The sequence below is a fragment of the Luteibacter sp. P1_D3 genome, from assembly GCF_056406135.1.
Genome location: NZ_JBFUAT010000034.1, coordinates 1 through 47,494, shown reverse-complemented (window position 1 = coordinate 47,494; position 47,494 = coordinate 1). Strand labels below are relative to the sequence as shown.

General features: G+C 64.2%; 46 protein-coding genes. 28 read left to right on the top strand and 18 right to left on the bottom strand.

From position 1 onward, the window contains the following. The first annotated feature begins 152 nt into the window (after positions 1 to 152). Positions 153 to 1,115 carry an alpha/beta fold hydrolase gene (locus AC1DYM_RS18735; RefSeq protein WP_477340897.1) on the top strand — a complete coding sequence of 321 codons (963 nt, stop codon included), beginning with the start codon at positions 153 to 155 and terminating at the stop codon, positions 1,113 to 1,115. Positions 1,116 to 1,143: 28 nt separating this feature from the next. Further along, entirely contained in the window at positions 1,144 to 1,893 is a 750-nt protein-coding gene (locus AC1DYM_RS18730) for an SDR family oxidoreductase (protein ID WP_477340895.1), read from the top strand. 9 nt (positions 1,894 to 1,902) lie between these two features. On the opposite strand, the gene AC1DYM_RS18725 is transcribed toward AC1DYM_RS18730, so the two are convergent. The 3 genes from AC1DYM_RS18725 to arsH all read right to left on the bottom strand — a co-directional run bounded on the left by AC1DYM_RS18725 (position 1,903) and on the right by arsH (position 4,382). Further along, positions 1,903 to 2,817 (bottom strand): LysR family transcriptional regulator, encoded by a 915-nt coding sequence (locus AC1DYM_RS18725; protein ID WP_477340893.1) that lies wholly within the window; start codon positions 2,815 to 2,817, stop codon positions 1,903 to 1,905. A gap of 438 nt (positions 2,818 to 3,255) precedes the next feature. Next, positions 3,256 to 3,654, bottom strand: coding sequence for an arsenate reductase (glutaredoxin) (gene arsC / locus AC1DYM_RS18720; RefSeq protein WP_477340899.1), 399 nt, complete (start codon positions 3,652 to 3,654; stop codon positions 3,256 to 3,258). Between the two features lie 2 nt (positions 3,655 to 3,656). Then, positions 3,657 to 4,382 (bottom strand): arsenical resistance protein ArsH, encoded by a 726-nt coding sequence (gene arsH, locus AC1DYM_RS18715; RefSeq protein ID WP_477340891.1) that lies wholly within the window; start codon positions 4,380 to 4,382, stop codon positions 3,657 to 3,659. Positions 4,383 to 4,455: 73 nt separating this feature from the next. On the opposite strand from arsH, the gene AC1DYM_RS18710 reads away from it, so the two are divergent. From AC1DYM_RS18710 to AC1DYM_RS18700, 3 genes are all read left to right on the top strand, one after another. After that, positions 4,456 to 4,833 carry an ArsR/SmtB family transcription factor gene (locus AC1DYM_RS18710; RefSeq protein ID WP_477340889.1) on the top strand — a complete coding sequence of 126 codons (378 nt, stop codon included), beginning with the start codon at positions 4,456 to 4,458 and terminating at the stop codon, positions 4,831 to 4,833. Between the two features lie 80 nt (positions 4,834 to 4,913). After that, positions 4,914 to 6,869: a M61 family metallopeptidase gene (locus AC1DYM_RS18705; protein ID WP_477340887.1), complete on the top strand. Its 1,956-nt coding sequence runs from the start codon at positions 4,914 to 4,916 to the stop codon at positions 6,867 to 6,869. Positions 6,870 to 6,946: 77 nt separating this feature from the next. Continuing rightward, positions 6,947 to 7,375: a hypothetical protein gene (locus AC1DYM_RS18700; RefSeq protein WP_477340885.1), complete on the top strand. Its 429-nt coding sequence runs from the start codon at positions 6,947 to 6,949 to the stop codon at positions 7,373 to 7,375. Here AC1DYM_RS18700 and AC1DYM_RS18695 read toward each other — a convergent pair. Beyond that, positions 7,372 to 7,755 (bottom strand): MerR family transcriptional regulator, encoded by a 384-nt coding sequence (locus tag AC1DYM_RS18695; RefSeq protein WP_477340883.1) that lies wholly within the window; start codon positions 7,753 to 7,755, stop codon positions 7,372 to 7,374. The two genes, AC1DYM_RS18700 and AC1DYM_RS18695, sit on opposite strands and share 4 nt — an antisense overlap. Before the next feature lie 40 nt (positions 7,756 to 7,795). Here AC1DYM_RS18695 and AC1DYM_RS18690 point away from each other — a divergent pair, with 40 nt between their 5' ends. Then, complete coding sequence (locus tag AC1DYM_RS18690) at positions 7,796 to 8,419, top strand: cation efflux transmembrane domain-containing protein (protein ID WP_477340881.1); 624 nt, start codon at positions 7,796 to 7,798, stop codon at positions 8,417 to 8,419. A gap of 97 nt (positions 8,420 to 8,516) precedes the next feature. Beyond that, on the top strand, positions 8,517 to 9,782 hold the full coding sequence (locus tag AC1DYM_RS18685; protein WP_477340879.1) for a retropepsin-like aspartic protease family protein: 1,266 nt from the start codon (positions 8,517 to 8,519) through the stop codon (positions 9,780 to 9,782). A gap of 1 nt (position 9,783) precedes the next feature. Here the strand turns inward: AC1DYM_RS18685 and AC1DYM_RS18680 are convergent, their stop codons facing one another. From AC1DYM_RS18680 to AC1DYM_RS18670, 3 genes are read right to left on the bottom strand one after another with little or no spacing between them, the layout of a single operon-like run. After that, the gene (locus AC1DYM_RS18680; protein ID WP_477340877.1) at positions 9,784 to 10,401 is read right to left on the bottom strand and encodes a hypothetical protein; all 618 of its coding nucleotides are present in this window, start codon (positions 10,399 to 10,401) and stop codon (positions 9,784 to 9,786) included. Positions 10,402 to 10,453: 52 nt separating this feature from the next. Next, positions 10,454 to 12,049, bottom strand: a complete 1,596-nt coding sequence (locus tag AC1DYM_RS18675; RefSeq protein WP_477340875.1) for an XVIPCD domain-containing protein — start codon at positions 12,047 to 12,049, stop codon at positions 10,454 to 10,456. Positions 12,050 to 12,073: 24 nt separating this feature from the next. Continuing rightward, on the bottom strand, positions 12,074 to 12,520 hold the full coding sequence (locus AC1DYM_RS18670; RefSeq protein WP_477340873.1) for a lysozyme inhibitor LprI family protein: 447 nt from the start codon (positions 12,518 to 12,520) through the stop codon (positions 12,074 to 12,076). Between the two features lie 259 nt (positions 12,521 to 12,779). Between AC1DYM_RS18670 and AC1DYM_RS18665 the strand changes: the two genes are divergently transcribed. Further along, the gene (locus tag AC1DYM_RS18665; RefSeq protein WP_477340871.1) at positions 12,780 to 14,300 is read left to right on the top strand and encodes an FAD-dependent oxidoreductase; all 1,521 of its coding nucleotides are present in this window, start codon (positions 12,780 to 12,782) and stop codon (positions 14,298 to 14,300) included. Between the two features lie 10 nt (positions 14,301 to 14,310). On the opposite strand, the gene AC1DYM_RS18660 is transcribed toward AC1DYM_RS18665, so the two are convergent. The 6 genes from AC1DYM_RS18660 to AC1DYM_RS18635 all read right to left on the bottom strand — a co-directional run bounded on the left by AC1DYM_RS18660 (position 14,311) and on the right by AC1DYM_RS18635 (position 21,670). Further along, positions 14,311 to 15,369 (bottom strand): DUF2235 domain-containing protein, encoded by a 1,059-nt coding sequence (locus AC1DYM_RS18660; RefSeq protein WP_477340869.1) that lies wholly within the window; start codon positions 15,367 to 15,369, stop codon positions 14,311 to 14,313. Positions 15,370 to 15,379: 10 nt separating this feature from the next. Further along, a complete protein-coding gene (locus AC1DYM_RS18655; RefSeq protein WP_477340867.1) occupies positions 15,380 to 16,705 on the bottom strand; it encodes an MBL fold metallo-hydrolase in 1,326 nt (441 codons plus the stop codon). Position 16,706: 1 nt separating this feature from the next. Then, positions 16,707 to 18,446, bottom strand: a complete 1,740-nt coding sequence (locus AC1DYM_RS18650; RefSeq protein WP_477340865.1) for a hypothetical protein — start codon at positions 18,444 to 18,446, stop codon at positions 16,707 to 16,709. A 381-nt stretch (positions 18,447 to 18,827) separates the two neighbouring features. Then, positions 18,828 to 19,673 (bottom strand): restriction endonuclease, encoded by an 846-nt coding sequence (locus tag AC1DYM_RS18645; protein WP_477340863.1) that lies wholly within the window; start codon positions 19,671 to 19,673, stop codon positions 18,828 to 18,830. A gap of 11 nt (positions 19,674 to 19,684) precedes the next feature. Then, positions 19,685 to 20,491, bottom strand: coding sequence for a restriction endonuclease (locus tag AC1DYM_RS18640; protein WP_477340861.1), 807 nt, complete (start codon positions 20,489 to 20,491; stop codon positions 19,685 to 19,687). A 273-nt stretch (positions 20,492 to 20,764) separates the two neighbouring features. Continuing rightward, complete coding sequence (locus AC1DYM_RS18635; protein ID WP_477340859.1) at positions 20,765 to 21,670, bottom strand: AraC family transcriptional regulator; 906 nt, start codon at positions 21,668 to 21,670, stop codon at positions 20,765 to 20,767. Positions 21,671 to 21,805: 135 nt separating this feature from the next. On the opposite strand from AC1DYM_RS18635, the gene AC1DYM_RS18630 reads away from it, so the two are divergent. The 5 genes from AC1DYM_RS18630 to AC1DYM_RS18610 all read left to right on the top strand — a co-directional run bounded on the left by AC1DYM_RS18630 (position 21,806) and on the right by AC1DYM_RS18610 (position 25,830). After that, positions 21,806 to 22,549, top strand: coding sequence for an SDR family NAD(P)-dependent oxidoreductase (locus tag AC1DYM_RS18630; RefSeq protein ID WP_477340857.1), 744 nt, complete (start codon positions 21,806 to 21,808; stop codon positions 22,547 to 22,549). Between the two features lie 14 nt (positions 22,550 to 22,563). Next, a complete protein-coding gene (locus AC1DYM_RS18625; protein ID WP_477340855.1) occupies positions 22,564 to 22,965 on the top strand; it encodes a VOC family protein in 402 nt (133 codons plus the stop codon). Continuing rightward, positions 22,962 to 23,945: a saccharopine dehydrogenase family protein gene (locus tag AC1DYM_RS18620; RefSeq protein WP_477340853.1), complete on the top strand. Its 984-nt coding sequence runs from the start codon at positions 22,962 to 22,964 to the stop codon at positions 23,943 to 23,945. The genes AC1DYM_RS18625 and AC1DYM_RS18620 overlap by 4 nt, the downstream gene beginning before the upstream one ends. A gap of 108 nt (positions 23,946 to 24,053) precedes the next feature. After that, entirely contained in the window at positions 24,054 to 24,956 is a 903-nt protein-coding gene (locus AC1DYM_RS18615) for a LysR family transcriptional regulator (protein WP_477340851.1), read from the top strand. A 118-nt stretch (positions 24,957 to 25,074) separates the two neighbouring features. Then, positions 25,075 to 25,830: an SDR family oxidoreductase gene (locus AC1DYM_RS18610; protein ID WP_477340849.1), complete on the top strand. Its 756-nt coding sequence runs from the start codon at positions 25,075 to 25,077 to the stop codon at positions 25,828 to 25,830. 18 nt (positions 25,831 to 25,848) lie between these two features. Here the strand turns inward: AC1DYM_RS18610 and AC1DYM_RS18605 are convergent, their stop codons facing one another. Beyond that, complete coding sequence (locus AC1DYM_RS18605; RefSeq protein WP_477340847.1) at positions 25,849 to 26,757, bottom strand: AraC family transcriptional regulator; 909 nt, start codon at positions 26,755 to 26,757, stop codon at positions 25,849 to 25,851. 131 nt (positions 26,758 to 26,888) lie between these two features. Between AC1DYM_RS18605 and AC1DYM_RS18600 the strand changes: the two genes are divergently transcribed. The 4 genes from AC1DYM_RS18600 to AC1DYM_RS18585 all read left to right on the top strand — a co-directional run bounded on the left by AC1DYM_RS18600 (position 26,889) and on the right by AC1DYM_RS18585 (position 31,082). Beyond that, positions 26,889 to 27,638 carry an SDR family NAD(P)-dependent oxidoreductase gene (locus AC1DYM_RS18600; protein ID WP_477340845.1) on the top strand — a complete coding sequence of 250 codons (750 nt, stop codon included), beginning with the start codon at positions 26,889 to 26,891 and terminating at the stop codon, positions 27,636 to 27,638. Then, the gene (locus tag AC1DYM_RS18595; RefSeq protein WP_477340843.1) at positions 27,622 to 28,839 is read left to right on the top strand and encodes an MFS transporter; all 1,218 of its coding nucleotides are present in this window, start codon (positions 27,622 to 27,624) and stop codon (positions 28,837 to 28,839) included. Before AC1DYM_RS18600 ends, AC1DYM_RS18595 begins: the two co-directional genes overlap by 17 nt. 391 nt (positions 28,840 to 29,230) lie before the next feature. Then, positions 29,231 to 30,568: a lysozyme inhibitor LprI family protein gene (locus AC1DYM_RS18590; protein ID WP_477340841.1), complete on the top strand. Its 1,338-nt coding sequence runs from the start codon at positions 29,231 to 29,233 to the stop codon at positions 30,566 to 30,568. Positions 30,569 to 30,581: 13 nt separating this feature from the next. Next, positions 30,582 to 31,082 carry a PH domain-containing protein gene (locus tag AC1DYM_RS18585; RefSeq protein WP_477340839.1) on the top strand — a complete coding sequence of 167 codons (501 nt, stop codon included), beginning with the start codon at positions 30,582 to 30,584 and terminating at the stop codon, positions 31,080 to 31,082. A 105-nt stretch (positions 31,083 to 31,187) separates the two neighbouring features. Here the strand turns inward: AC1DYM_RS18585 and cycA are convergent, their stop codons facing one another. From cycA to AC1DYM_RS18570, 3 genes are all read right to left on the bottom strand, one after another. Then, a complete protein-coding gene (gene cycA, locus AC1DYM_RS18580; RefSeq protein WP_477340837.1) occupies positions 31,188 to 32,564 on the bottom strand; it encodes a D-serine/D-alanine/glycine transporter in 1,377 nt (458 codons plus the stop codon). A gap of 96 nt (positions 32,565 to 32,660) precedes the next feature. Beyond that, entirely contained in the window at positions 32,661 to 34,172 is a 1,512-nt protein-coding gene (locus AC1DYM_RS18575; protein ID WP_477340835.1) for a hypothetical protein, read from the bottom strand. Positions 34,173 to 34,317: 145 nt separating this feature from the next. Then, positions 34,318 to 35,382, bottom strand: coding sequence for an aldo/keto reductase (locus tag AC1DYM_RS18570; RefSeq protein ID WP_477340833.1), 1,065 nt, complete (start codon positions 35,380 to 35,382; stop codon positions 34,318 to 34,320). A 109-nt stretch (positions 35,383 to 35,491) separates the two neighbouring features. Between AC1DYM_RS18570 and AC1DYM_RS18565 the strand changes: the two genes are divergently transcribed. From AC1DYM_RS18565 to AC1DYM_RS18555, 3 genes are all read left to right on the top strand, one after another. Further along, the gene (locus tag AC1DYM_RS18565; RefSeq protein WP_477340831.1) at positions 35,492 to 36,415 is read left to right on the top strand and encodes a LysR family transcriptional regulator; all 924 of its coding nucleotides are present in this window, start codon (positions 35,492 to 35,494) and stop codon (positions 36,413 to 36,415) included. After that, complete coding sequence (locus tag AC1DYM_RS18560) at positions 36,412 to 36,795, top strand: nuclear transport factor 2 family protein (protein WP_477340829.1); 384 nt, start codon at positions 36,412 to 36,414, stop codon at positions 36,793 to 36,795. Before AC1DYM_RS18565 ends, AC1DYM_RS18560 begins: the two co-directional genes overlap by 4 nt. Positions 36,796 to 36,977: 182 nt before the next feature. Continuing rightward, positions 36,978 to 37,622: a tetratricopeptide repeat protein gene (locus tag AC1DYM_RS18555; RefSeq protein WP_477340827.1), complete on the top strand. Its 645-nt coding sequence runs from the start codon at positions 36,978 to 36,980 to the stop codon at positions 37,620 to 37,622. Between the two features lie 95 nt (positions 37,623 to 37,717). Here AC1DYM_RS18555 and AC1DYM_RS18550 read toward each other — a convergent pair whose 3' ends face one another. After that, complete coding sequence (locus AC1DYM_RS18550; protein WP_477340825.1) at positions 37,718 to 38,071, bottom strand: response regulator; 354 nt, start codon at positions 38,069 to 38,071, stop codon at positions 37,718 to 37,720. 148 nt (positions 38,072 to 38,219) lie between these two features. Between AC1DYM_RS18550 and AC1DYM_RS18545 the strand changes: the two genes are divergently transcribed. From AC1DYM_RS18545 to AC1DYM_RS18510, 8 genes are all read left to right on the top strand, one after another. Next, a complete protein-coding gene (locus AC1DYM_RS18545; protein ID WP_477340823.1) occupies positions 38,220 to 39,077 on the top strand; it encodes an STAS domain-containing protein in 858 nt (285 codons plus the stop codon). A 1-nt stretch (position 39,078) separates the two neighbouring features. Then, the gene (locus AC1DYM_RS18540; RefSeq protein WP_477340821.1) at positions 39,079 to 39,441 is read left to right on the top strand and encodes an STAS domain-containing protein; all 363 of its coding nucleotides are present in this window, start codon (positions 39,079 to 39,081) and stop codon (positions 39,439 to 39,441) included. After that, on the top strand, positions 39,438 to 39,842 hold the full coding sequence (locus AC1DYM_RS18535; protein WP_477340819.1) for an anti-sigma regulatory factor: 405 nt from the start codon (positions 39,438 to 39,440) through the stop codon (positions 39,840 to 39,842). The genes AC1DYM_RS18540 and AC1DYM_RS18535 overlap by 4 nt, the downstream gene beginning before the upstream one ends. Further along, entirely contained in the window at positions 39,833 to 40,846 is a 1,014-nt protein-coding gene (locus AC1DYM_RS18530; RefSeq protein WP_477340817.1) for an ATP-binding protein, read from the top strand. The genes AC1DYM_RS18535 and AC1DYM_RS18530 overlap by 10 nt, the downstream gene beginning before the upstream one ends. Continuing rightward, positions 40,843 to 41,694 carry a sensor histidine kinase gene (locus tag AC1DYM_RS18525; protein WP_477340815.1) on the top strand — a complete coding sequence of 284 codons (852 nt, stop codon included), beginning with the start codon at positions 40,843 to 40,845 and terminating at the stop codon, positions 41,692 to 41,694. The genes AC1DYM_RS18530 and AC1DYM_RS18525 overlap by 4 nt, the downstream gene beginning before the upstream one ends. After that, positions 41,681 to 43,615, top strand: coding sequence for a response regulator (locus AC1DYM_RS18520; RefSeq protein ID WP_477340813.1), 1,935 nt, complete (start codon positions 41,681 to 41,683; stop codon positions 43,613 to 43,615). The genes AC1DYM_RS18525 and AC1DYM_RS18520 overlap by 14 nt, the downstream gene beginning before the upstream one ends. Before the next feature lie 85 nt (positions 43,616 to 43,700). After that, positions 43,701 to 44,942, top strand: a complete 1,242-nt coding sequence (locus AC1DYM_RS18515) for a tetratricopeptide repeat protein (protein ID WP_477340811.1) — start codon at positions 43,701 to 43,703, stop codon at positions 44,940 to 44,942. A 124-nt stretch (positions 44,943 to 45,066) separates the two neighbouring features. Continuing rightward, positions 45,067 to 47,494 (top strand): M1 family metallopeptidase (locus tag AC1DYM_RS18510; protein WP_477340809.1); only part of this gene is annotated, 2,428 nt, incomplete at its 3' end.

Below are 47,494 nucleotides of genomic sequence, written 5' to 3'. Positions count from 1 at the left end.
GGAGTAGAGGACGCACGACCCTAGGGGTTGGGCGTCCTTTTTTCGTTGCCGAAACATGTTCGGTTTGATCGAACGTGTTCGTCGAAACCCCGGGACGTCTTACCGCCATAGCAGGCGCAGCATGATCTCCAGTCCCTCACTGGAGTTCTCCCATGAAGCGCTTCGTCTACGCCGCCGCCCTGTTCCTCGGTGCCTCGGCGCTGTTCTCCCCGGTGTCATCCCACGCTCAGGCCGCACCCCTCCCGTCGGCTGCCGATCAGGCGCTGGTCCACGAGGGCAAGCAGGAGGTCAACGGCGTTCGCTACCACTACCTGATCGCTCGTGGCGGTCCCCAGGTGATCGTGCTGCTTCACGGCTGGGGCTCGACCTCGTACATGTGGCGGTACGTCATGCCGGCGCTGGCCCATCGCGGTTACACCGTCCTCGCCCCGGACCTTCGCGGCCTGGGTGACACCAGTCGCCCCGCCACCGGTTACGAGAAGGCCAACATCGCCCAGGACATCCACGCCCTGGTCGCAGCGCTGAAGCTCGGCCCGGACGTAAGCGTGGTCGGCCACGACATGGGCGGCATGGTGGCGTATGCGTATGCAAGCCAGTACCCGACGGAAACGCGTACGTTCACCATCATGGACGTGCCGCTGCCCGGTATCGATCCCTGGGACAAGCTCGTTGGCACCGATCGCGTCTGGCACTTCCACTTCTTCGGTCAGCGCGATGTGGCCGAGCTGCTGGTCCAGGATCACGTCGCTGAGTTCCTGCCGTGGTTCCACAACAACGAGGCGGTCAATGCTGGCGCGTTCACCAAGGAAGTCGACGACTACTACGTTCGCAAGTACAGCATGCCGGGCGCCCTGCGCGCCGGCTTCGAGTACTACCGCGCCTTTGGCCAGGATGCGAAGGACAATGCCGTCTTCTCGCGTACCCCGTTGACCATGCCGGTGCTTGCCTTGGGTGGCACCGGTAGCTTCGGTCCCTTGATTGGTGACCAGATGAGCCATGTGGCGACCAACGTCCGCACTGTCCAGATCGAGAACGCCGGCCATTGGATTGCCGAAGAACAGCCGGACCAGGTCATCGCCGCTTTAGTCAGTTTCCTTCCTTCCGCTCGTAAGTAATTATCACCATCCCTCTCGGAGTAACGTCATGAACCGTTTTACTGGTAAGAACGTGGTCGTCACCGGTGGCACCAGCGGCATCGGCCTCGCCGTCGCCAAGGCTTTTATCGACGAGGGCGCTACCGTGCTCGTCACGGGGCGTGACCCCGCCGGCATCGAGCGGACCGCGGCTCTGCTTGGCGACAAGGCCATCGTCATCCGCAACGACGCCGGAGTCCTCTCCGATGCCCGCGCCCTCGCCGCCAAGGTCAGTGAGCTGGGTCTGCGTCTGGACGCCGTGTTTATCAACGCCGGTGTGGCCAAGTTCGCCCCTCTGGCGCAGGTCGACGAGGCGCTGTGGGACCTCAGCTTCGACACCAACGTCAAGGGTGCGTACTTCCAGCTGCAGGCGCTGGCGCCACTGCTCAACAAGGGCGCGTCGATCGTCTTGAATGGCTCGATCAATGCGCACATCGGCATGCCGGGTTCGTCGGTGTATGCCGCGACCAAAGCTGCGCTGATTTCGTTCGCCCGCACCTTGTCGGCCGAACTGATTCCGCAGGGCGCCCGCGTCAATGTGGTCAGCCCGGGCCCGATCGAGACCCCGCTCTACGGCAAGCTCGGCATGGACGAAGCCACCCTGAAGGAAACGGCGGCTAGCATCCTGGCGCAGGTGCCGGTCGGTCGCTTCGGTCGCTCGGAAGAAGTCGCCGCGGCCGTGCTGCACCTCGCCTCGCCGGAGTCGGCCTTCATCGTCGGCACCGAGATCATCATCGACGGCGGTATGAGCCAGCTGTAAGGCGTCACGCTAGACGGTAATCGGCAGCCCCTGGATCAGGCGTTTCGCCAGCCGGGGCTGCCGGAACTGTTCGACCCACCAGGCAAGGGCGCGGCCTTCCGAGTCACCGCGCCAGGCGACGTACAAAGTGTTGGGCTCACGCGGATCGGCCACGCGTTTTTCAACAAGCTGGCCGGCAGCGATCAGCGCTTGCGCTCGGTGCTTGGGCACCCAGCCCACGCCCAGTCCGTCGCGCTGGGCGAGGATCTTCGCCCGCATGCTGGGGACCGCAAGCCTGCCTTGCCCACCGACGGTGCCGTAGCCACGCGACGCTGTCCGGGACGAATCGGCGACGACGATCGCGCGATGCTTCGCCACGGTGTCGGCGTCCAGCGGTTCAACCACCTTGGCCAAGGGGTGTCGCGGCGAGACAGCGAACACCCATTCCATGACACCGAGCTCATGCCAGCGAAGCTTGGGAATGGCCGGCGGCTCGTTGGTCGCCCCGACGACCAGGTCGGCACGACCTTCCCGTAAGGCTTCCCAGGTGCCACCGAGCACTTCGTGGGTCAGGCGCAACTGCACGCCCGAGTCGAGTGCGTCGAAGGCACGCAGCGACGGGAAGAGCAGCTCGAACTCGAGGATCTCGTCGGTCACGATCGAGAGCCGATCCTCCCAACCACTGGCGACCTGTTTGACGCGCTGGGTGAGACGCGCATGGTCGGCCATGAGGCGGGCCGCCTCGTTGGTGAGGAGTTGCCCGGCCGGGGTGAGCTGGAGCCGATAACGCCGGCGATCGAAGAGCAGGGCGTCGAAGCGCTCTTCCAGATGGCGTGCCGCGTTCGAGAGCGTCGAGGGGGCTTTGCCCAGGCGTGCTGCTGCGCGGGAGAGGCTGCCGGTCTCGCGGATCGCCTCGAGGAGGGCCAGTTCATCTTCCGACAGCATGGCGGTCCTTGGGGCTGATGGATGGGATATGGTAAATCACACCGCGACGGTACGTATGCGCCGTTGGTTCGTGCCCGGTCATCAGTAAATTCGGCGCGCATGATGTGGCATACCCACCGACGGGGGTGAGATGGCAATACGTGGCTTCTTCGCTTCACTGACGTTTCTGGCGCTCGCCAGTGCGCCTCCCGGACTGCTCGCCAGCGCGACGAAAGTCGAGACCAAGGTCATATCGACAGACGTGTGTAGTGTCTTGAGACGTCCCGAACTATTTGTTGGTCGAGTCATTCGTCTTCGGGGGTTCGTCTATCTCGGTGTGGATCACATGAACGTGGCGGACAGGGCCTGCGCCGGACGCGGTATCGAGCTCGCTATTCCGTCCCAGGTGCAACGCGGGCAATGAATGTGGGGTTCGCGGCTCATCGAGCTGTGTCTCCGTCAGGCGCCCACAACCTCGCCATCTTCCTTGGTAAACGGCCCCGGCAACGGCGGGATGATCTCGAGCACCACCTCGGACGGACGGCAAAGCCGCGTGCCTTTCTCGGTCACGACAAACGGCCGCTCGATCAGGATCGGGTTGGCCAGCATGGCGTCGAGAATCGCCTCGTCGCTCACGGACGGATCGCGCAGGCCGAGTTCCTCGAACAGCTTTTCTTTCTGCCGCGCGCCTTCGCGCGGCGTACGCCCGGCGTCGACCAGCAGGCGGAGCAGGGTGGCCCGGTCCGGCGGTGTCTTCAGGTATTCGATGACGGTCGGCTCGATGCCCGCGTGCCGGAGGATAGCCAGCGTGTTGCGCGACGTTCCGCAGCGGGGGTTGTGATAGATCGTTGCTTTCATGGTCATGAGGTAGGTTCCACCACGGCCGCCGCGGCGGCCAGTGCTCGTGCTTCGGTAGCGCCTTTGCGCTCGCTGTAGCGATCGACCAGATAGTCGCTTCGCCCGCGAACCAGAAGGGTGAATTTCATCAACTCTTCCATGACGTCGACGACGCGATCGTAATACGGTGAGGGCTTCATCCGGCCAGCGGCGTCGAACTCGTTCCAGGCCTTCGCCACGGAGGACTGGTTCGGAATGGTGACCATGCGCATCCAGCGGCCCAGCACGCGCAAGGCGTTGACCACGTTGAACGACTGCGAGCCGCCAGACACCTGCATGACCGCCAAGGTCCTTCCCTGGGTCGGGCGAACACTGCCGTCCTCAAGAGGCAGCCAGTCGATCTGGTTCTTGAAGACGCCAGTGACCGAGCCATGGCGCTCGGGGCTGATCCACACCTGCCCTTCGGACCATAAGGAAAGCGCGCGCAGCTCCTGCACCTTGGGGTGGTCGGCGGGCACGCTGTCGAGCATGGGCAGTTCCGCGGGATCAAACACGCGGGTCTCGGCGCCAAGATGCTGAAGGATGCGCTCCGCCTCGTAGGCGAGCTTGCGACTGAAGGACTGCGGACGAAGCGAGCCGTACAGGATCAGGATGCGCGGCGGATGGCCGGCATCTCCGGCGATGGCGAGGCGCTCCCACTCGGGYGGCGGCAGATCGCCTGTGAGGTGGGGAATATCGACTGGCGTCACGATGCGCTCCGAGGCTTGCTTGAGGTTGACGATTCCATCATTCTAGAGATATCGAAACATATAATGTCGACGCATGCAAACACCGGACGCCATCAAGATCCTTTCCGCGCTTGCCCAGGAATCGCGGCTGGCGATTTTCCGCTTGCTGATCGAGCAAGGACCGGAAGGCGTGCCGGTGGGCGTCATCGGTGAGCGTCTCGGCCTGCCGAGCGCCACGCTCTCGTTTCATCTGAAAGAGCTTCTGCATGCGGGCCTGGTCACCAGCACGCAGAGTGGTCGCTTCATTTACTACGCGCCGGTGATCGACGCGGTGGACGGCCTTGTCGGTTACCTGACCGAGAACTGTTGTGCCGCGAGCGGCGGCCGTTGCGCCCCGGCGACGAAAGCCGTGCGTGCGGTCGGCAAGCGCGCGGCAGTGTCCAGGCCGCGGGGCGTCAAAGCCCCTGGATGATCGCGCGACGTCTGCGGCTATGATTCATCGCGGACCCGGTGTCCGCCTCCGTCCCCACCCACTCATTCGCCGAGCCTTTCATGCATCCAGTGTCCTTCGCCGGTCTGCCGGCCGCTTCACGTCGCAAGTTCTCGCGTCTCTCCCTGGCCCTCGCCCTGGCGCTTGCCGCCGGCACGGCTTCGGCGGACGTTCCTTCCGACCAGGTCCCGCCGCCGCAGGACACCCCGTACGTCGGCACGGTGGCACTCCATGTCGATGCCAACGACACGGCGCAGGGCATTTTCCGCGTTCGCGAATCGATTCCGGTAAAGGCCGGTGCCTTGACCCTGCTGTACCCGCAGTGGATTCCGGGCGACCACTCGCCGACCGGTCCGATCGCGATGCTCGCCGGCCTCAAGATCGGTGCGAACGGCAAGCCGGTCCAGTGGAAGCGTGACGAGTACAACGTCTACGCCTTCCATCTCGACGTGCCGGCCGGCGTCTCGGCGATCGACGTGGAGTTCCAGTACCTGTCCGAGCGTGCGGATGATGCAGACTTCGAGATCACCGATCGCATGCTGTACATGGAGTGGAGCAAGGTGGCGCTCTACCCGGCGGGTTACTACACGCGCGGCATTACCTTCGCGCCGAGCGTGACCCTACCGAAGGGCTGGCAGCTCGGGACCGCACTGGAGACGGGGTCGAAGTCCGGCGACACCACCACGTTCAAGTCGGTGAGCTTCGAGAACCTGGTCGATTCGCCGATCTATGCGGGCCAGTACTTCAAGCGCGTGCCGCTCAACCCGGGTGACAAGGCGCCGGTGTTCCTCGACGTGGTTGCCGATGAGCCGAAGTTCCTGGAGATCACGCCCGAGCAGCTGACGGCGCATCGCAACCTGGTGACCCAGGCGACGAAGCTGTTTGGCTCGCATCACTACGACCACTACGACTTCCTGTTCTCGCTGTCCGACCAGCTGGCTGGCAACGGCACCGAGCACCACCAGTCCAGCGAGGACGGCCTGGGCGCCGACTACTTCACCGCCTGGAAAGAGAACGCCTCCGAGCGCGACCTGCTCGCCCATGAGTACACGCATTCGTGGAACGGCAAGTTCCGTCGCCCGGCCGATCTGTGGACGCCGAACTTCAACGTCACGATGGGCGATTCGCTGTTGTGGGTGTACGAAGGCCAGACGCAGTACTGGGGCTTCGTCCTGACCGCGCGTGCCGGCATGTGGACGCCGCAGGAGTTCCGCGACGGCCTGGCCATGGTCGCGGCGAACTACGAGCGCAACCGCGAAGGTTTCCAGTGGCGCACGCTCGAGGACACCACCAACGACCCGACTGTCGCCCGCCGTTCCCCGCTGCCGTATCGCAGCTGGCAGATGAGCGAGGACTACTACAGCGGCGGCCAGATGATGTGGCTAGACGTGGACGCCAAGCTGCGTAGCCTGACCAAGGACAAGCACTCGCTCGACGATTTCGCGCAGGCCTTCTTCGGTGTGGAGAACGGTAGCTACGTACCGAAGACCTATACGTTCGACGACGTGGTCGCCGCCTTGAACGGCGTYGCCCCGTTCGATTGGGCCAGCTTCATCAAGGCGCGCGCCACCTCGCTCAACCCGCCGTTGCAGGACGGCCTCGCGGCTTCTGGTTGGAAATTGGTCTACGACGACAAGGAAAGCGAGTTCGAGACGCAGTCCGACAGCCGTCCGGAATCGTCGCGCCATATGCTCAACTTCACCTGGTCGATCGGCCTGACGCTGACGAGCACCGGCAAGGTCAACGACGTGCGTTGGGATGGTCCTGCATTCAAGGCAGGCGTCAGCACCGGTGCGACCGTGATTGCGGTGAACGGCACGGTGTACTCGAAGGATGCGATGACGAGTGCGATCACCGACGCCAAGGGCAGCAAGACGCCGATCGACCTGACGGTGAAGTACCAGGGTCGCATCCGTACGATTCCGGTGGATTACCACGGTGGCTTGCAGTATCCGCATCTGGTGCGGATTGCGGGGACGCCGGATTACTTGAGTGAGATTATTGCGCCGCGGAAGTAAACGCATTCTAAGAAGGTTGGTCAGAGGCGCCGCCGGGTTCGGCGGCGCCGTCACCGAAGGACTCGGGAGAATCCGTTGTGAACGAAAGAATCTCGGTGGAAGAGAGCTTCGAAAACAGTCTCTTCTATTTCCTCGAAGCGCTTCGCATTCTTGAGCTCAGTGCAGAAGAGCAGTGCGAAGCGATGGGGAACTACAACGTCGCGTGGGAAATGCAGCACGACATATCGGGCTCGATATCACCTTTGGTTACCTGCTCCGTCTCCTACTTCACCGAGGCTCAGACGTCGGCGCTCCTTGCACTCGAGGGTGCGATGAAGGAACTGCCTGAGGAGGCTCTCGTTCCGGAGGGCATGAGTACAAAGAGCCACGAGGGGTCTATCGCTACCATGCAGCATCATGCGTGGGAACCGCTGAGAGCCCGGGCGAGCGAACTCTTACAGATGCTCGAGCCGGCGATTCAAAGAAATGCAGCCTACTTTAAGCAGTCCACGGAGGGCAGCGGCTAGTGAGCCAGCGTCCGCACGACGCTGCACGTAGCGACGGTCTCCTTCGCACACGAAGTAAGCATCCCGCGCAGATCGGTCGCCATCGCCGCTAGCGCTTTCTGCTTCGCTTCGATCTGCTCCAGGTGCGCCTGGACGATAACGTCGACCGCCGCGCAGGACGTGTCCTCTTGGGTGCTTAGCCCGAGAAGACTCCGCGTCTCCTCCAGGCTGAAACCCAGATGCCGGCAACGCATGATGAAGTCCAGGCGGGCCACATCGTCCGGTCCGTACTGGCGATAAGTGCCGAGCCGGGATGGCTCAGGCAAAAGCGCGATCCGCTCGTAGTAACGGATCGTCTCCAGGTTGCACCCGGTGGCGGTGGCCAGTTCGCTGATGCGCATCGGTTGACTCCGTAGTTACTACGGACCTCATTCTAATCGCATGACCTGCTGCCAACACGATAGCTGCGACGCCCGCCCCCTGGCCGATACCGGGGCGCATCGCCGCGTCCTTTGGCTGGTTCTGGCAATTAATCTGGTGATCTTTGGCGGAGAGTTCGGCGTCGGCTGGGTCGCCGGCTCCAGCGCGGTGCAGGGCGACTCGCTGGATAGCCTCGGTGACGCACTTGTCTATGGAATCAGCCTGCTGGTGGTGGGACATGCCCTGCGTGCCCGGGCGATGTCCGCACTGACGAAGGGGGCCTTACAGGCCGCCTTTGCGGTGGTGGTGATGGCCGAGGTGGTCTATCGGTTGTCTCACGGCGTACCGCCCGCTACGACCCTGATGAGTCTGGCGGCCGCCGGCGCACTCGTCCTCAACGGGGCGTGCTTGGCCTTGTTGACTCGCTATCGCGCCGACGACATCAACATGCGCTCGGTTTGGCAGTGTTCCCGCAACGACGTCATCGGCAACGCGGGCGTATTGGTGACCAGCGGGTTGATCGCCTGGATCGGATGGTGGTGGCTGGACCTGATCTTTGGTGCTGCGCTTGCTGCGTTGTTCCTGAAGACGGGATGGTCGGTGATTCGGGCGGCGGTGCCGTCGGTGCGGACGTCCGCTGCGTAGATGGCGGCTTTCGTGTCACATCCCAGTCACCGCCACGCCTTGCCAACTCCATGAGACTTACCTCAGTATCTCCGGATACCTCGAATGGAGTCTCGTCGTGCTAAAACGGAAGTTGCTCGCCCTGGTAGTCCCCCTGTGCGCGACCCTTGCCACAGCCGCCTCTGCCGACGAGGTACACGCTGCCACCGGGCGCAACGCGCTCATCGCCTCGATCAACCACGCCATCGGCCTTGCCGATATCGACGGCCTGACGGCGCAATACCAAAGCAAGGACCCGATCGAGCACGCGCTGGCCGCGATGGCCATCGAGCGCGTCCACGGCAACTTCCAGCAGTCGAGCGCGATTGCGAACACCTGCGAGTCGAGCCTTAAGGCCAGCGAGCCTTTCATCGCCCACTACTGCGCCCGGTTCGCCGCGGCCAATCTCCGCTTGATGGGGGAGCGCCAGAAGGCCGCGGTCGAGGAAGAGAGCATCGCCGAACGCTACAAGGGCGTGCTGCCGGCCGAGAACCTCAACAACCCGGATCTGACCCAGGCGCCGCTCTATAAGGACCTGCCGCCGGTCAAGGTGAGCATGCCCGCCGGCGTCACCAGCATTCCGCTGAAACGGAATCCCAAGCGGACGAGCCTGGTCGAGGTGACGGTCAACGGCCAATCCCTCCAGCTCACGATGGACACCGGCGGCTACAGCCTCCTTGGCGAGGACACCGCCAGGAAGCTCGGCGTGAAGGTGCTCCTCGAAAAGGACGGCAACGTCCACGGCGCGCTCGGCGGCGCTTCCGTCAAGAAGCTGGGCCTCATCGAGAAGCTCACGCTCGGGAACATCACGTTCGAGAACCTGCCGGTCTCGATCATCGACGAAGAGCGCAACATCATCGGCATCGACGCGCTCCAGCGCCTGGGAGCATTCGAAGTCCAGAAGGATGCTGTCCTGATTTACGGCGAGGGCGCCACGAAGCCGGCCTGCGACACGCCATTGCTCCTGGGCACGACGTTCTGGGGATCGCCGCCGAAAGTGCTGGAGCGGATCCGCGTGGACGGTGTTCCGCAGAACGTCCTCTTCGACACGGGTACGACGTTCTACCTCACATCGAACCAGCCGAGTACGCAGGGGCCGTTGCAGCGCGGTGGTGAGCTAAAGCTCCGCGACGCCACGCACGGTAGCCAGCCGGTGCGCTTCTCGCGTCTGACCTCGAATCTCGAGATGGCGGGGAAGAACTATCAGGTGACTTACGCCTCCATCGAAGACATGAAGCTCCCCTTCAAGTACATCCTTGGCGAAGGGGCGCTCATCGATGTGTACCTCTTCGTCGACTTCAAGCAGCGGGTGAGTTGCCTGCTGCCGAGGTTTCCGGAGAAGTAAGTCAGCGATCGCAGCGATCGAGCACGAACACCCCGTGCTGCACGCCGATGCGCGGGTTGCCCCGGTACCACATGGTTTCCGAGAGATCGGGCAGGAAGATCCGCTCCGGCGCCGTGGCGCCGGATTGCGGATAGTCCGTGTCGAATTCGTACTTTCCCGACCAGGCGAAGTAGTGCATCTCGCCCATGGGGCGGGGGCCTGAGCTGCCGGTCGGTGGTGTCCAGTGCGGTGCCTTGACGTCCGTCGTCGAGATCATGTTGACGTATCGCGCACTGCCGCCGTCGAACATGAACCAGTAAGACGGGTTGCCCTTGGTGTCGATTCTCAAGGCGACGTCCGATCCCCAGCCTTCCTGCTTCCCGACGGTAACGAAGCGAATGGAAAACCGCTTGTCGGATGAGAGCGTGTAATGGGCCTTACTGGTCAGGCATCTTTCAGCGCCATGAGCGGGCGACCACACCACGAGCGATGCCGCAGCCAAGACGGCCACGGCATGAATACCGAATCTCACGAAGCTCTCCCTGTTTAGCGTCGCAGACGAGGCGTCCGGGCCCGCTTGAGGCAGAAGCTTAACCTGCGCGATGCGCTTCAGGAATGCCGGTGACGCGCGAGATTGCATGCCACCAACCAGAAGAAGCCATCGCCCACCAGAACGGTGGGCGATTCTGTCTTCAGGGGCCGTGCGCCTGCTGCGGCGACTGCGGTTGCTGGGTCTGCACCGGCTGCGAAACCACCGGCTTTTCAGCCTGCTGCTGATCCAGCTTGGTGTACTCAGCACTACTCTGCTCAAGCGGCTTCGCCACCGACTGCGCCACATCTACTTCAGCCACGCGCTTGAACGGCGAGCTCGTCTCACCTTGCATGGCGTACGCGCGCTTGCCGTCGTCGCTGATCTCGACGTGGTTCACTCGCGACAGGTCCTCTTTCCGCGCTGCAACGGCCAGCGAGCCGGCGAGGTTCTCCGACATATGGTCGGACGGGCGTCCCATCTTCGCGTCGATGATCTTCACGCCATCGAGCGCCTGCTTATAAATCCCATTGCCTGGGTGGCCGGCGTCGGCGAGGCTGCCGTAGTTCGGATGGCTGACCGGCGCAGGGCCAGCCGGCGTCGGATGAGCGACCTGCGGCGGATGCGCTGCCTTCTGCACCGCCTCGAGCGTCTTCGGCCCGGCCACGCCATCGGCGGTCAGCCCATGCTCGCGCTGGAACTTCTCTACGGCGGCCTTGGTGCCCGGACCGAAGTCGCCATCCGGACGCAGCGCGCGTCCATGAGCATCCGTGATGCCCAGCTTCGCGAGATCGGTCTGCAAGGCGGTGACCTTCTCGCCGTGCGAACCATCCCTCAGTGAGCCGTGGCTAGCTGGCGCATGCGCACGACCACCCTGGCCGATCGCCTTGAGCGCTGCCTTGATGTCGGCATCGTCGCCGGCTTTCGACGGATCGAAGTTCGCGTTGCCGACCTTGGTGTGCGCACGATCGAGCGCGGCGGCCTTCTCCGGATCCTTGTAAGCGTTTTTATACTGCTCGGCCAGGGCGGCGGCTTTCGGGCCGTCGTAGTACGAGTAGGTTTCCTTGATCTCGTTGGCCTTGGCGAGCACGGCGTTGTAGTCACCGCCGTCCTGCAGCACCTTCTCGAACTTCTTCATCTGCGACGGAATCTGGTTTTCCGTCTTGGCGAGGATGGCGACGGTCTCCAGGCGATGCTCTTCCGGGATGTTCTTGCCGTACTTGTCGAGCGTGTCCATCGCCGACTGCGTCGCATTCTTGATCTGCGGGTAGTCGATGTTCGTGTGGACCCACTTCTGGCCGTCCTGCGAGCCCGCCCACGCGTTGATGCTGTTGCGTGTATCCGCATCGATGAAGTGCAGGGTGGTGCGGCCGTGTTCACCGTTGCCGTGCGTGAGCAGGTCGCTGCGCAGCTTGGCCGTGTCACCGGTGTAGGTGAGGCCATGGTCCTTCGCGTACTTCGAGGACTGGTCGATGATGCCGTCGACGTACGTCGTCTCGCCGGGCTTCAGCGCCGCACCGTCGGTGGCGCCGAGCGCCCAGGTGCCACGCTTGCCGAGGTCGACCTGGATGGTCCCCAGCGAATAGCCGCTGTCCGCGATGATCTTGTTCGCGTGACCCCAGTTGGGATCGGACGTGCCGGACGTGACGCCGGTGATGGACAGATGGTACGAAGACGGGCCGCCTTCGGTGCCGCGTCCGACCACGAAATACGTGGCGCCGGCAAGCGAGTTCACATCGTGCGTATCGATTCCAGCCATGACTTCTCTCCGTGAAGCGTCGCGTTATTGGTCGTTGGCGATGGTGAGGTACTTGTCCAGGGCATCGGCGCGTTCGGCGATGCGGAAGATCTCGTTCTGCGTGACCTGGAGGTCGGCGACCGGCTCATCGCCATACAGCGAGGCTTCGAAATCGCCGTTCCGGTTGTGGAACTCGAGCCAGGCGCGCTCGGAGGTCAGCAGGTTGGCCTTGGCGTTGCCGGTGAGCTTGGCGGTCAGTGCCTTGTACGTGGTGTTGAGTCGCGTGTCCTGGGTCTTCTTTTCGGTGGCGAGGCAGGCACCTTGCGCTGTGGCGTCGGAACCGGCCTTGTCGACGCACGCATAGAACGTAGCTGTGATCCCTTTGGGCGCCTGGCGCTTGATGACCTGGCTGGTGCTGTCGGCGGCGAAGGCACTGCTGCCGGTGACGAGAAGGGCGAGGGTGATGGCGAGCGTGTGGACCGTTCTCATCATGGAGCTCCTGATCGTGCGTATGTCGGGGTTTCTTGCGACCTCTCAGCTTGCCGAAGGCGGGCTCAAAAGCCAAGAGACGCGGGTCTCAGTTAAGCCGTCTTCACAAAACCCTCATGTAATTCCGAAATTGCACAACGCGTGGAACGGATGCCTCATTGGTGCTGTCCGATCAACACCATGCGCACACCATTCCGCCTAGCCACCGTCATATTTGACCCTTACATTCGAAGGCTAGCCAACGCCAGCACGGGAACCTGCCATGTCTAACGATTCTGACTCCGCACCCGTCGGCCCCGACTTCAGCCAAGGCGTGTATGCGTCCACCATTCCCGAGGATGGTGTCTTCGCCGGGCATGTGAACGGCGAGGCGATCATCGTGGCGCGCACCCACGACGGCATCGTGGCGCTGGGTGGTGCCTGCAGTCATTACAGCGGCCCCTTGCACGAGGGGCTGCGCGTCGGCGACACCATCAACTGTCCACTGCATCACGCCTGTTTCGATCTGAGGACGGGACGTGCGCTGAAGGCGCCGGCACTCGCTTCCGTCGCGCGTTGGAAAGTGGAAGAGGAGGGCGGCAAGGTGTTCATTCGTGAAGCGTTGCCTGAGGAGGCACCGCCGGCGGCGGCCCTGCTGGCGGACAAGCATTTCGTGATCGTGGGTGGTGGGGCATCGGGCTTCGCCGCGGCGCAGCGCCTTCGCCAGCACGGGTTTGCCGGCGGCATCACCATGATCAGTGCCGATGCGGATGCGCCGTACGACCGGCCCAACGTGTCGAAGGACTATCTGGCCGGCACGGCCGAGCCGGAGTGGATGCCGCTGAAGGACGAGGCGTTCTACGCGGACCTCAAGATCGACGTGAAGCTGGGCACGGTCGTCCGTTCGATCGATGCGGCTGCGCGTTCGGTGGCGCTCGCCTCGGGCGAGTCCCTGGTCTACGACAAGCTTCTCCTGGCGACGGGTGCGGAGCCGATTCGCCCMGCGGCGCCGGGGTTCGATCAGCCGCACGTGCATACCTTGCGGAGCATGAAGGACGCCGAGCGTGTGATTGCCGACGTGAACACCAACGATATCGTCGCCGTGATCGGCAGCAGCTTCATCGGTCTGGAAGCAGCGGCATCGCTGCGCCATCGTGGCATCGCGGTGCACGTGATCGGGCCGGAGCTGATTCCGCTGCGCAGCAAGTTCGGGCCTTCGATCGGGACGATGATCAAGGCCCTGCACGAAGAGAACGGCGTGGTGTTCCACCTGGGTCGCCGCGCAGAAGGCTATGCCGAGGGTGCCGTGAAGCTCGACGACGGCACCTCGGTGCGCGCGACACGCGTGGTCCTCGGCATCGGTGTGAAGCCGCGCCTGCAGCTTGCCGAGGCAGCCAGTGTACACATTGAGGGCGGCGTGGTTGTCGACGCATCCATGCGCTCCTCCGACCCGAACATCTTCGCCACCGGCGACATCGCGCGCTATCCGGGCAAGCACGGTGAGCCCGCGCGCGTCGAACACTGGGTGCTCGCCGAGCGTCACGGCCAGGTCGCGGCGGCGGGCATGCTCGATATCGACGATCCGTTCGAAGAGCCGCCGTTCTTCTGGAGCGTGCATTACGACACGACCATCCGTTACGTCGGTCATGCCGAGGACTGGGATGCGATCCGCGAGGAAGGCTCGGTGGCGGATAAGGACGCCGAAGTGCGCTACGAGAAGGACGGACGCGTGATCGCGGTGGCGACGATCAATCGGGATCTGGATTCGCTGAAGGCCGCCGAGATGTTGAAGGGAGTGGCCTGAGCATCGCTCGCTATGGAATGGGCTTGGTCGTCGCGACCTTCATGTTCGGTTGCGCGACGTAGGCCTTGGCGTTGGATGGCGAGTACGCAGGATCATTCCCCGAAAGACGCGTGACCACCGAGGAGTGGATGGCTTCGTCGCCATTGGCCTGCATGCCGATCGGCCGTAGGTAGGAGCCCATGAGTCGATACTTGAGATCCATCGAGTCGTAGAGCTGACCGTCGGCGTGCGGTGCAAAGGGCTTGAGATAGCGCGTGTCGATGGCCAAACCGAGCGCGGCGGCTTCTCCGGCGAGCCACCACAGGGCTTCGTTGGCGAGTCCGTCGCGCGGGTAGCCGCCGCCGACATTGCAGTGGACGCCGGCGAACCAGACCTGCTCCAGGTGTCCCCTCCAGCCGGGCGGTTTCTCCCACAGCGTCGGCACGAAGGGTTTGCGCCTTTCGTCGATGGCCAGGGCGTGGAAAGCGTTCTCGATCTCGTCGAACAAGCCGACCTGGTGATAGAGGTACTTCTTGTTGTTGAGCACCTGGCCGAGCAGTCCGGGCGCGCCCAGTGAACCGACGGTGTCCCAGACGCCGATCATCTTGATCGTCGGAAGGATCCGTTCACCCTCGAGACGGTGCGCGGCCTTGGCCCACCCATCGGTCCCCAATCCCTGGCCTTTTTCGTAGCAGGCGTAGAAGTCGGGCGTGTAGTAATCGTCGGTCTTCCGCAGCAGGCCGGCGAACTTCAGGAAGCCGGCCAGGCTGCGCGCGGTGAATGCGCCGCGACTGAATCCGAAGAAGAACAGTTCGTCACCGGGTTCGTAGTTGTAGAGGATGCTTCGATACAGGGCGACGATGTTGTCCTCGATGCCATCGCCGAACGCGCCGCCGGTCCATTTGTCCATGCCCGGTCCGGTGCCGACGCCTTCGCGATAGATCACCAGCTGGGTGATGCCGTTGGCGTCGGTAGGCAGGATGGCGCGTGCCAGCTTGGTGACATTGGTCGGGCGCCGTGTCTTGCTGCCGTCGCCGATCTGGTCCTGGACGTTCCAGGTGCCATCGGCGCACACAATGATGCGTTTCATCGTTGATCCCTCATAGCTTCATCCGTGTCACCTGGACGTCGCCCGCGGTGCGCGTGTCGAGCAGATTCGATTCCTTGGTCAGTGCCGTGACGAGCGGATCCCGCGGGACTTCCGTGCCGGCCGTCTCGCTGCCGTGCACACCGGCCAGGGTCGACAGCACCGAGACGAGGCGGCCCTTCTTCGTCTTGGTGCCTCGGGCGGTGAACCCGTTCCAGAGGTCCTTGGGCGTGGCGTTGAGGCTGCCGTGGTGACCGACCTTGTAGAGGTCGACCTTGGCGAGCCGGGCTACGATGTCCGGGTGCGATAGCGCGTACATCCAGTTCTCGTATTGCGCGTCGCCGGGGAAGAGGAAGCTCTTGCCCGCCACTTCGAACAGCAGGATCACACTGGTGTTGTTCATGGCGCTGTCGAGCGTACGGACGATCGAGAGCAGGTTGTCGGCTTGCTCGCGCTGGGCCTGGTACCGGTACCAACGCATGTCCCAGGGATGCCGCGTCTCGACATGGCGAGGAAAAAGCACGCCGTCGGTCGCTTTGGCGTACCTGGCGATCTGCCCGTGCTGTGCCCAGAACTCGGCCCGCGCTGCGAGCTGCATCCAGAACTGGTCCGGATCCTTAGCACGCTGGGTCGCAATGCCCGGGGACTGCTTCAGCGTAGGTGGGCCCAGTACCGTGGTGACGACGCCGGGCAGCACGGATTCCAGCCCTGACTTGGCGCCGAAGTACACGTAGCGTTTCCTCCGCCCCATGGTCATCAGGTTGGCGATCGCATCGCGATTGGTCAGGTCGTTGTCATCCCCGAGGAAGGCCAGTTGCTCCCGGGTGGCCTTGAGGTGATTGCCGCGCAAGCGCTTGCTGGCGGAGACGACATAGCCGGCGAACTCGTTCATGTCATGCAGGGCGTCGATGTGCTGGATTGCCGCCTTGGTATCGCCGTTGCGCATGGCGGCGGTGGGCCCCTTGGCATTGCGTCGCGCCTTGGGGTCTTCGGTCCAGGGCTGGATGACCAGGTCCGGATCGAGTCGACGAATCACCGCGCCTGGGCCTTTGCCTCCGCTGTAAGTGAAGCCGCTGATGTGGTCCTTGTGGCGGTGCGTGACGACGAGCGCGTGCAGCTTGCCTTCGCAATCGGTCTCGATCTGTTTGGCGATGCCCATCATGTGAGCCGCCATGACCTTGCCCTTCGGTGCGCGCGTGGAGCCGAAGTCGATCAGGATGTGGCGGTCGAATCCGGTGTACCGGAAGGTCAGCAGGAAGCAGTCGCCGAAGCCGACGTTGTAGCTGCGCAGGACCATCTCGTGGGGCGTGGTGGCTTTGGGTTTTCGTGTCGTTCCCATCTCACCATTGCTCCCTTGTCGAACGCAGCGGGCGCAGGACCCGATCGCGGTGCAGGTTGGCAATCCGCGCGGACGCGCTGATCTGCTGGGTGAAGTAGCCCCGGTCCCAGAGGCTTTGCAGGCGCGCGGACTGCCGTGGGCTCTTGACACCCGTGCCGATATGGAACTTCAGCAAACCATATTCGTTGAAGACCAGCGTCCCGCCGCCGTAGAGTTGGATCAGCCGGTTGGTCGGCATGCCGTCGGGCTTCCTGATACCGAGCGATGTCAGTTCGCTGGCGTAGACCGATAGCTCCTGGATGTACTCCACGACGGTCTCACGCAGTAGCGTCTGATCGTTGCTGATGCGCAGGACGGGTCGCACCGAGGTGACCCGGGAGAACGCATTACGCTCGATACCGAGTGCCGCCTTGTTCTCCCAGATGAAGCGGAACACTTCCAGCGGTTCGCGTTGCATGCGCTCGAAGTGCGTGCCGGTGAGGGTGAACTCACTGGCCGGCGGCGGTTGCCAGGCACCATCGGGTCGTGCGCGAGCAGCGGGGTTGACGCCGTAGGCTTCGAAGGATGTCCTCAGCACCTCGCGATACCGGTACCTCGTGTCGTCCGGATACAGCTGCATGTCGGCGGTGATCAGGGCGCTGAGGAAATCGGGAAAGGTCAGGTCGACCGGTGGCATGTAGTCGAGCGCGCGGATCAGGATGCGCAACAAGTGCGTGGCAGCCGTTGTACCTTCGTCGGTGACGACGGAACGCGCGATGCCGTTGGGATAGCCCTGGGCAAGCGGTTTGAGCCGGCGCGCCCAGACTTCGAAGAAGGCCCGCAACACGATGGCCACCAGCAGTTCCCCGCGATCGTGTTCCTCCGTAAATTGTGCGCTGGCGTAGTGGCCCTTGTTCGGTTTGATCCGGAGGGAGGCGCGTAGCGAGGACGTGGGGACGCCGCTGAGCGCAGCGCCCATCTGCTCGGCGAGTTTGGCGATCTGCGTGCCACCCAGTGCGGCCGCCGTGAGGTGCCGCAGGGGGATACGTCCGCTGCCGTCGGTCAGGGGTACCAGGAGGCGTTCGATGATGCTTTCTCCCTGGAAGACCGACAGCAAGGCCACGATGTCGGAGAAGCCTTCATGGAAGGCCGCCTGGTCTGGCGATGACGGCAGGAGGTAGCTGGGACGCAGGCCATCCAGCAGCGCGTGGGCGGTTTCATGCACGACGATGTCGTGGGAGAGACAGGTGAAAACCTGCTTGCCCTTGCTGTCCGGGAAGTAGCCGAAGTTGAGGCTTTCGGACTCGCGCGAGTAGTAGGCGTTGGCATCGGCAAACGCGTGCGGCGCCACCTTGATCTGGTGGCTCGGGGTCGGGAACCCCCACGGCACGGGTCGACCCAGGGCACCCTCGAAAGACTGCAGCGTCGCCATGACGATGGCGTAGACATTCTGCTGGTGGAAATAGGGATTGCGAACCAGCTTCTCGATGTCGGTCACCTTGGCGAAGGTGTCCTTATCGATGTCCTTGTCACGTGCGCGATAGAACGTATCGGACGAGGCGTCGTAATCGATCACGTGGACGCGATAGCCCTTGGGACCCCGCTCCAGGCGTTCGGATGGCACGCTTACCGTGGTCGTCAGCGCCTTGCCTCCCGGGCCGAGGATCGACGGATCCTGGGCAAGAATGGTCCACGACCGCATGGGCACGTCCTGCCGCAAGGTGTCGTACGCAGTCTTCCCTGACGGGCGCTTGATAGTCATGGCCGTTCCCCATTTCTCCCCCGATCACACTACGCGATTCCCGACGCAGTGAAGAGGACCCGTTGCCGGAATTGCCCACTAGTTCCGCTCCCAGCAGGTATGCCATTCGGCTACGACCCCATGTAGGAGCCGATTCATCGGCGAAATCCAACAAAGCAATGACGCGGAAGCCTCCGTTCGAAGAGAGGCATGGGATCGGCTTATTTCGGAGTGGAATGATCGGTGGCACCGCATAGGCGCCCAGAGAATCTATTCAAGAATCTATTCATGTGAAGCCCGAAGAGATTCGTAGATGACTGAATGTGAAGAGATCTTGCCTCGAGAATCTATTCAAGAATCTATTCAAGAATCTATTCATCAACCTACTCGGGATCCTTCGGATCACTGGTCCAGCGGAGCGGTGGTCTTCTCCAGAATCCGCATCGATTCCGCGTTCTGACGTTCCCACTCCTGCGCTTCCTTCTTGCTCAGTTTTGAAATGGCAGGTGGTGGCTGAAGAGGCGTCGAGTTGGATTCGGCGACTACCTTGTTGGGTACGTCGATCGTCGCCATCGCGGTGCGCGCCATGGAAGGCGTGACCACGGACGCCGGCTGTGGGGCCGACACGTGTTGAGACGCGTGAACGAGCGAGGTTGTCATGTTCTTGAAAATGGCGGGGATGACGAGGTAGTAGCCGAACAGCAGAACGCCGATCGTCAGCCCTGCCTGGATGAGCAGGAACGCGCCTTTCCGATCCCTTCTCGTCCACGACGGTTTCGACGGCTTGTTACCGGCCATGGCCGAGAGCGGATCGCCGGCCCAATGAGCCGTCGGCAGATCGCCAGTCTCCGCGAGCATGCGTCGAAGCCCCGCGCCATTGATCAGCTCGATTTGCGGGAACTCGGCGGCGGCGGTGATGGCGGCTGCGCTGAAGACTCCGGTGATGACGACGATGGCCCGTGTGGCATGTTGGGTGTGCATCACGCCGATCAGCTGGTGAACGACGTTATGCGTCACCTCGTAGACATTCTCTCGCTTGCACTGCACAACGATGTATTCGCCGTCGCGGTAGAGCTTGAGGTCGATGCCGCCGTCGAATTTTCGCCAGGACGTCTGGGCTCCTGTTCCCGTGTGCTCGACCCGATAGCCGCGAGCCGCGTAGTGCCTCGCCATCAGACGCTCGAACTCTTCCCACGGCATGCTGGATAGTGGGTCCGCGTGGCGAAATTTTGCTTTCTTGTAACCCATGTCCGGCGGCTCTACTGATCTTTAAGCACGGTGGCAATCGGCTTCTTGTCTTCCAATGCGGCGACGACTTCGTGCTCATCGGCGGCATGGTGAACCACGGGCGGATGCGTTCGCATCGTCTCAACCATCCTCAGGCCGGACGTTAGTCCTGGCAGGACAGAGGGCGGCGGAGCTTCTGCGCGTTGCTGGGTCGCAACCGGCTTTTGGGCATCCAGCAACCTCGCCATCTGTGCCCGCTGAATCTCATGAATGTAAAAGGTGTAAAGCATCACGAGTGCCCCGGCCATCACGACGACAGCCGCCACCGCGGCTATCGCCGCGGCACGATCCGTCCGGTGCTGGCGCGTCTGTCTGACGGGCGGTCGCGCCGCGCCGGTCCAGGTGGGAAACGCGGGTAAGGCCGGTGCCTCGTCGATCGGCTCGGCGACTGGCCCGAGCATGGCCCGGATGGTCTTGCCGTCGATCAGCCTGATGTGCCGGAACTTCGCTGCCGCCTCACAGGCCGCCGTGGTGAACTCACCCGAGGTGATCACGATGGCGCCTGTCGCGCCCACGGTATGCATCACGCCGATGAGTTGGTGCACGTCGTTATGCGGCACCTGGAAGGAGTTCCAGTGCTTGCACTGGACGACGACGAGTTCCTGATCGCGGTGGAGCGTGAGGTCCACACCGCCATCGGTGAGCCTGCCGCCTTCCCCGGTACCGGTGTGCTCGACGCGATAGCCCTGCCGACGGAAATGCTCCGCGACCAGGTGTTCAAAGGCACCCCAGGTGACCCGGCTCAGCGCATCGTCGTGACGATGGCGCACGGACTTCATGCCAGGCCTCATCGACGCGGCTCGGCAAGGTACGGTATCGAACGGCGCTCGCGCGCGCTGGGCAGCACTTCCATGACTTCCCCCGTTGAAGTCCGAAGACGACGCGGCCCCCCGGCTGCCTCGATCGGACCCGTGGAATATAGCGGGTTCTTCTGTGGATTCCTGTAGGCCGATTCCTACAATGCCCACTCGGTGGCTATGCCAATTCGGTGGGCGGGGCCCCGCGGTTGGCCCCAATGGGGACCCGGCGGTGCTTGCTGGCGTCTGCCCGCCCTACGGCGCCGACGGAACCCCGTGCCGCCGCGCCTCGGCGACGATGCGGGCGGCGTCCTGCGTGGGTGGCAAGCCGAAGGCGCGCGCGTATTCGCGACTGAACTGGGTCGGGCTTTCGTAGCCCACATCCAGCGCGATCGTGGTGACGTTGCCCGCGCCCCCCATGAGCAGCTTCCGCGCCTGCAATAGGCGCAGGCGTTTCTGGTACTGCAAGGGACTGAGCGCAGTCACCGCCTTGAAGTGACGGTGAAACGCCGAGGAGCTCATGGCCGCTCGCTCCGCCAAAGCCTCGATGCGTAACGGCTGCGCAAAGTCCCGCCGGATCCACTCGATGGCGTGACCCACCCGCGACAGGGCGCTGTCGGGCGTGGCGATATCGCTGAGCATCCAGCCGAGAGGCCCCTGCAGGACCCGGTAGAGAATCTCGCGCTCATACGCCGGCGCCAGCGCGGGAATGTCCTGTGGACGTTTCATCAGACGAAGCATCCGCACCCAGGCGTCCATGAGCTCCGGTGTCACCGCAGCAACCGAGAACGCTGCCACGCCACGGTTCTCTGCGGACGGGCGGGGCAGGTCGTCCAGCAAGGTGGCGACGATCGCGGGATCGAGCGTGAGGCTCACGGCGAGATAAGGCTCGCCCTCGGCAGAGGGCCGCACCGCGCCGACGGCAGGCAGGTCCACGGACATGACGAAGTAGGTCGCCGGATCGTAGTGCAGGGTCCGGTCGCCGACGGTCATGGATTTTCCGCCCTGCAGGATCAGGTTGATCATGGGGTCGTACACGCCAGCCAGTTCATGCTGGGGGATCGCTCCTTGCACCATGGCTACCCGGGGAATACCGGTGGCGGTGGCCCGGTTCTGCGCTCCGGCGGCGAGGGCCCTCAATTCCTGCAATGCGTCGTTCATGGCTCATGGTAGCGGCAGACCACGCTGCCGCCGCGTGAGGTGAGAGGAATAGGCAGGTATGCGGCAGGAACCGGTGCGACGCCCTTCGACGCGACGCCTAGAGTGAACCTCGTACCCACCACAGCGAGCTTCGTCATGAAAGTCATTGTCATCACCGGCGGTAGCCGAGGCATCGGTGCCAGCGCCGCCATCCAGTGCGCAGAGCGGGGTATGGGTGTCATCCTTACCTATAAGAACCAACCCGAGGCCGCGGCGTCGGTTGTCGAGCGGATCGAAGCGCTCGGCGGCAAGGCGGTTGCCCTGCCTCTCGATGTCGGCGACGCGAACAGCTTCGCTTCGTTTCGCGACGACGTCCGCCGCACCCTGGACTCTACCTGGGGCGGCAGCTCCCTCGCTGGCCTCGTCAACAACGCTGGCTATGGCCTGTTCAATCCGCTGGAAACCGTGACGCAGGATCAGTTCGATGGCCTGATGAATGTCCACCTCAAGGGCCCGTTCTTCCTGACCCAGGCGCTGCTGCCGCTACTGGCCGACGGCGCGAGTATCGTGAACCTGACGAGCGCCACGACCCGCGTTGCCACGGCGGGTGTCGCGCCTTACGCCGCCTTCAAGGGTGGTCTTGAAGTTCTGACCCGCTACATGGCGAAGGAGTTTGGCGGTCGTCGCATTCGGGCTAACGCGGTGTCACCGGGGGCCATCCGTACCGAACTGGGTGGCGGCCTGAATGACGAGTTCGAAGCGATGCTTGCCGGGCAGACGGCGCTGGGTCGCGTCGGCGAACCCGAGGATGTAGGTCGCGTGATCGCGAGCCTGCTGTCGGACGACAGCGGCTGGATCAATGCGCAGTCGATCGAAGTCGCCGGTGGCTACAACATCTAAGTCGAGGGTTTGCCATGTTGGATCATGTTTTCATTTCCGTCAGCGATATCGATCGTTCCATCGCTTTTTACACGGCCGCGTTCGCGCCGCTCGGCATCACGCAGCGGGTCGATTACGACGGCAAATACGGCCCACCGGGGCATCCGGATCTCAAGGGTTTCGGTGTGGACGGGCGCATCATCTTCTGGTTGAGGAAGGGCGTCGTGGAAGGTAAGGCTGCGCACGTAGGCTTCGTGGCGTCGAGTAACGCCATGGTTGATGCGGCCTATGGCGCTGCGATCGCTGCGGGCGCGGCGGACAACGGTRCACCGGGCGCGCGCCTGTACTACGACCCGCGCTATTACGCAGCGAACGTGTTCGACCCCGATGGCTACAGCCTGGAGTTCGTGTACAAGAGCTGGCAGCACGCGGCATGAAGACACTTCTTATCTACGGCGCGGTGGGCTACACCGGCCGCATGGCGGCTAAGCAGGCAAAGGCGGTCGGCCTCGATGTCGTCATTGCCGGTCGCGACGAAGAGCGCCTGGTGACGCTGGCACGCGAGCTCGATGTGGCATATCGCGTGTTCTCGCTTGAAGGCGATCTGCCGCCCGAGTACTTCGACAGTATCCACACGGTGTTGAATTGTGCCGGCCCGTTCGTGCGTACGGCGAAACCCCTGATGCAGGCCTGCCTGGCGTACGGCATGCACTACCTCGATATCACGGCGGAGATTGGCATCTATCAACTGGCCGAATCGCTTTCTACCGCCGCGTCGGACGCGGGGGTAATGGTGATGCCGGGTGTGGGCTGGGACGTCGTGCCGACGGATAGCCTGGCCACGCAGGTGGTCGAGCGCGTCACGGAACCGGTGTCTCTGCGCATCGCCCTGAAAGTGGCGGGAGGGATGTCCCGGGGTTCGGCGGTGAGCGCGTCGGAGATTGTCAGTGCCGGGATACTTGCGCGGGTCAATGGCGAACTGGTGTCGCGGCCCGATGCGCCCTCCGCGTTGTTCGATTTCGGCGATGGCGCGGTGGACTGCTTTCCCCTGTCGTTCGGCGATCTCATCACGGCGTGGCATGCCACCGGTGTGCCGAACATCGCGATGTTCGTTCACGTCACAGGCGACGGCTTTCCCGAAGGCGATCTGTCGCTATTGCCGGATGGACCCACGCCGGAACAACGCGACGCTCATCGTGCCGCCGCCGTCGTGGAAGTCACAAGCGCCGATGGCACGGTCACACGGGCGATCATCGAGACCGTGAACGGCTATTCGTATACGCCACTGGCGGCTGTCGAAGCAGCCCGCCGTGTCCTCGATGGCGACTGGCGCCCGGGTTTCGAGACGCCCGCCAGTGTCTTTGGCGCAGGCTTCGCCGAGACCATCGCCGGCACCCAGGTCACCCATTTCCCCTAAGCGCGTCGCCACCACCGGTCTCCGCTACCCTGTGGGAGCCGCTTCAGCGGCGAAGGGTGCCAGCCAAAGGTCCCGGAACTCTCCCTCACCGGAAGCCAAAGCCTGCCCATGGATCAGCTCCTCGCCCTTCGTGTCTTCGTCCGCATCGCCGATGCGCGATCGTTCGCCAAGGCGGCAGATTCCCTGAATCTGCCGCGCTCCTCGGTAAGCAAGCTCCTGCAGGATCTCGAGCAACACCTCGGCACCCAGCTCGTGGAGCGGAGCACACGTGCACTGACGGTCACGCCAGCAGGGGAGGCCTATCGGGATCATGCCCTTGCCCTTCTCGCGGATCTGGACGAGATGGATAGCGCGGCCGCCAGTGCCCTGGCATCCCCGCGCGGCAAGCTTCGGGTGGACGTCGGTTCCTCCCTCGCCAACCTGGTGATCATCCCGGCGTTGGCCGATTTCCGTGCCCGGTTTCCCGAGATCGAGCTGCTGCTCGGGGTTAACGACCGGCCGGTGGATCTCATCGGTGAGGGTGTGGACTGTGTGATTCGAGGAGGAGTGCTCGCCGACTCCTCCCTGATTGCCCGGCAGATCGCCACCCTGCGTTCGGTGACCTGTGCGACGCCTGATTACCTTGCGGCCAACGGCACGCCACCGCATCCAGCCGACATCGGGACGAGGCACACAGCCATCAGCTATTTCTTCCCCCAGACAGGAAAATCGCTCGCCCTTCGCTACACCAAGGATGACGAAGCGCACGAGATCACGGTGCGGTCCGCCATCAGCGTGAGCGAGAGCACGGCGCAGATACAGGCCGTGGTCGCAGGGCTGGGTATCGGTCAGATCTTCAGCTTCAGTGCGCGCGAGCATCTCGCGACCGGGAAACTGGTGACGATTCTCGACGACTGGGCGCAGCCATCGTTGCCCTTGCACCTGGTCTATCCCGCCACGCGGCATCCCAATGCGAAGACACGTGCATTCGCCGATTGGATCGTCGCGTTGTTCGCCGCTTATCCATCCTGATGGATGGTGTTATCGGTTTCACGATCTTCCGCGGCGCGTCTGCTGGTTCTAACTTTTGCGTCAGGACGCCGGTCGGAAACCTTCCGCTGAGCCACTCCTGACCTTTCGGAGAATCACCATGGCAGACAGGCTCGACGGCAAGATCGCCGTCATCACCGGCGGCACCAGCGGCATCGGCCTTGCAGCGGCCAAAGTGTTCGCTGCTGAGGGTGCACACGTCTTCATTACGGGACGTCGTCTGGACACGTTGAAGGCGGCGCAGGCGGAGATCGGTGGCAACGTGACCGGTATTCAGGCCGACTCGTGCAACAACAATGACCTTGATCGCGTCTTCGACCTCGTCGGCAAGGAAGCGGGCCGCATCGATATTCTCTTCGCCAATGCAGGCGGTGGAACGATGTTGCCGCTGGGCCAGATCACCGAGGAGCAGATCGACACCACCTTCGGTGGCAACGTCAAGGCAATGATCTTCACTGTGCAAAAGGCCTTGCCGCTGCTCGCCAGTGGCTCGTCCGTGATCCTCACCGGTTCCAGTGCAAGCATCGAAGGCACGGCCGCCTTCAGTGTCTACTCCGCGTCCAAGGCCGCGGTACGCAACCTGGCGCGAAGCTGGTCGCTCGACCTCAAGGGCACCGGAATCCGCGTGAATGTCCTCAGCCCCGGCCCGGTTCGCACGCCGTTCCTGCTCGACTTTGCCGGTAGCGACCCGGTGCAGCAGCAAGGCATGCTCGACTACCTCGGCACGCGTGTTCCGCTGGGTCGGGTCGGTGAGCCGGATGAGATCGCCAAGGTGGCGCTCTTCCTTGCTTCGGACGACGCCAGCTTCGTCAATGGCGCGGAGATCTTTGCGGACGGTGGTCAGGCACAGGTGTGACGCACCGAAGGCGAAGCATCAATGCAGTGAGGCCAGCATGGTCTGCGGCGCATCACTCGACTTGAATCGTGCGATGTCCTTCGTCGGCGGCATGCCAAAAAATCGCGCGTACTCCCGACTGAACTGCGATGCACTTTCGTAGCCCACCGTGAAGGCGATCGACGAAGCATCGCGCGGTTCGAATAGAAGAAGCCATCTGGCCCGCAGAAGCCGCAAACGCTTCTGGTATTGGATGGGCGTCATGGACGTGGCGGTTTTGAAATGGCGATAGAACGCCGCGACGCTCATGTTCGCCATCGCCGCCAGCGGTTCGATCCGCAGCGGTTCCGCAAAGTGCTCGCGAATCCAGTGAATCACCCGGCGGATCTGCGAGATGTGCCCACCCGGGCACGCGATGTCCCTGAGCACGCTTCCCAAGGGACCCTGCAAGGCTCTGAAGATGATCTCGCGTTCGATCAGCGGCGCCATCACGGCAGCCTCGTCGGGATGATCGATCAGCCGCATCATGCGCAGCCACGCATCGATCATCTCAGCCGGTGCGGCCAAGGCGGAAAAGCCCGCGCCCGGCGTCCATCCCAGCGCTTCGCCGCCCTGCGTGAGTACGGCGCTGATAGCGTCTGGCTCGAGCGCAAGACTCACCGCGAGATAAGGCTGTTCCGGACYGCTGGCATGGATGTCTCCCGTCGCGGGTACATCGATCGGCACGACGAAGTAACTCACCGCCGGGTATTCGGCGATCTGGTCGCCGATGGAGAGTGTTTTCGAACCCTGCAACACCAGGTGAAGCATCGGTTGGTACACCTGGCTCGCGCACGCTTCCGCCTTGACCATGGTGACGTGAGGGATGCCGGTGTCAGTCCATTTATCACCAGCGCGCATCACGATCGCGCGCAGTTCGTCGAGTGCAGCATTCATGCCTTCGATCATGGCCCTGCCATGCGCTGATTGCCAGCGGCAAGAGAAGAATAGGCAAGGACGCGAGAAGAAGGGGCACGCGTGCCGACGCTCGCACCCCGAATACTGACCTCAAGCACTTTTCCCATCAGAGGACTCGACCCATGAAACTCAAAGGCAAGATTGCCGTCGTTACCGGCGCATCGAAAGGCATTGGCGCGGGTATCGCCCGGGCTTTGGGCGCTGAAGGCGCGACCGTGGTCGTGAACTACGCGAATAGCGAGAACGAAGCCAAGGCCGTCGTGGCACAGATCCAGGCGCTTGGCGGACAGGGTCTGGCCGTTCAGGCGGACATGAGCAAATCGGCGGACGTGTCGCGGTTGTTCGACACGGTCAGGAAAGAGTTCGGCACGCTCGACATCCTGGTGAACAATGCCGGTGTCGCCGTGTTCCAGATGATCGACGACCTCACCGAGGACGCCTTCCACACGCAGTTCAATCTCAACGTGCTGGGCTACCTTCTCGCCGTCAAGGAAGCGAGCAAGCTCTTCGGTACGTCCGGTAGCGTTATCAATATCAGCTCGATCCTGAGCACCGATCCCTATTTGGCATCCAGTGTCTATTCCGCCACCAAGGGGGCGGTGGATACGCTCACGTTCGCGCTGGCGAGGGAGCTCGGGTCACGCGGCATCCGCGTGAATTCCATCTTGCCGGGCCATACGAATACGCCCGCTACCGATGGAAACTTCACCGGCGAACTCGGACAGAAGATCCTCGCGGGAACCCCCTTGGGGCGCTTCGGCGAACCGGAAGACATTGCGCCGCTGGCGGTGTTTCTCGCCTCGGACGACTCGCATTGGGTCACCGGGGAATCCATCCGTGCGTCGGGAGGCGTGCGTGGGGTGGGTTACTGATCAGCCTGGCTTAGAGGGTCAGCCAGCATCGTGGAACGCCATTGCGGCGCTCGGTGCCGGTGCCTTCGCGCTGATCACGGCGGAGTTCTTGCCCGTGGGCTTGCTCCCGCAGATTGCCTCCGACCTCGCCATAAGCGAGGGGCAGGCGGGTCTCATGGTCACGATGCCGGGTGTCGCTGCCGCGTGCTCGGCGATCCTCACCATCAGCGTGGCGAAGGCGGTCGACCGACGCTTCGTGTTGTGGTTCTTTCTCGGCCTGATGGTGGTATCGAACGTGCTCGTCGCCTGTGCGAGCGGTTTGCACACGTTGCTCGCGGGGCGCCTCTTCCTGGGCGTTGCGGTGGGTGGCTTCTGGACCATTGGCGTGTCCCTCGGACCCCGATTGAGGCCTGGTGATGCGGGACGGGCGACGTCGATCATTTTCTCCGGGGTGACGCTAGGCACCGTTGCGGGGGTTCCTGCGGGAACGTTGCTGGGTGGCTTGCTCGGTTGGCGCGTCGCATTTGCCGTGTCAGCCGGCCTTGCCTTGCTGATCGCGTTGGCGCTGGTACGGCTTCTTCCGGTCATTCCACCAGAGCGTTCGTCGGGTATCTCGCAGGTGCCGGCCGTCCTGCGATTGCCCAAGGTCCGTGTGGGACTCATCGCCGTCGTCTTCATCTTCGTCGGTCAGTTCGCGGCGTATACCTACGTGTCGCCGTTTCTTGCGCAGGTCAGCGATATGGGGGCGCCCCAGCTTAGCGGCGTCCTGCTCGCCTACGGCGTAGCCGGCATCTTCGGCAACCTGTTCTGCGGTTGGCTGGGCGGACGCGATGTACGACGTGCCGTGTTGGGTACTGCGTTGCTGATGGGAGGATCGGTGCTCTTGCTGTTACTGACGCGAGAGAGCCACCTCGCTACCGTCGCTGGCATGGTTGCCTGGGGATTTGCCTTTGGGATGCTGCCTATCGCAATCCAGAGCTGGATCTTCAGCGCGGCGCCGGATCATATGGAAAGTGTGGCTGCGCTTTTCGTCGCGATCACCCAGCTGGCGATCGGGGCAGGCGCCCTGGTGGGTGGCCTGGTCGTCGACCACTACGGCGTCGTCGGGGCACTGGGCCTGGGCGCAGGTGGTGCCTTGACAGCTGCTGCCTGGATCTACGCAGCTTTCCCTTCGCCCCTGGTAGCCGGCTCAGTGGCTCAGCCAGACACCGGTTCGCGCTAGACGAAGCAGGCGTGCTCAGGTCTGACCCAGCCCGCCGGGACGCTCTCCGGCGCGGCTGGCGTCAGCGCGAGCCGAATTCCTGCGCGTGTGTCCGTAAAAGACGGCCCCAGGCAGCGGCTGCCGCCCGCAGCGTTGCATCCGGCCGGTATCTAACCTGCGCTGCGCAGCACCTCGCCTGCGTACCAGGATGGAACCATGAAGAACAGGATCGTCGCGCTGGCGCTAAGCCTCGCTGTCACACTCGGAGTGTTGTTTTCGCTCGGCGCCTCGGCCCATAGCCTCTGGTGAGCGTGTGGCTCCGCCCGGACGAGGCGGAGCCCTTGCCGCCATCCACCGCTTTTGTTCAGATGCAGGCGTTGCCGTCATTCGCCGGCAAGACGAAGGATCGCCTGTGTCCAAGAAGTTACGAGCTGCCAGCGCCGCGCTGCTGCTGACTGCGCCGCTGATGGCCCAAGCCGCCAGCTTCGACTGCGCCAAGGCGGGTACGCCCAGTGAGAAGGCGGTCTGCGCCGCGCCGACGATCTCGGCGCTGGACGGCAAACTCGGCGATGCCTTCCGGGCGGCACTCAAGAATCACCCCGACAAAGCCGACGCGCTCAAGCTCGACCAGCGCCATTGGCTCRCCACCCGCGACGACACGGCGTGGACCTACCTCAGCGGAGGGCTGGGCAAGGAGCTCGTCAACGTCATGGCCGGCCAGTACCGGCAGCGCATCGACTTCCTCGCCGGGCTGGACAAGGGCAAGCCGCAAGCGCCGCTCGCGATCGTCGCCGATGCCTTGCCCAGGCTGCCGTCCGGCTCTCGCGACGTACTCAGCGATCTGAAAGGGCAGGGGGCGCCCATCGTTCTCGCCACAGAGGTGGAGATGAAGAACGTCGCCGCCTTACCCTTCCAGCCCGACGACGCGCTGAAAAAGGCCATCGCCGAGCTCGACGACAGCCTGACCAATCGTGTGCTCGCAGGTTCGCCCTTCAGTTCGGCGTACTCGATGGGCGGCACGGCGCATTGCCTCTCCGAGGCGCCGTACCGTATCGATGGCAAGAAAGCCGTCGCCATCGACGGCCCGCCGGTGTGGGGCGACGATTGCATGACGAATCACCTCGTCGCGAAGCTGGGCGATGACTACGCCGCATTGAACGTCGATACGGGGAGCCCTGATCAACAGTCGATCGAGGCCAGCCGTTGGGTCGGCAAGGGCTTCGGGCCGGCCGTGGAGCTGGTGCTGCGTTTCGATCACGCGCTGAAGCTCGACGGTGCCGTCTGTGCGCCGAAGCAGTCGCCCTGCGATGAGTTCGGCACGACAGCGATGACGTATGTGGCCAAGTACGATCGCAACCCCCAGGGCGGCACTCTGGACCGGGCGCTGAAGGGTGACGAGAAGGCGTCGTATGAGGCCGCCGTGGCGCGGGCGAAGGCACCGGGCGGCATCGCTTCGAAGGGCGACGCGCCGACCCTTCCGGATTTCGGTAGCGATGGCCTGGCCGTCGGCTCCATGACCGGCTACGACAGTGAAGCCACCCTGTTCCCGCTCACCTTCCGTGGCGAGATCCTGGTCGGCTACATCGGGCATGGTCATGTGGGCTGGCGCGCGAACGACGACTGGATGGTCTCGGCGTGGCGCCTGAAGAACGGCAAGCTCGAGCCGGTCGCTTCGGCCTACGTGAACGTGGTGCGCGGCAGCCTGCTGCTGTCGGCACCGGTCACGCCGCCACCGCCCGAATCGCACTGAGCGAGGTTCAGCCATGACGACCTTTTCGACGAGCATGTCCGACAGCGTCCGTTGGCTGGGACTGACGACGGTAGCGATTCTCGTCATTGCGTTGAGCATCCTGCTCGGTCGGGACGCAGGGCGCTCGGTCGGGCCGTATCTCGCCGCCGTTCTGGTGCTCATCCTGCTCGTGACGTATCTGGTTTCCACGCGCGAGTACGCGATCGGCGACGGTGGCCTCGTCGTGCGGAAGGTGATCGGCAGTAAATCGTTCGAGCTGCGCGGCGCGTCGATCGGCCGCGATGCGCTGGCGTTCCAGGGCATGACCCGCGTGTTCGGCAACGGTGGCTTCTTCGCCTTCGACGGTCTGTTCTACTCGCGTCGGATTGGCTTTGTACGCAGCTACGCGCGCAACCGCGAGCACGGCGTGCTGATCTATCTGGCCGGCGGCAGCAAGCTGCTGCTCTCGCCGGATGACTCCGATGCCTTCGTTACTGCTGCGCTGGCGCAGGGCGCTGTATTAGCGGCGCCCTGATCCTTGTAGGAGCCGATTCATCGGCGATAGGGTGCTTGCGCCACCCTGGCCCGCTGCCGCGGGTTCGCCGATGAATCGGCTCTTACCGAAAGCGCGATCCCGCAGTTACGCCCGCTTGCGACGCAACGCGTAGCCGATACCGAGAATCGCAAACCACACCGGGCTGGCGATCAGCGCCTTGCGCGTGTCGTCTTCCAACGCCAGCAACACCAGCACGAAGGCGAAGAACACCAGGCATACCCAGCACATGAACACTCCGCCAGGCATCTTGTACTTAGACGCAGCGTGCAGCTCCGGCCGCTTGCGGCGGTAGGCGATATACGCGGCAAGGATCAGCGACCACACGAACATGAAGAGAATTGCGGCCAGCGTGGTCACCAGCGTAAAGGCGGTGACCAGGTCGGGAATGACGTAGACCAGGGTCGCGCCACCGAGCAGGCAGATGCACGAGAACAGCAGGCCGCGCGACGGCACGGCCGCCTTCGACAGGCGCTTGAACGCGGACGGCGCGTGGTCTTCCTCGGCCAGGCCATAGAGCATGCGGCTGGTGGAGAAGATGCCGCTGTTGGCGGACGACGTGGCCGAGGTGAGCACCACGAAGTTGATCAGGCTCGCCGCCGCCGGGATGCCGGCCAGCACGAACAGTTCCACGAACGGGCTCTTGCCCGGCAGCACTTCGCGCCATGGGGTCACCGACATGATGACGACCAGGGCCAGCACATAGAACAGGATGATGCGGACGGGGATCGAGTTGATCGCCTTGGGCAGGTTGCGCTCCGGATCGGCCGTCTCGGCGGCGGTGGTGCCGACCAGCTCGATGCCGACGAAGGCGAACACGGCGATCTGGAAGCCGGCGAAGAAGCCGCCCACGCCCTTGGGGAACATGCCGCCGTCGCTCCACAGGTTGCTGAGCGAGGCTACGTGGCCGTTCGGCGAGTGGAAGCTCCAGGCCACCATGCCGAAGCCGCAGACGATGAGTGCGCAGATGGCGATGATCTTGATCAGCGCGAACCAGAACTCCAGCTCGCCGAAGAGCTTGACCGTGGTGAGGTTGAGCACCAGGAGCAGGATCACGCAGAGCAGGGCGGGTACCCATGGCGCGAGGCCGGGGAACCAGAACTGGGCATACGAGGAGATGGCGATCACGTCCGCGATGGCCGTGATGATCCAGCAGAACCAGTAGGTCCAGCCGCAGAAGAATCCCGCCCAGGGACCGAGAAGATCGGTCGAGAAGTCGATGAACGATTTGTAGTCCAGGTTGGAGAGCAACAGCTCGCCCATGGCGCGCATGACGAAGAACAACATCACGCCGATGATCAGGTAGACGAACAGGATGGACGGCCCGGCGAGGCTGATCGTCTTGCCCGAACCCATGAACAGGCCGGTGCCGATGGCACCGCCGATGGCGATCAGCTGCAGGTGTCGGTTCGACAGGCTACGCCTGAGGTGCTGTTCGGGTGGCGATTCCTGCGGGTGCGACATCGGCGGTAACTCGGTCGGGACGGAAGCACGCAACATACGGGGGTGACCGCGATCCGGCAAGGCGACCCAGGAACGGCTGCTTCTGTAGGAACCGATTTATCGGCGATTTGGGGCTGCCTCATCGCCGCTTCGTTGGCTTTTCGCCGATGAATCGGCTCCCACATTTCCTGTCGCCGATGAATCGGCTCCTACATTTCCTGTCGCCGATGAATCGGCTCCTACGCAGAGCGTTGGCGGCTTGGCGAAGGCGTGTTGCTCCTGCCAGCCATAGTCGTAAGCGACGGTGCCGATGCTGTAGCACGGGCCGAGCGTATCGGTGGGAAGCTGCAGCAGCTCGCCGTCCACGATGTAGCGCTGGTAGAGCGGCGTGATGTCGCCGCCGCCAACGGCAGCCACTGCGGCGATCAGGGCTGGACCGGGGTCCGGGGTTTGGATGTCCATCCGGTTGAGCGCATCCGCCAGTTGCTTCCGGCCCTGGGTGGCCTCCCGGAGACGCGCGTCGATCAACCACGCAAACAGTTCGCCCCGCGCCCCCGGTAACTGCCGAGCCTCGTAGACGCGTGGGGCCTCTTCAACGAGACCGGCATTCGAGGTTCGCCGGAAGGGCGAGCCGCCGTACTTGCCGAGGATGTCGTTCACGTGCCGGGCGAAATCGACGCGATCGAGCTTGCCTTCGGTGCGGAGGGCGCTGGCGACGCGGTAGCCCGCGAAGCCCTGGGTGAACCATGCGTTGGCCGTGCCGCCTTGCGCGGTGCCGGTGGAGGCGAATTGCCTGATCACTTCGAACGACCACGGCGGAGAGGGCACACCGGGTGTTATCAGCAGTGTTGCTGACGTGCCGGTCGCCGTGGAGCCGTAGCCTGTTCCCTCGTCGAAGTTGAGGACGTTAACCGTGAGGAGACTCGGCAAGGTGACGTTCCGGTCGACCAGAAGCAGTGTCGACGCGATCAGGTCGGCGATTTTCTCGGCATCCCGCGGCTGTCCACCCAAGGCTCCTACCTGCAGCGTGGTTGCCGTCCCGATGCGGCGGGTGGTCACGGTGAGATGGCGGGCGACCAGATACGACGTGAGCCAGATGTCGTCGACCGTCTTGATCGGGCTTTCGGAGGCACCGACGGTGTGCCAGCCCTCGGGCAGCGTTACCGTCGACGAGGCTGGTCGCGTCGTCGGGCCTTTCGGGCGTGCGAGCAAGGCACCACCGAACGCGAACATCGCGCCGGGCCCTCCGAGCATGTGGGGATGAAAGAAGTCCCACTTGCTCCAGTCGAGTGGCTGTGGCCGGGCGGTACGCCACGCGAGGACCACCTCGGCATGCGGCGAGGTGGTCACACGCCAGCGGTCCGGCGTGGACGTGTCGAGGGTGCCGCTCTCGACGTAGACGTCGACAGGATGCTGGTCGGGCGGGGTGAAATCGACGATGCCGTCATCACCGCTGCGCAGCGTGGCTCGCACGGTGATGGCGTCGAGGTCCCCCTGCTTCAGGCCCAGTCCGATGTCGTAGTGGATCGGTGGTGGTTCGGTCGCATGGACGAGTGGCGTGATGCCGCTCGCCGAGAGAACGCCCGCCGCCACGATGAAAAACCTGACCCTTCTCGATATGCCTGCCATCGCCGCTCCTTGTGATCGGGAGCGTCTCTGCAAGCGGCGGGCCAAAGGGCATGCACCGGAGAAAGGGGGATGGCTGCACTCAGGGCATGTCCGCGGACGGTCGTCGCGGACACGCGGACGCAAAGCATCGCCGATGAATCGGCTCCTACCAGAGCTTGGTTACGCTGGCGCCGCCGCGGACGGTGTCGTGGACGCGGGGGAGGAAGGAGTGCGGGAAGATCGGGCTGATCGCGCTGGCGGCATCGATGGTGCGGATCTGCTCGTCGGTAAAGGTGACCTCGAGTGCGGCGAGGTTTTCCTCGAATTGCGCGGCGGTCCGTGCGCCGAGGATCGGGATGATCGACGGTGCCTGCTTGGCCAGTAGCCACGCGATGGCCGTTTGTGCGGGCGTGTGGCCGACATCTTCGGCGACCGCCTTGAGCGCGTCGACGATATCGAGGTTGTGTTCGCTCAGCGACCCCATGCCGGATGCGACGGCGGCGCGACCGCCGGTGAACATGTCGCCGCCCTTGTGCTTTTCGACATCGGCGCGGCTGTACTTGCCCGAAAGCACGCCACTGCCCAGCGGCGACCATGCAAGTACGCCGAGGCCGAATTCCTGCGCCATCGGCAGGAGGTCGTGTTCCACCGTGCGCTCGATCAGGCTGTGCTCGATCTGCAGCGCGACGAGGGGCGCCCAGCCGCGAAGGTCGGCCAGCGTCTGCATGCGGGCAATCTGCCAGGCGGGCGTGTCGGAGATGCCGGCGTAGACGATCTTGCCGCTGCGGACGAGATCGTCGAAGGCGCGCATGATCTCTTCGACCGGCACAAGGCCATCCCACACATGCAGGTAATAGAGATCGATGTAGTCGGTATCGAGGCGGCGCAGGCTGTCTTCCACCGCGCGGACCATGTTGCGCCGGTGATTGCCGGAGGCATTGGTGTTCGTGGGGTCCGTCGTCAGTGAGTACTTGGTCGCGATCACGGCGTGGTCGCGACGGCCGGCGAGGAACCGACCGAGCAGGGTCTCCGAGGTGCCGCCGGTGTAGAAGTTGGCGGTGTCGATGAAGTTGCCGCCGCGCTCCATGTAGCTGTCGAGCATGCTCCGGGATTCGGCTTCGCCGGCACCCCAGCCCCATTCCTCGCCGAAGGTCATCGTGCCCAACGAAACAGGGCTGACGCGCAGGCCGGAGCGGCCGAGGGTGACGTAGTCGTTGAGGCGCTTGCTCATGGGATGTCTCCGTGGAGGGATGCGCTGACGATAGTCGCGTGATTGCCTCTGGATAAACCGGTGATCAGGGGATAGGCTTTGAAGCATTGCTTCATAATGGAGGGCCGCGATGCCACCCGAGCTGTTACCCGCGATCTCCGCCTTCGCCCGCGTCGCGCACCACGAGAGCTTTACCCGGGCGGCGCGCGAAATGGGTATCTCGCCCTCGGCGCTATCCCAGGCCGTTCGCTCGCTGGAGAGTCGCCTGGGCGTGCGGCTGCTCGATCGCACGACGCGCCGGGTGGGCGTGACCGAGATCGGTCGTCGTTTCCTGGCCGAGGCGCAGACGGGGCTCGCCGCCATCGCCCGGGCGGTCGATGCCGTGGACGAGTCCCGCGAGGCGCCGGCCGGCGTGCTGCGCATCAATCTTTCGCGCGTCGTGGCGGACCTGGTGGTCATGCCCCATCTCGGCGACTTCATGGCGATGTACCCGGACGTGGTTGTCGAACTGCATTGCGACAACCGCTTCAAGGACCTCGTGGCCGGCGGTTTCGACGCGGGCTTCCGGTTGGGCGAAAGCCTGGCCAACGATGTCGTCGCGGTGCCCATCGGCGGCTCGCACCGGCTCGCGACGTTCGCCGCTCCCGCGTATCTGCAGCGTCACGGCGAACCGCGTACGCCCGCCGACCTGCTGGCACACCGGTGTGCCTGCGTCCGCCTGGACGAGGAGCGCAGCCTGATGCTCTGGGACTTCGCGCAGGACGGCCGCCTGATCGAGGTCGAGGCTACCCCGTCGATGATCAGCAACGATGCCGACCTGCTGATCGAAGGTGCGCGGCAGGGTATCGGTATCGGCTGCCATTTCGAGGCGCTGGTGCGGGCGGATCTCGACAGCGGACGCCTGCAGCCCGTGCTGGAAGATTTCTGGCCCACCTTCGGCGCCTTCCATCTGTACTATCCCAGCCGTGTACACGTGCCGCGCAAGCTGCGCGTGTTCATCGACTTTTTCCGCGAACGCCACGCCTCATCACTACCCAGGGACCCGCGATCATGATCGACGCCGCACGCCACGCCCTCATCGATGCCTATATCGACGCGTACAACCACTTCGACATCGAGCGCATGCTGGCCCTGGTCACGGACGACGTGCGCTTCGAGCACCACACCGGCGACGAGCTGAGCGTGGCGACGAACGGCAAGGCCGAGCTGGAGAAGCTGGCGCGCGTGGGTGCGGCTTTGTTCGCCTCGCGCCACCAGAAGCTGTTGAAGATGCATGAGGAAGGCACGGTCGTGATTGCGACGATCGACTTCCACGGCGAGATCGCCGAGGACATTCCGGACGGTCCGGGCGCGGGCAGCATCATCGAGATGCAGGGCACGTCGGAATTCGGGTTTCACAACGGCAAGATCAACCGCATCGTCGACCGCGGATGAGTCGCGATTTCTTGCTGAAAGCTTCTCGACAGGTGGGTTTCCCAAGCTTCGCCCCATCGAAAATGAGGGTGCCTGCGATGGTCAGGGTATGGAGAAGCGCCGCGACCGCGTGCGTGGTGATGTCGCTGGCGGCATGTGCGGCAGCGCTGCCGCCGAGAGAGACGCCGCAGTCGGAAAAAGTCATGAAGCAGAGCAGTGACGACAAGGAAGTCGCCGACGGCATCAGCATGATCCACGCCGGGAAGATACAGGAGGCGATCGATGGCCCGCTGGCGGACGTCGTTACGCGCCTGGAGAAGCAGTATGCGAACAGCCCGGACCAGGTCTATTCGCCGCGCGGGCCCGCGCTGCGGGCGGACTACGCGTCCCTGGAAGCGGGTGACAAGAAGCACCCGGGCCACGGCAAGCGCATCGTCAACATCGGCCCCTCTTGGGCGATGGCCTATTGGGCACGCGGCTACGGTTACAGCGACCTCGGTCGCTATGCGGAGGCCGAGGTCGAATTGAACAAGGCGCTGCAGCTATCGCCGAAGGATTCGCAGTTTCTCGGTGAGCTTGCTTTCGTCGCCCAGCGGGAAAACCGCTATGACGACTCGTTCAAGCTGTATCGCGCGGCGATCAGGAATATCGACCTGATGGACACGTGGAAGGATCCCGAGAAGAACGATTTCCTTTGCCGCGCGTACGGCGGGCAGGGGTTCGATCTGCTGCAGTTGAAGCGGTATGACGAGGCGGACAAGGCCTACCAGAACTGCCTGAAGATCGCGCCGAACGATGCCAAGGCCAAGGCCGGGGTGGAGAGTGTTCGGGCGGCGAGGGGCAAGTAGGCGAGGTTTTCGCGAGCACCCATCGCCGATGAATCGGCTCCTACCTGTGGGAGCCGATTTATCGGCGAAGCTCTTCGATCAGTCAGCGATACCGTTCAGGCCGCGACGCCCGTGACCGCCGCCAGCAGCGACTTCCGGTCGTACGGCTTGGCCAGGTATGCCATCGACGCCTGCAGCCAATCGTGCTGCTCCTTCGCTTCACCCGAGGTCACCAGGACGTGCATGTTGGCGTGGCGGGTGGCGAGGTCCTGGCCGGAAATCTTGCCCGGCATGCGCACGTCGGTGAACAGCACATCGGCCTTGCCGGTTTCGAGCCACTTTTCCGCTTCGTCTCCGCTGGAGACGGTGTGCACCGTTATGCCGGCTTCCTCGAGGATCATCGCGGAGATCTCGCGGATGGACGGGTCGTCCTCGACCAGCAGGACGATGAGGGGAGTTTCAGTGGTCATGGAAGGCACTTCATGGGCTAGGCGATGAGGATATCGGCGACGCAGATAGCGGGTTCGGTGTGAACCTCGCGTCAACGCACCTGGGGGGCCGCGCGCTATTCCCTTGGCCCCGGCTGAGCCGCATCATAGTGCTTTTAAGGGGATGACCATGAGCACACTGAGCCAGCAGACCATCGATGCGACCCGCAAGAACGAAGGCCACCTCCTGGCCAGCTGGCAGGCCAACCTGGATGCAAGCGGTGCGTCTCGTGATTCCCGGATCAAACAGGCCGAGTTCGAGGCACAGACGCGGGAGTTCCTCCGCCTGCTCCTTGCCAGCGCGAACGGTGGTGACACCGCCAATATCACCGGCAGCGACTGGGCCGACGTGCGTGGCTTCCTCGATGGCCTGTCACGCAGCCGCGCGCTGCAGGGCTTCGATTCGCAGACGACGGCCAGTTTCATCTTCTCGCTGAAGCGCCCCCTGTTTGAACTCCTGCAGGCGCAGTATGCGAGCGATGCGGGCGAACTCGCCGCGCAGCTCTGGGCGGTCACCGAACTGCTCGACACGCTCGGCATGTACACCGTGCGCGCGTTCCAGAAGTCCCGCGAAGAAGTGATCGCCCGCCAGCAGGAAGAACTGCTCGAGCTGTCGACACCGGTGGTGAAGCTGTGGGACGGTGTGCTCGCGCTGCCGATGATCGGCACGCTGGATTCGCAGCGTACCCAGGTGGTGATGGAGTCCCTGCTCCAGCGCATCGTGGAAACCGGTTCGGAAATCGCCATCATCGATATCACCGGCGTGCCCACGGTGGACACGCTCGTCGCGCAGCACCTGCTGAAGACAGTCACGGCGATCCGCCTCATGGGCGCCGATGCGATCATCAGCGGTGTTCGTCCGCAGATCGCGCAGACCATCGTGCACCTGGGCCTGGACCTGCAGGGCATCGTGACCAAGGCCAACCTGGCCGATGCCCTGGCATTGGCACTGAAGCGCTCGGGTCTCACCGTCACCAAGGCGAGCTGACGTGGAACGCATACCCATCTTGCGCATGGGCGACTTCCTGCTGGTCACCATCCAGGTGGACATGCACGACGAGCTCGCCATCACGCTGCAGGACGACCTCTCCGAGCGGATCAGCAAGACCTCCGCACGCGGCGTTCTCATCGACATCTCCGCGCTGGACATGGTGGACTCCTTCATCGGCCGCATGATCGGCACGATTTCCGGCTTGTCCAAGATCATGGATGCCGAAACCGTGCTGGTCGGCATGCAGCCGGCGGTGGCGATCACCCTGGTGGAGCTGGGCCTGACCCTTCCCGGCGTGATTACCGCACTGAACGTGGAGCGTGGCATGAACCTGCTGCGCGAGCGTGTGCAATCCGAATGAACGTCCTCAAGAGCGGCAGCCAGGCGGTTCGCATCGAACAGGACGTGGTGATGGCGCGACAGACCGCCCGCAAGCTCGCGGTGGAAGCCGGCCTGCGCCTGGTCGACCAGACCAAGCTGGTCACGGCGGCCAGCGAGCTGGCGCGCAACACCGTGGTCTACGGCCGCGGTGGCGACATGGATTGGGAAATCCTCGAGGACGAGCGCCGCAAGGGCCTGCGCCTCACGTTTCGCGACCAGGGGCCGGGTATCGCCGATATGAAGCTGGCGATGACCGACGGCTGGACATCGGGTAGTGGCCTCGGCCTTGGCCTTACCGGCGCGAAGCGTCTCGTCGACGACTTTTCGGTGGAGAGTGCGCCCGGGGAAGGTACCCGGGTGATGATCTGCAAATGGACCTGACGTTTGCCGGGGCACCGACCCTGGTGCTTCCGCTGGAAGATACCAGCCAGATCGGACACGCGCGCCGCGTGGCGCTGAAGGAAGCTGCACGCGCCGGCTTCGACGAGACGGATGCGGCTCGCGTGGCGTTGATCGCCACGGAGCTGGCGACCAACATACTCAAGCATGCGCGTACCGGCGAGATCCACATCGCCCTCGTTCCCGGCGTCGCGACAGGCGGCGTCGAGGTCATTGCCGTCGACCGGGGCCCCGGTTTCAATCTCAGCGACTGCCTGCCGGACGGCTACTCCACCGGCGGCACGCGCGGCGAAGGGCTCGGCGCGGTGAAGCGTGTGGCCGATGTGCTCGACATGTATGCCGACCATCGCGGCTCCGTCGTGCTGGCACGCATGTATCCGAAGGGCTTCGCACGCGCGGATGTGTCTTTCGGCGCGAGCCATCATCCCTTGCACAGCGAGGCGGTGAGTGGCGACGGCTGGGCGATGAGCCTGGGCGACGAGGTCGTCGCGGCGATGATGGTGGATGGCCTCGGCCACGGTCCGCAGGCGCATGACGCCGCGACCGCGGGCACCGACGCCTGGCTGGCCGACGCGCGGGCCGACCCGCTCGATGGCATCGGCTACATGGATGCCGCGATGCGCGGCACGCGGGGCGGAGCGGTCGCCATCGCCCGCTACGATCGCACTTCCGATACGCTGCGCTATGCCGGCATCGGTAATATCGCCGGCAGCCTGCAGACCGTCGACGGGTCGCGCGGCCTTGCCTCGCACCCCGGTATCGTGGGCGTGCAGGCCCGGCGCAGTCGGCCTTTCGAGTTCTCGCCGGTGCACGGCCGTTTGCTGATCCTGCACAGCGACGGCCTGCAGTCGCGCTGGAACCTGCTCGATTACCCCGGACTGGTGACACGCCACCCGGCGGTGGTGACCGCCCTGCTACACCGGGACTTCTCTCGTGGCCGCGACGATGCGACCGTGCTTGCGATTCGATTGGAGACTTCCGCATGAATGGCGCCGACGACAGCGAAAAACTTCGCGCCGAGAACGACGCGCTGCGCGCCGAACTGGACGAGACCAACCAGGGCGTGCTCGCGCTGTATGCCGAGTTGGACAACCAGGCCGAGCAGCTGCGTCAGGCCTCCGAGCTGAAGAGCCGGTTCCTGTCGTACATGAGCCACGAGTTCCGTACGCCGCTGGGTTCCATCCTGAGCATGACGCGCCTGCTCGACGACGAGCTCGACGGTCCGCTGACCACCGAGCAGCATAAGCAGCTGGCCTTCGTCAGCACCGCCGCGCGTGACCTCAGCGACATGGTCGACGACCTGCTCGACCTGGCCAAGATCGAGGCCGGCCGGATCACGATCTCGCCGGCCTGGTTCGAGCTGATGGACCTGTTCTCGGCTCTGCGCGGCATGTTCCGTCCGATCGTGGACACGACCGAGGCGGACCTGATCTTCGAGGCGCCGGAGGGCATGCCCAAGCTCTACACCGACGACAAGAAGCTCGCCCAGATCCTGCGCAACTTCATTTCCAACGCGCTGAAGTTCACGCCGCGCGGCGAAGTGCGCGTCACGGCGCAGATGGAAGGTACCGATCGCGTGCGCTTCGCGGTGAGCGATACCGGCATCGGCATCCCGGAAGAGTTGCAGAACGTGCTGTTCGAAGATTTTGCCCAGATCGATTCGCCGCTGCAGAAACGCCTGCGTGGCACGGGCCTGGGCCTGTCGCTGTGCCGGCAGTTCGCCCATTTGCTCGGTGGTGAGGTGGGTCTGGAGAGCGCAGCCGGCGTGGGTTCGGTCTTTCATGTGGTCTTGCCGCTGAAGCTGGCGGAGGATACGGCCGATGCCGCCGAATAACCGACTGCTTATCGTCGACGACAACGCCGCGACGCGCTACGCGATGCGTCGCACCGTGGAGCGTCACGGCTATACCGTGCTCGAGGCGGGTACCGGGTCTGAAGGCCTGGCGATGATCGCGGCGAACGACTTCGCCGGCCTCATCCTCGATGTGAATCTGCCGGACATGAGCGGCTTCGACATCGTGCGCAAGTTGCGCGACGATCCGGAAACGCAGTTGTTGCCGGTGATCCACGTGTCGGCGGCCTCGATCGAAACCGGCGACATGATCACGGGGCTGGACAATGGTGCGGATGCCTACCTGATCCATCCCGTCGATCCGGATGTGTTGCTGGCGACCATTCGCACCCTGCTTCGTGTGCGCGAAACCGAAGACGCGCTGCGTGAATCCGAGGCGCGTTTCCGCGAGATCTTCATCAACATCGCCGCGCCGATCGGCGTCGTCGATAGCCGGCTCGCGGTGATCGAGGCCAATGACGCTTTCCGCCGACTGGCCGGTGAGGCGGGTTGCGACGATTCGCTGGATGGATGCTTCATTCCCGGGCAGGACGCCTTGCTCGAGGAAATGCGCCAGACCCTCGCCACGCGGCAACGCTGGCGCGGCGACTTGTCCATGCATAGTGCGCTGGGCACGCGCGAGACGGAGTGGCGCGTCACGCCGTATCGCGACGACGCCGGCCTCGTCTTCATCGACGATGTGACCGAACAGCGCCTGCGCGAGCGCACGCAGCTGGAGCAGATCGACACGGCGACGACCCAGCTGGCGATCGAGATCGCCGAGCGCGAGCGCAGTGAATCCCAGCTGTTGCAGGCGCAGAAGATGGACGCGCTGGGCAAGCTCACCGGCGGCATCGCCCACGACTTCAACAATCTGCTCACCAGCATCATCACGGGTATCGACCTGATCAACCGTTCGGTCGAGGCCGGCAAGACGCAGGGTGTGCAGCGCTTCGCCGATGCGGCGCTGGGTTCCGCGCGACGTGCGTCGGCTCTCACCCATCGCCTGCTTGCCTTCGCCCGCCAGCAGCCGCTGGACGCGCAGGCGACCGACGTGAACGATCGCGTGCGTTCGCTGGAAGACATGCTGCGCCGGACGATCGGCGAACACATCTCGCTGGCGCTCGACCTTGATGCGTCGGCGGCGATTGCCAACGTGGATGCCAACCAGTTGGAAAACGCGGTGATCAACCTGGTGATCAACGCACGCGATGCGACGGACGGCCAGGGCGTGATCCGGGTGACCACGGACCAGGTGCGGATCGAAAGAGATCCGGAGTTGGCCGATGGCGATTACATCATGCTGACCGTCTCGGACAATGGCGGGGGAATCCCGCCGGAGATCCTCGACAAGGTGTTCGAACCGTTCTTCACTACCAAGCCGCTGGGTCAGGGCACGGGCCTGGGGTTGTCGATGATCTACGGCTTCGCCCGTCAGTCGGGCGGCCAGGCACGTATCGTCAGCACCGTGGGCAAGGGCACCGATGTCTCGCTGCTTCTGCCCGTGGGCCAGGGCGAGGTGGTGCCGCTGATGCAACGCGCCTTGCCGATCGGCGGCGGTCGCGGTGAGCGGATCCTCGTCGTCGAGGACACCGACTCCCTGCGCATGATGACCGAGGAAATCCTGATCCGTGCCGGCTACGAATGCATCGCCACGGGCGATATCGAGCATGCGCTACGTGTGCTGCGCGGCGACGAGGGTCTGGATCTCCTGCTCACGGACGTCGGCATGCCTGGCATGAACGGTCGCGACCTGGCCGAGGTGGCGCGGGCTTGGCGACCGACCTTGCCGGTTCTGTTCATGACCGGCTACACCGAAAACGCCATGCAGCGCTCGCGCTTTCTCGGCACCGGCATGGACATGATCACCAAGCCCTTCGAGATCGACGGCTTGCTGGCCAGTGTCCACGCGATGTTCGATTAGGGGCCTGCCCAAAAAGCCGATATCTTCCCGTCGCTTATCCCCCTATGATGCGGCCACGATCGGCAGGCGTGTTCAGGGGAACGGGATGTCGGAAGCGAAGGCAGGTACGCTGTTGGGCGACCGTCGGTTCGCCGCGGAAATGGATGCCTTGCAGCGATTCGGATCGCTGGAAAGGGACGCCCAGCTCGGCGACGCGCAGGCGCAGTTCCGCGTGGCCACCATGTATTACGAGGGTGAGCACATCACCCAGGACCGCTCGCGCTCCGTCCATTGGTTTCGTCGCGCAGCCGAGCAGGGCCACCTGGAAAGCCAGTATCGGCTCGCCACGCATTACGCCGAGGGCACGGGTGTGCCACGCGACCCGTTCGAGGCGGCCGGCTGGTTCCGCCGTGCCGCGGAGGCCGGCTTTGCCGAGGCGCAATGTGCCCTGGGCACCCTTTACGCCCGCGGCCATGGCGTCAATGCGGACCGCGTGCAGGCCCTGCACTGGTGGGGCCTGGCCGCTGACCAGGGCCACGTGCAGGCTTGCGTGAACCTGGGTGTGTCGCACTATTTCGGTCGCGGTGTGCCGCGCGATGCCGAGCTTGCGTTCGCTTTCTACAGCAAGGCCGTGGAACGCGGACAGCCCGAATCGCGTGGTTTCGGCGACGCGCTCTGCAGCCTCGGCCGCATGTATGTGGACGGCGTCGGCGTGGCACGCGATACCGCCATGGGAGCGCATCACTTCCGTCGCGCCGCCGAGCTGGGCAACAGCATCGCCCAGTTCACCCTGGGCAAGATGTACCTCGAGGCCAGCGATCTGCCCGGCGACCGCGAGCAGGCCAGGCTGTGGCTGGGTCGCGCGGCCGAGCAGGGCGATAGTGAAGCGAGGCAGCGCATGGTCGAGCTGGACGCCGAGGTGAATGCCGTGCCCGACGGCACCGAGCGCCTCAGCCAGATCGGCCCGCAGGATGCGTCGGCCCAGTTCCTTCTCGGCCAGCGCCTCGCCTCGGGCGATGGCGTGGCGCGTAACGAGCCCGAGGCCGTGCGCTGGCTGGCCCTGGCCGCGGACCGCGGTCACGTCCCGGCCCAGTACGCCCTGGCCCAGATGATCGATAACGGCCGCGGCGTGCCCCGCAACCTCGGTGAGGTGGTGCGCCTGTACCGCGCCGCCGCCGGTGGCGACCACGCGGACGCCCAGTTCGAGCTAGGCCTCCTGCACGAGCGCGGCGAGGGAGTGCCCCGCAACGCCGCCATCGCCCGTGCCTGGTACCGCAAGGCGGCCAAACGCGGCCACCTGAAGGCCATGCGCCGCCTGGAAAAGCGCACCTGGTGGCGCTTCTGGTAGAGGTCGCAATTTATTGCGGCCATGACTTCCGGCGCTTCTCCGGCCCCGCCGGGTGTCCCAGCATCAGGGTAATCGACTCCGCCGGAGCTGCCGGCAGGGCGACGCACCCCCAGGGATCCCCGTCATGCGTACACCTCTCGTCACCGCGATTGCCTTCGCGCTCGCCGGCCTGACCACCGCGGCCTTCGCCGCCCCGGCCGCCGATGCCAGCGAACAGCTCGCAACCACCCAGCTTCCGCGCGGCGTTCGCCCGACACACTACGACGTCTCGGTCGTGCCGCACGCCGACAAGCTGGTCTTCGATGGCAAGGTCACGATCGCCGTGGACGTGCTCGACTCGACCCCGTCGATCACCTTGAACGCGGAGGACATGACCTTCGCCAACGTTACCCTGATGCCGACCACGGGCAAGGCGAAGTTCGCCGCGCCGAAGGTGGCCATCGACGCTGAAGCGCAGACGGTGACCTTCACCTTCGACCATGCGATTCCGGCAGGCAGCTATCGCCTGGCCATGGATTACACGGGCAAGATCGGCACGCAGGCCAACGGCCTGTTCGCAATCGACTACGACACCAAGAGCGACGGCAAGAAGCGCGCGCTCTACACCCAGTTCGAGAACTCCGACGCCCGCCGCTTCATCCCGTCGTGGGACGAGCCGGCGTACAAGGCCACCTTCACCGTCGACGCGACCGTCCCGGCTGCCGACATGGCGGTGAACAACATGCCGGTCGCCTCCAGCAAGGATCTCGGCAATGGGCTGAAGAAGGTGACCTTCGCGCAGACGCCGAAGATGTCGACCTACCTGTTGTTCTTCGGCGTGGGCGAATTCGATCGCGCCACGACGATGTCCGATGGCGTCGAGATCGGCGTGATCACGCAGAAGGGCCTCACCTCGCAGGCGAAGTTCACGCTCGACTCGGGCAGGGACGTGCTGAAGGAATACAACGCGTATTTCGGTGTGCCGTACCCGCTGCCCAAGCTCGACAACATCGCCTCGCCAGGCCAGAGCCAGTTCTTCGCGGCGATGGAAAACTGGGGTGCGATCTACACCTTCGAATACGCGCTGCTGCTCGATCCGTCGATCTCCACCCAGGCCGACAAGCAGGAAGTGTTCAACACCGCGGCGCATGAAATGGCGCACCAGTGGTTCGGTGACCTGGTGACCATGCGCTGGTGGGACGATCTCTGGCTCAACGAAGGCTTCGCCTCGTGGCTGGCATCGCGCACCACCGAGCGCCTGCACCCGGAGTGGCACACCAATCTCGAGGCCGTGTCGATTCGCGAACAGGCGATGACGCGCGACGCCGTCGCGACCACCCACCCGGTGGTGCAGAAGATCGACACGGTGGAGCAGGCCAGCCAGGCTTTCGACGAGATCACGTACTCGAAGGGCGAATCCGTTATCCGCATGCTCGAAGCCTATGTCGGCCCCGATGCATGGCAGAAGGGCGTGCAGGCGTACATCAAGGCGCACGCCTATTCGAACACGGTGTCGAACGACCTCTGGAAGGAAATCGATGCAGCCGCCGGCAAGCCGGTGAGCACCATCGCGCACGACTTCACGTTGCAGCCCGGTATTCCGCTGGTGCGCGTGGACTCGGTGACCTGCACCAACGGTTCGACCACGCTGAAGCTGTCGCAGGGCGAGTTCACCCGCGATCGTCCCGACAAGAAGGCGCTTGCCTGGCACGTGCCGGTGATCGCGAAGACCGTCGGTGGCGCCGCGTCCACGACGCTGCTCGAGAATGGCACGGGTACGCTCACGGTGGCCGGTTGCGCACCGGTCGTCGTCAATGCCGGCCAGACCGGCTACTTCCGCACGCTGTACCAGCCGGCGCAGGTCAAGGCGCTGACCGGTACGTTCGCCAAGCTCGAGCCGATCGACCAGCTCGGCGTATTCGCCGACGTCTGGGCGCTCGGCATGGGCGGCCTCGAGCCGGCCTCCGATGTGCTCGACCTGATCAAGGTCGCGCCGCTGGATGCACCGCCGCAGCTGTGGGACAGCATCGCCAGCGACTTCACCGCGCTCGACGCGTATTACCAGGGCGATGCCAAGCGCCAGGCCGTGCTGCGCAAGTACGCCATCGCACGTCTGGCACCGAAGTTCGCGCAGGTGGGTTGGGAGGCGAAGCCGGGTGAAGAGGCGCCGATCGCGATCCTGCGCTCGTCCCTCATCTCGTCCCTGAGCAACCTGGGCGATGCCAAGGTCATCGCCGAAGCGCGTCATCGCTACGAGAGCAACCAGATGCCGGCCGAGCTGCGCAAGGTGATCCTTGCGGCCGTCGCCGCGCACGCCGATGCGGCGACGTGGGACAAGATGCATGAAGCCGCCAAGGCCGAGAAGTCCCCGCTGGTTAAAGACCGCCTGTACGCCTTGCTCGCACAGACCGAAGACGAGGCGCTGGCCAAGCGTGCACTCGACCTGTCCCTGACGGGTGAGGCCGGTGAAACCAACAGTGCCGCACTGATCTCGGGCGTCTCCCGTCGTCATCCGGAACTGGCCTTCGACTTCGCCGTGGCACACAAGGACAAGGTCGACGGCTTCGTCGACT

Bases quoted from the DNA above. Each gene is read 5' to 3' on its own strand.
- arsC (WP_477340899.1), bottom strand. From the start codon at position 3,654: ATGAAAGCAACGATCTATCACAACCCCCGCTGCGGAACGTCGCGCAAC.
- AC1DYM_RS18555 (WP_477340827.1), top strand. From the start codon at position 36,978: ATGAAGCAGAGCAGTGACGACAAGGAAGTCGCCGACGGCATCAGCATG.
- AC1DYM_RS18535 (WP_477340819.1), top strand. From the start codon at position 39,438: ATGAACGTCCTCAAGAGCGGCAGCCAGGCGGTTCGCATCGAACAGGAC.
- AC1DYM_RS18640 (WP_477340861.1), bottom strand. From the start codon at position 20,491: ATGAAGTCCGTGCGCCATCGTCACGACGATGCGCTGAGCCGGGTCACC.
- AC1DYM_RS18645 (WP_477340863.1), bottom strand. From the start codon at position 19,673: ATGGGTTACAAGAAAGCAAAATTTCGCCACGCGGACCCACTATCCAGC.
- AC1DYM_RS18730 (WP_477340895.1), top strand. From the start codon at position 1,144: ATGAACCGTTTTACTGGTAAGAACGTGGTCGTCACCGGTGGCACCAGC.
- AC1DYM_RS18725 (WP_477340893.1), bottom strand. From the start codon at position 2,817: ATGCTGTCGGAAGATGAACTGGCCCTCCTCGAGGCGATCCGCGAGACC.
- cycA (WP_477340837.1), bottom strand. From the start codon at position 32,564: ATGTCGCACCCGCAGGAATCGCCACCCGAACAGCACCTCAGGCGTAGC.
- AC1DYM_RS18520 (WP_477340813.1), top strand. From the start codon at position 41,681: ATGCCGCCGAATAACCGACTGCTTATCGTCGACGACAACGCCGCGACG.
- AC1DYM_RS18735 (WP_477340897.1), top strand. From the start codon at position 153: ATGAAGCGCTTCGTCTACGCCGCCGCCCTGTTCCTCGGTGCCTCGGCG.
- AC1DYM_RS18680 (WP_477340877.1), bottom strand. From the start codon at position 10,401: ATGCAATCTCGCGCGTCACCGGCATTCCTGAAGCGCATCGCGCAGGTT.
- AC1DYM_RS18515 (WP_477340811.1), top strand. From the start codon at position 43,701: ATGTCGGAAGCGAAGGCAGGTACGCTGTTGGGCGACCGTCGGTTCGCC.
- AC1DYM_RS18650 (WP_477340865.1), bottom strand. From the start codon at position 18,446: ATGACTATCAAGCGCCCGTCAGGGAAGACTGCGTACGACACCTTGCGG.
- AC1DYM_RS18525 (WP_477340815.1), top strand. From the start codon at position 40,843: ATGAATGGCGCCGACGACAGCGAAAAACTTCGCGCCGAGAACGACGCG.
- AC1DYM_RS18585 (WP_477340839.1), top strand. From the start codon at position 30,582: ATGACGACCTTTTCGACGAGCATGTCCGACAGCGTCCGTTGGCTGGGA.
- AC1DYM_RS18675 (WP_477340875.1), bottom strand. From the start codon at position 12,049: ATGGCTGGAATCGATACGCACGATGTGAACTCGCTTGCCGGCGCCACG.
- AC1DYM_RS18610 (WP_477340849.1), top strand. From the start codon at position 25,075: ATGGCAGACAGGCTCGACGGCAAGATCGCCGTCATCACCGGCGGCACC.
- AC1DYM_RS18600 (WP_477340845.1), top strand. From the start codon at position 26,889: ATGAAACTCAAAGGCAAGATTGCCGTCGTTACCGGCGCATCGAAAGGC.
- AC1DYM_RS18670 (WP_477340873.1), bottom strand. From the start codon at position 12,520: ATGATGAGAACGGTCCACACGCTCGCCATCACCCTCGCCCTTCTCGTC.
- AC1DYM_RS18570 (WP_477340833.1), bottom strand. From the start codon at position 35,382: ATGAGCAAGCGCCTCAACGACTACGTCACCCTCGGCCGCTCCGGCCTG.
- AC1DYM_RS18695 (WP_477340883.1), bottom strand. From the start codon at position 7,755: ATGCGCATCAGCGAACTGGCCACCGCCACCGGGTGCAACCTGGAGACG.
- AC1DYM_RS18530 (WP_477340817.1), top strand. From the start codon at position 39,833: ATGGACCTGACGTTTGCCGGGGCACCGACCCTGGTGCTTCCGCTGGAA.
- AC1DYM_RS18615 (WP_477340851.1), top strand. From the start codon at position 24,054: ATGGATCAGCTCCTCGCCCTTCGTGTCTTCGTCCGCATCGCCGATGCG.
- AC1DYM_RS18635 (WP_477340859.1), bottom strand. From the start codon at position 21,670: ATGAACGACGCATTGCAGGAATTGAGGGCCCTCGCCGCCGGAGCGCAG.
- AC1DYM_RS18545 (WP_477340823.1), top strand. From the start codon at position 38,220: ATGAGCACACTGAGCCAGCAGACCATCGATGCGACCCGCAAGAACGAA.
- AC1DYM_RS18690 (WP_477340881.1), top strand. From the start codon at position 7,796: ATGACCTGCTGCCAACACGATAGCTGCGACGCCCGCCCCCTGGCCGAT.
- AC1DYM_RS18565 (WP_477340831.1), top strand. From the start codon at position 35,492: ATGCCACCCGAGCTGTTACCCGCGATCTCCGCCTTCGCCCGCGTCGCG.
- AC1DYM_RS18630 (WP_477340857.1), top strand. From the start codon at position 21,806: ATGAAAGTCATTGTCATCACCGGCGGTAGCCGAGGCATCGGTGCCAGC.
- AC1DYM_RS18575 (WP_477340835.1), bottom strand. From the start codon at position 34,172: ATGGCAGGCATATCGAGAAGGGTCAGGTTTTTCATCGTGGCGGCGGGC.
- AC1DYM_RS18620 (WP_477340853.1), top strand. From the start codon at position 22,962: ATGAAGACACTTCTTATCTACGGCGCGGTGGGCTACACCGGCCGCATG.
- AC1DYM_RS18710 (WP_477340889.1), top strand. From the start codon at position 4,456: ATGCAAACACCGGACGCCATCAAGATCCTTTCCGCGCTTGCCCAGGAA.
- AC1DYM_RS18660 (WP_477340869.1), bottom strand. From the start codon at position 15,369: ATGAAACGCATCATTGTGTGCGCCGATGGCACCTGGAACGTCCAGGAC.
- AC1DYM_RS18550 (WP_477340825.1), bottom strand. From the start codon at position 38,071: ATGACCACTGAAACTCCCCTCATCGTCCTGCTGGTCGAGGACGACCCG.
- AC1DYM_RS18560 (WP_477340829.1), top strand. From the start codon at position 36,412: ATGATCGACGCCGCACGCCACGCCCTCATCGATGCCTATATCGACGCG.
- AC1DYM_RS18655 (WP_477340867.1), bottom strand. From the start codon at position 16,705: ATGGGAACGACACGAAAACCCAAAGCCACCACGCCCCACGAGATGGTC.